Raw genomic sequence first — 57,318 nt, forward strand, 5'->3', positions numbered from 1 at the left:
GCATTTTTTGTGGTCTTTGTATTTTTCCTCGAAAAAATCTGAGTGATATCTATATCAAACTCATCATTTGGAGGAAGATTTAACCCAGATGCAATTCCATTACTATTTTTATCTTTGACACGTATAGCGAATTTCCATCCTTTTTCAATTGCATGTGCAAAAATGTTATAGTTTTCATATCCTCTATCAGCAACAAGAATAACATTCTCTAGTTTCGATCTGTCAATCATTGTTGCACATGCTCTAAACTCGTTACAATCTGCTGCTGTTTGCACTAAAACATCGGTGTATATACGATTCAAAACATCATAAAAGACGTTTAGATGTAGTTTATTAACAATTGAACCATGCTGATTACGTTCCCAAAAAGTTTCTGGATCCTTTTGATTGGTTGCAATGGTCAAGTTACTTCCATCACATGCAATTAAACGATAACCATGATAATTATTATTAGTTGGAAGGTTGTCATCCGTAAAAGATTTAAACAAATATTCAAAAGCCTCTGGAAGTACTTTTGAACGTTGTTGCGTAAATGCTGACACAGACGGAGTATTTTTGTTAAAATCAAAGAAATCAAGTAGTTCTTTACTCATAGTAGCTCCACCCGAATTCATCATGATTCCTATAAAAGTTTTGAAATCAATTTTCCGTTTTCGAGAGAAATCGACATTGGGGTTTCGAAGAAATAAACATGGATTGTTAGCTAATTCCGAAATATGATTCTTTAGAGAATTTGAAACTTGATTAATATAATTGCTCATATGCGTTACCTCCTTGCAATCAAGATGTTCTTAATTACAAGGGCCGCTTTCGCTACCTCATTATCATTCAATAGCGAAAGCGGCCGCACATTTCGAATCATATGTCAAGCATTTATTACAAAATAAAAAGACCCTAGCATCATCTCTGATGCTAAGATCTTGATTGGTCATCTTAACTTAATGACATTGCTCTGTAAGATCGTTTTTCTGACCATTACAGAAGATTATGCCCGGATGGGGTACAGCCTGTCCGCCAGCTATTATCTGCTGAAGCCGCTTTCGCTCCATCAGGCAGATTTTGAAGAAGCGATGGAGCTGTGCCAGCTAAAACCGCCCTATGAAGTGATGACACTTTCGGTTATGGCTGGCCGTCAAAAGCTGGAACTTCCCACAGAGAAAATTCTATACATAGATTATCAAAACCGTATGACGCGGATTCATACGGCGGAACGCGTGATACCGGTAAGCGGAGGTTTTCAGGAGGTCACTGCCGCATTGCAGAAGGACAAGCGTTTTTTGCCCTGCTACCGGGGCGTTTTGATCAACATGGATTATATCAGCCATGTTGACAGCCAGGCCTTCCGTTTGATAAACGGGGAGGAACTTCCGATTGCTCTCCGCAATGGAAAACAGCTGCGGGAAACCTACCGTCAGTATGTTTTCTCTGGAATGGGGCGTATCGTATGAGAATGAAACAAATACGCAGGCGTATTCTGGGGGGCTGTCTGGCCTGCCTCCTCTGCTTGACCGGCAGTATCCCTACATTTGCCGCTGGAACTGCAACCCCAGCCAATGCCGATGAAAGAAGGGAGATTCTGCCGGGTTTAGAAAACAAAGCTTCAGGGGCACTGGATAGCGGAACCCTGGAAGCACCGGAAGAAGTATCCCTCGTCCTTGTCACAAAAATACAAAAGGAAGGCGAACTGCTCTCCCTGCCGGCTTTTACCCTGCCCCTTAGAACCACACCGTCTGATGATGACCTGGAGGAAATTTATCAGCTGGCCCTTCAGTATCAGACCGTTTGCGCCACTGTAACAGCCGGTGAAGAAATCCGGCAGGAAACATTTTCTGTCGCATGGGATTTTTCAGCCATTGACCAGACCACTCCGGGAGAATATGCCGCAGCAGGCCGGATTGAACTGCCGGAGGGGTATGCCTTTGGTGAAGTTGTATTGCAGGAGCTGCAGATTCCCGTCCGGGTAGAAGAAATGACGCCTGCTGTCATTACCTCTATAGAGCAATGGTATCCTTATACAAATGCATTTGCGCTCCCACAGGGCAGCGAAATTGAAGCGCTGGAAGAATTATTCGCCGCCTCCCCGTATTATCTGGAATGCTATGCGGAAAACGGAACCAGCTACACCGCTGTGGTGGAATGGGATTTTTCGTGTATTGATCTGAATACTGTGGGACTGTACCATGCAACAGGAAGGCTGACCGCACCGAAAAATACCGTATTTGCGGATCGTGTCGATTTCCCTGAAATTACAATTCCTGTTTCTGTTCAGGCTCCGGACAGACCAGACATTAACTGTTTTCTGGCCGCCAGAGGAAACCTTTATTTTCCTTGGGTCACACCGCCGGGAGAACTGGATAAGATCAGTGTATGGCTGTCCGAAAACAACGGTTCATGGAACCAGCTGGAAAATGGCATTTACGTGGGACGGGAAATGCTCTCGATTGCTACCCGTCTGCTGACGCCGGGCAGCGGTTACCGTCTTCAGGTTGATTATGACGGCGGACAGACCGGCATCCTGTCCTTTACCTACGCAGATGAAATTGTCCTTGAAGGGTATCATGAAGGCGACCGGGATGGAGGGGATGCAGGCGGAAATCCACCCGACACCATCATTCAGCCGCCTCCTGAAGATACCGACGATCAGGATCATGGTTTTGCAGACAGGCCCTCCACGAAGCCTTCAAAACCGCCTGTAACAAATGACGGTGGAACGGATTCCGATGAACCGACTATACCGGAAATCGAAGCGCCCGTTATATCAGGTCAGCCAGAGGAAGATACCACTTTGACGCAGTCCCCTGAAGTGCAGACGATTGTCGGCGCTTCAGAGCTTACCGATCCTGCCTGGAAGCTTTCAGAAAACAGGAAAGACTCAGTGCAAAGCGCTATGACCGTTCCCCAGGAAGCCGCAGATTCCCAAAACTCTGCTTTTTCAGAGTTCTTTGATGAAACCACTGACCGGATTTCCGGCACACGCTTTTTGATGATGCTGCAAACAGGGGCGCAAAGAGCCGTCTTTTCCAAACAGGGAATCACTATCAGCATACCCAAAGACGCCTTGCCGGAGGGTATCCAAAACGAAGATCAGATTGAAGTCATCATCCAAAAGGATACGGATGGCGGTTTTTCTTTTTCGTTTTCCATCAATGGAACTGTGCTCAACTTTCTGCCGGATGTATCTGTCATGCTGCCCTATCCAAATGACCCGGCAGCCGGCACATTGTTCCTTTGTGATGAAAGCGGCGTGGAAATCCCCATGACCGGTTACGACGATACGGCGAAAGCCGCTTCCTTTCAGATCAGCCATACAGGGACTTACACCATTGTGGGAAAGGAAGATACCGCTTCCCTGGCACATGCTGCCGACACAGAGCACAGCTGGTCGTCCATATTCTTTTTGATTCCGGCCTGTCTGCTTATTCTGTCTGCCGGTGTGTTTTTCCTAAGGAGGAGGCGAAAATAAGATGGTATCTTCTGCGGTAAAAAAATATGCTGCCTTATGTATGGTCTGCCTGTGCTCATCCCTGTTTTTTCTTGGTCTGTATCAGTTCAATAATAAATATAGCCAGAACACAATCCAAGCGGCAAATGGGATTCTGGCGCTTTCAGAGGAAGAACTTCAAAAGTCACCGGTGCGCTTTCTGGTATCCGGCTGGGCGTTTTATCCTGACGCGCTTTTGACCCCGGAAGAAATACAAGATGAAAGCCATTATATGCGCTACCTTTCCATTGGAGAGCAGACCAATTTCTCCAGCCCTGCAAACCCTTCTCCCTATGGCTGCGGGACTTACCAGATGACATTCTTCCTGCCGGAACGGAAGGAAACATATGCACTGGAAATCCCGGAAGTGTTTTCTGCTTACAACCTTTATCTGGATCATGACCTGATCCTGCAAATGGGGGAACCGGCACAGGGGACGCCATTGGTTCAAAACCGCATGGTCACTTTTTATGGCGGAAAACCGGTCACACTCACCATAGCGGTCAGCAACTATGACCACTTTTACGGAGGGATTGTTTATCCGCCTGCTTTCGGAACGATGCTGGCGGTAAATACTACCAGAGGAATCCGGTTTGCATTCTGCCTTTTTGGCTGTACGGTTACCTTTGTCTGTGCGCTGCTGTCCTTTTATTTCAGCCGCCGGATGAAACAGAAAAATACATTCCTGTTCGGACTGATCTGCCTTGCCATGTGCGGCCTGTCATCCTATCCTGTGCTTCATATGCTGGCTGCTGTTCCCATATTCCCCTGGTACACGATTGAACTGTTCTGTATCTATCTGGTTACCTGGCTGATTGTGGTTCTGCAAAACCGGATATGCAGGCCGGGCTTCCTGCCTGCGGCCATCAGTAATGGAGTGGGCGCTGCCTTCCTGGTATATGCGTTTTTGTATGGCATGATGGCTTCCCATCTCTCCCTTGGAGCTATTCGTTTCTTCTCCGCATCGGTCTTTTGGTATAAGGCGGCATCTGCACTCTATCTATTTATCATCGCTGTGCTTGCCATTCACAGAGGAGAAAAACGGAGCAGGCCGATCTTCTATGCTGCGGCAGCCGCAACCTGCGCCTTTATATGGGATCGCCTTCTGCCGGTTTATGAGCCGGTTATCGGTGGTTGGTTTTTGGAATGGGGCAGCTTTTTCATAGCAGCCGCCATCGGTTATTCCCTCTGGCGCGATGTGATAGAAGGGTATGGAAACAGCCTGATTTTCCAGGAAGAACGCAAGCAGGTCATCCGTCAGCTTTCTATGCAGACCGAATACAGCCGTCAGGTTTCTGAGGCAGCGGCAGAAAACAGAAGGCTGATCCACGACATCAAACACCATCTGCGCACCATAGACCGCATGGCCTCTGAACATGGGCAGACAGAGATCTGCTCCTTCCTGTTACAGGTTGAGGAACAGGTTGCGGCAACATCGGGTCACTCCTATGTTGCGTTCTGTAAAAATCCCGTCGTAAATGCGCTGATTGAATACTACTACGGCATGGCGCAGATACAAGGGACAGAATTTCAGGTGCGGCTCGATCTTCCTGATCAGATGCCGCTTACCGATGTGGAACTGTGTACGGTGCTAGGCAATCTTTTGGACAATGCCGTTGAGGCGTGCAGCCGCCAAAAACAGGGGGTGCACCGCATTTTCATTGCAGGCGAAACCAGAGGCACTATGTACTTTTTGAAGATCGAAAACACTTATGACGGTCTGGCCTTGCAGGAGGGAAAAACATTCCTCTCCCGAAAGGGTACATCTGCTGATCATGGAATCGGGCTTTCCTCTGTCCGAAAAATCATTGAAGGTCATGGCGGTGATCTCGATCTTGTTCCTGGTGAGGAATCCTTTCTTGTCGGAATTACAATACAGATGTAAAAACTGTTTTTTGAGGCGCATTCAGATTTATCTCTTATTCACGATAAAAGGGAAAAACCATTTGCAGGTTTTTCCCTTTCTGTTCGTGATATAAAAGGAATTAATCACACTTCTCTTCCAGAAAAGCATCCACGTCGATCTGCTCGCCGTCTCTCCAGATACGCTCGAGATCATAGAACAGTCGGTTTTGACGGTCAAACACATGTACGACGAGATCGCCGTAATCCATCAAGATCCAGTTTCCGGTCGGATAGCCTTCCATGCTTTTTAAGGAATAGCCGGCTTTGGTGAGTTGTTCGTCTACATTGTCCGCCATTGCCTGCACCTGGTTTCGGTTGTTTCCGTTTGCAATCAGGAAATAATCCGCCAGAACGGAAACCTTTGCGATGTCGATCAGGGTAATATCCTCGGCTTTTTTATCTTCCAGCGCTGCGATCGCAAGCTGCGTCATTTTAGCTGCCTGTGTCATACGTTTCCTCCGTTTTTATAAAAATCATAGGTTTTCTGTGTCATGGAATCGATCTCCATATTTCCGCCCTTTAAATAGCTTAAGGTGTTCTCCAGCGCCATGATGAGTGCTTTGTCAAGATCTTCAAAAGCGATCCTTCGGATTTCCGGAAGATTTGGAGCCTGTTTTCTGCCGGGCTCGATATAATCCGACAGCCATACGATTTTTTCCAGCAGGGACATATCCGGCCGTCCGGTCGTATGGTTCAAAATCGCGTTCAGGATATCAGGATCTGTCACACCGTATTTTTTGGAAGCAAGATAGCTTCCGACCTTTGCATGCAGTAAAAAAGGATTCTTTTCTTCTGCAGGATTGATCGGGAGATCGTGCTTTTTACAGATTGAAATCTTTTTTTCATTGCTTAAGCATTTCGCGCAGTCGTGGAGCATGCCGGCAATGAGCGCGCTGTTTAAGTCTGCGCCGTAGCACATTGCAAGGGAAGCCGCGGTATAGGCGACGCCGAGCGTATGTTCATAACGCTTCGGGTCGAGCTCTTTTTCCATCGCCTTACGTATTTTTTTCAGATCCGGCTCTTTCATTTAAAAGACTCCTTTCCATCCCTGTAATACCCGTTTTTTTCCAGAAAGCTGCGGACGCGTTCCGGGACGAGATAACGGACGGATGTTCCTTTTTGCAGGTGATCCCGCACCAGGGTAGAAGAAATTTCTACATGAAGGGACGGCATGAAACGGATATCCGCGCGGTAACGGGACGCGAGGGATTTTGCCTGCAGCATCAGCGCAGAATCTTCCCTGCCCTGCCGAACGGAGGCTACCGTAATGCACTGAGTAAAAATCTGCTCCGGATTTTTCCAGAATTCCATCTGGAACAGCGTGTCCGCACCGACAATATAATAAAGTTCGTCCTCCGGATACTGCGCATGCAGTCGGGTAATCGTTTCACAGGTATAGGAATTGCCTTCTCTTACAATTTCCATGTCGGAAACGCAAAAATAAGGGTTATCTGCTATGGCGAGCTGTACCATCTGAAAACGAATTTCTCCAGGCAGGATCTCCTCCTGCCGTTTCATATAGGAACAGCCGCTTGGAATGAACAGAACCTGATCCAGTCCATAAAAGCACCTCGCCTGCTCTGCAAGCAGCAGGTGCCCGTTATGGATCGGATTGAAGGTGCCGCCTAAAATACCGATTTTGCTCATAGGCTACCGCCTTTATCCATGGGTAAAATAACTGTTACAGGGGAAGTTCGATTTTTTTGTGGTCTTTGCTCTCTTTGTAGAGAACGATTTTCTTGCCGATGACCTGAACAACGGTAGAGTGTGTGCGCTCTGCTACGATAGCCGCGATTTCTCTGGGATCGTCGAAACAGTTCTTCAGGACAGAAATTTTAATCAGCTCTCTGGTATTGAATGCTTCTGCAATTGCTGCCGTGCATTCCGGGGTCAGGCTGGATTTGCCGATCTGAAAAATCGGTTCCAGGCTGCTTGCGAGCTTCATCAGATATGCTCTCTGCTTACTTTTTAATTCCTTCATGGGAGTCCTCTCTTACTTATAATAATCAAAGGATAAGCCGTACATCCGAACCGTATCGCCTTCCTGGATGCCAAGCTCCTCCAGCTTGTCCAGAATGCCGGCATCTTTTAAAAATCCCTGGAAGAACGCAAATCCCTTTTCGGATTCGAGGTTGGTATAGCCAAGCATTTTTTCGATGCGGGGACCTTCTACGACATATTCCTGTTCGAGTTCGTCATAGGTAACGGTATAAGGTTCGTCAGAAACCGCAAGTGCCATTTCCGGGAAGTACTCCTGCTCAAATACAGTCGGCTTTTCGTCGAGACCGTCCAGCATCTGACGGACATGATAGAGCAGCTCGTTGACGCCCTTGCCGCTGACTGCGGAAATCGGGAATACATCAATGCCCTTGGGACCAAATTCCTTGCGCAGCTGTTCGACCGGGGATTCTTCAAGATCGTAAATCGCGTCGGTTTTGTTGGCTGCGATCACCTGGGGCTTTCTGGCAAGCTCCTCGCTGTAATTGGCAAGCTCTGCGTTGATCGCATAGATGTCCGTGATCGGGTCGCGTCCTTCTGTTCCGGCTGCATCGACAACGTGGATGAGCACCTTGGTACGCTCGATATGGCGCAAAAATTCATGGCCGAGACCGACGCCTTCGGAAGCGCCCTCGATCAGTCCCGGAATGTCTGCGATGACGAAGCTCTTCATATCCGGCAGATCGACAACTCCGAGGTGCGGATTTAAGGTTGTAAAATGATAATTTGCGATTTTCGGTCTTGCGTTGCTGACACGGGATAACAGGGTGGATTTTCCGACGTTCGGGAATCCAACCAGTCCAACATCTGCGATGACCTTTAATTCAAGTGTCAGCTCAAGCTCCTGTGCCGGCTGACCGGGCTGTGCATATTTCGGCGCCTGCATCGTACTGGTCGCATAGTGCTGGTTGCCGTTTCCGCCGCGTCCGCCCTTTAATAAAACGACTTTACGGTTGTCGCCGGACATATCGGCGATGACCTTGCCGGAATTGAATTCTTTGATAACAGTTCCTTCCGGAACCTTGATATAGATATCGTCGCCGTCCTTGCCACGGCAGTTTTTCTTACCGCCTTCCTGGCCGTCTCCGGCTTTATATTTTCCAACATGTCTGAAATCGGTCAGGGTATTTAAGCCTTCGTCTACGATAAAAATGACGTCGCCGCCATGGCCGCCGTCGCCGCCGTCCGGACCGCCTGCCGGAACATATTTTTCACGACGGAAGGAAACGTGGCCGTCGCCGCCCTTGCCGCTTCTGACATATATTTTTGCTCTGTCTGCAAACATACTCTGATTCTCCAAATGATATAATGAAACACCTGTCCAGCAGGGTTTTCATGTCTGCGGTTTGTCGCAAAAGCAACTTCTTTTCATATTCGATAAAAAGACCCCAAACGTGCGTCTGGGGCCTTTTTGGAAATGCGGCCCGCCCATTTGTGCGTCCGCTTATGGTTCCTTGATAATGCTTACTGTTCTACGGGATATACGGAAGCCTGTTTCTTGTCTCTTCCCTTTCTCTCGAACTTCAGTACGCCATCTACCTTAGCAAATAATGTGTCATCGCCGCCGATGCCAACATTGATGCCGGGATGAATCTTGGTTCCGCGCTGTCTGTAAAGAATGTTACCAGCCTTTACAAACTGTCCGTCCGCTCTCTTTGCACCAAGGCGCTTGGATTCGGAATCTCTGCCGTTCTTGGTAGAGCCGACACCCTTCTTATGAGCAAAAAACTGAAGGTTCATATTGAACATTTGTTTACACCTCCTCGAATTTCAGCCTCAGGAATTTTTTCCCGTACTGTTTTTCAATGCCTGTCAGACCAAGGATCATGGTATCAAGCAAAAGCTTTGCCCGATCGCTGACCGGGGATTCAAATACTACATCAACCAGGCCTGCCTCGTCGTTTGTCACTACATTCATCGTATCGTCCGTATAACTTTCGATCGCATTGAGCGTATTGAAAACGAGTACGGAAACCGCCGCACAGATAATATCTGAACCGGCATCCGCATAACCGGCATGCCCGATGCAGTTAAACCCCTGATAGGAATCCTTTGTCTTTCGAATTAGAATCGTCGTCATAAAACATACCGTCGCAAAATCTGATGATTAAGCGTTGATTTTCTCGATTTTCACCTGAGTGTATGCTTGTCTGTGACCATTCTTCTTGTGGTAACCGGTCTTTCTCTTATACTTGTAAACGATGACCTTCTTGCCTTTGCCTTCGCCTACTACAGTAGCGGTTACGGTTGCACCTGCTACGTCAGCGCCGACCTTTAAGCCGTCATTGCTTACTGCGATTACCTGATCAAATGTTACAGTTTCACCGGCTGCTGCGCCAAGCTTCTCAACCTTCAGAACATCGCCCTCAGCTACCTTGTACTGTTTGCCACCTGTTGCAATAATTGCGTACATCTGGGACACCTCCTGTCAAGCGTTAAAATAATTAACGTTACTCGCTAACTTTGGTGGCGCTGTTACAGCGCACTTATACCTCGTTACGCGGCATACTTCAGTATAATAGCATTCCACCTAAATGCTGTCAAGTATTTTAACTTGATTTTTTTAAATTTTCTCGAAAAATGTTACTGTTCACACGTGCCATTCGCAATACAATAGAATGCGTGCTCTGCGATGCAGATTCTGCAGCTTATAAGAGATCGAGCAGTCTCTGGAAATATTCCGGCAGCGGCGCACTGGTTTCGATATACTCTCCTGTCCGCGGGTGGACAAAGCCGAGGATCATTGCGTGCAGCGTCTGCCCTTCGAGCTTTGGAAACGGGCATTTTTTCGGACCATAAACGCTGTCTCCCAAAAGCGGATGACCGATTGACGCCATGTGGACACGGATCTGATGGGTGCGCCCGGTCTCCAAACGACATTCGATATAAGTAAAGCGTTCAAAACGCTTCAGGACAGTATAATGGGTGACGGCGCGTTTGCCATTCACCTGGTTGACCGCCATTTTTTTGCGATCGGCATTGTCCCTGCCAATCGGCGCGTCGATGATGCCTTCGTCGTCGGTCAGCACGCCGTGTACAATCGCCCGGTAGCGACGCGTGATCGTGTGGTCTGCAAACTGCACGGCAAGCGCCTGATGGGCGGCATCATTTTTACAGACGATGACAGAGCCAGTCGTATCCTTATCGATTCTGTGGACGATTCCGGGGCGCAGCACGCCGTTGATGCCGGAAAGCTGTCCCCTACAGTGATACAGTACGGCGTTGACGAGGGTGTGGCTGTAATGCCCGGCAGCCGGATGGACGACCATATCCTTTGGCTTGTTGACAACCAAAACGTCGCTGTCCTCATAGAGAATGTCCAACGGGATGTCTTCCGGCTCGATATCCGGCTCCTGAGCTTTGGGCAACAGGAAAGATAAGTCATCCCCTGCCTTGACTTGATAGCTTGCTTTGACAGGCAAGCCGTTGATGCAGACGCGCCCCTCCTTGATCATTTTCTGGATAAAAGAACGAGATAAAGAGTCGATCAGCGCTGCAATGCACTTATCGACTCTTTCTTCTTCCTGTTCTTCGGTAATCTGAAATCGAAATAAATCAGTTGTTTCCTGTATCGGGTTTTCCATTATGCTTCCTTTTTTGAGTCCGGTTTCCTTCGTTTTAAAAAGTCAAAGTCCTTTTCCTCGAAATGCCCGAAAAAGGCGAGACAAAGACCGGCCGCGCAGACAAACGTTACATAAATATCAGCTACGTTGAAAATCGGGAAGTCAATCAGGCTGATATAGATAAAATCCACGACATAATCCAGCCGGATACGGTCGAGGAAATTGCCGAGCGCTCCTGCCATCAAAATCGCCCCGAGGATATGTAGCATGGTATATTTCCGTGCGGCAGGCATGCGCCAGAGCGCATAGATGCAGGCGAGCAAAATCAAGCTCGTCATCAGTACAAAAAAGATTTTCTGATTTTGTAAAATGCCGAATGCGGCACCCCGGTTTTCCAGATAGCGAAGTTCCAAAGCGCCGGGAATCAGCGAAACCGGGGCCTGATCCTTTAAGCGAAGGACAGCAAGGTGTTTCGTGAACTGGTCAAACAAAACACCGATAATTGTGATCAGGAGATCTATAAAAAACATTTTTTTCGCAGAAAAATTCATATCAGTCCTCATCCTTAAAGTTCAGTTCTTCGATGGCAGCTGTCATCTCTTCATCGGTTACGGTATCGTCGATCCGTGCATGTCCGATCCGATCTAACAGGACAAAACGGATTTTGCCGCCGCGCATCTTTTTATCGGACTTGGTCAGTGCTACGATTTTTGCAACATCCAGGTCATCTGCAGAAATCGGAAGGTTGAAGGGAACGAACATGTCGCGGATCTCGTAGTATTCTTCCATCTCGATGAGCTCTTTTTTCCAGGAAATATAGGCAGCCGCAACGCAGCCGAGGGCGACGCATTCGCCATGCAGCATCTGAAAGCCGCTGTTTTTCTCGATTGCATGACCGATCGTGTGTCCGAAGTTTAAGAGCGCGCGTTCGCCCTGTTCGGTCGGATCGTTTTCCACAACCTCTTTTTTGATCTCGCAGCTGCGCTTGATCATGGAAAGGAGCGTTTCCGGGTCGCGTTCGCAGATTTCATACATGTTAGAGATCAGCCATTCATAATATTTCGCATCTTTGATCAGACCGTGCTTCATGATTTCTGCAAAGCCGGAATAATACTGCCTTGCGTCCAGCGTCTGCAGGGTGTCGAGGTTCATGTAAACGAGTCTCGGCATATGGAACGCGCCGACCATATTTTTGTAGGAATCAAAATCTACGCCCGTCTTTCCGCCGATGCTCGAATCCACCTGGGCGAGCAGGGTTGTCGGGATCTGGATAAAATCGATGCCGCGCAGATAGGTTGCTGCAGCAAAACCGGTCATATCGCCGACCACACCGCCGCCGAGGGCTGCGAGCATGTCTTTGCGGTCAAAATGATGCTCAATTAAAAAAGCGTATAAAGTCTGGATGTTGGCGAGGGTTTTATTCTCTTCGCCTGCCGGAAATTCAAACACTTCTACCTGTGCAAAGGCAGAGGAAAAAGCTTCCTTGACCTGCTCAGCATAAAGTGGGGCAACATTTGTGTCCGTAACGATGCAGATCTTACGCTCCGGTGCAGAAACCGAAAGTGCCGCGCCTGCAAGCTCTTCAAAGCCGATCGTCAGCACAATATCATAGCAGGGCTTTCCTTCACAGGATACCGTCAGTTTTTCTTTCATGAAAACCTCCATTCCGCAGGCGCTTTGTGCCGAAGGAATCGCGAGGCGAGCATCCAGCTCGGCTCTGCGATCCCAGCTACTTTGTGACGCCTGCGGCACAAATAGCTGTGTGAAAAATAAGCGATCACGCTTATTTTTCACACTAACCTCCTTCGGGAAAAGTTCCGGACAAAACAGGGACAACCTGCCAGAATGGCAGGTTGTCCGCCTAAACAATAGAATGTACGCTCTGCGAGCATTCTATTGTCATGAATAAATCCGATGCTGTGCAGTCTTTGCGCTGGTTGCATCAGACATCCCTGACATCGAATGCGCCGCCGATAATTTCCTGAGAATCGCCGGAAATATCAACGCTTGCAGGGGTAATAATAAAAATAAAATGCGAAATCTTCTGCAGATGACCGTCGATTGCGTAACAGGACCCAGACGCGAAATCGATAATTCTCTGTGCAATATCAATGTCAAGCCCTTCCATATTGAGAACGACAGTGCGGTTTTCCAGCAGTGTTTCGGTAATTTCTCTGGCGTCTTCTACACTGGTAGGCTTAATGACCTGTACGTTCATACCGGGTACGCCGGATCTGCGCGGTGCAGGACGCATGGGAGTTACTTTCTGAAGCGCTTTTCTTGGGCGTTCCTCTTCTTCATAGGAATCAGCCTTCTGAATGCTCTTGATTTTGGGTTTCTTCTCTACCGGCGCTTCGTCATAATCATCATATTCATCATCATAGTATCCATCATCTTCATCGTCGCCTAATTTCATATAGCCCAAAAATTTGTCCATCAATCCCATTTTCGAAACATTCTCCTTTTATTCCATATCGGCCACTGTCCGAGTACCGAATATCCCAGTACCGACTCTCACACAGGTGGAACCTTCTTCAATGGCTGTTTGGTAGTCGATGGTCATGCCCATCGATAAAACGTCCATAGAAACATTATCAACACTTTCCTGTGCGATGTCAACAGATAATTTCTTCATCAGCTGAAAATAAACCCGGTTCTCTTCCGGCGTCTGTGTAAGCGGTGCAACCGTCATCAGCCCCCGGATATGGACATTTGGAAGAACTGCGATCTGCCGCACCAGCGCGAGGGTATCCTTCGGGCGGATGCCAAATTTGCTCTCCTCCCCGGCACAGTTGATTTCCAGTAAAATATCTGTCTGCGCGTCTTTCTTGACGCTTTCTTTGCTGATTTCCTCCGCGAGGCGCAGGGAATCGACGCTATGGATCATTGTCACTTTTCCGATCAGATATTTTACCTTATTGCGCTGCAGATGTCCGATCATATGCCAGCGGATGTCTTTGGGAAGCTGGTCGTATTTATCGCACAGCTCCTGCACCTTATTTTCCCCGAAATCGCGGATCCCTACGTTGTAGGCTTCCTGCAGGGCAGAAAGCGGCTTTGTCTTGCTGACTGCGACCAAAAGGATGTCATCGGAGGTTCTCCCGGATTTTTTCGCGGCTTCTGCGATATTGTTCTGTGTTTGTTTCAGATTTTGTGTAATCATGCTGTTCCTGCTCCATCCCTATCGTCCTGTTTTGGGTAAAGGGTCTGTATTTATTCATTGATCAGCTGATCTACGTCCACGCTCGAAGCGTCGAGCACGATATAATCGTAGGCGCTCAGACCGTAGGTGGTGTTGGATTTGATCAGCGCGTATTCGTCGTTCTGCTTTAAAATCTGGATTTCCTTAAAATCGGCGTAGCCCTTGTTGATATTGAACACACCGGTCAGGGAAGCAGTCTGGGATACTGTATAGCTTTCCGTCGATTCCGGTTTGATCAAATGGTCGCCGACGCGCAGGGAGGAATCGTCCAGATAGTAATTCTCATCGTTTTCCTGATAAATCTGTGTCGCAACAAATTCCGTCGTCAGGGAGCCGTTTTCTCCCGCCGTTTCGCGCAGGACACCGGTTGCGCCGTTGCTTCCGCCCTTTGTGATATAATCCTTCGGGATCAGGAAAAATTCCTGCGTCGTGATCGCGGAAAGGGGAACCTTTAAACCGCTCTCGGAGTCAGATAAAATTTCCACGTCGAGAAAACGGTCGGTTGCAAAGGTGATCATGGAATTGTTTAATTCCAGCACTGCCAGGACATTTCCCTCGCCGCCGTTGTCGATGATGGAAACCTGTCCCCAGGATTCATACTGGTTTTTGAGGAAACGGACTTTGACGTACTGTTCGTTCTCTAACTGCGCTGCTGTCGTGCGGTCGACCTGAATTACGATTCTCCAATTTTCGCTGGTGGAAAGTCGGTAGAGCGGATCGGAGGCAGAGGTCAGCTCGTTGCTGATCAGCTGCGTTTTTTCGTAGTTGTCTTTTTGAAAGTCAGCGTCAGTCAAATCGGAGGGTGCTTTGTCTTCATAACCGTCGATCGAATAGGTAATAATGCCGGATTCCGGCGCATAACAGAGATTGACCGGCTGCGTACTCGCTGCATTGTTGATGACCTCGAGATTTTCCAGTACGTTAATGTTAGCGAGTTTTAAAACAGTGCCTTCCAGCTCATATTTGAAGTTGTAGACGCTGTTGAACTCATGTGGGGAAAAATTCGCGCAGAAGCCAGAAATACTGGTGCGCAGCTCGCGCATATCGCTTCCTGACAGGGAGGTGTTGTCCGCGTTCTGCTCGTCTAAGATTTCCTTGATCTGACCGCTCTCATCTACGGTGCAAACAAGCTGATTGGCACCGACACGCTCCCCTTCACGGGCATAATAGTTGATATAGCCGTTGTAGGAGCTTGTCACAACCGTTTCATCGCGCAGGGCGATGGCCGTATAAATATTATCTACAGACAGTGCGCCCTCCTGTACGCGGTAGGCGACGACCTTCTGATCCCGGAACAGATAAATTCCGACGCAGATAATGATATAAACAAAAATCAGGAAAAAGATAAACGTCCCGAGATTGATATTGAAGGGTTTGCGGTACTGTCTGATATTTCCGTTATTCTGTCTTGCTGCCAAATAAAAAACCTCCGGCTTTTTCCAAAAATAAGCCCCGGCAGAGTTCCTCCGGGGCTTTTTCTTCAGAGTAGACCAGCTTCCGGCTGGCGGTAAGCTGAGATCTCCTGTTTCAATAAACTCATTTTATCAGATGGATACGATGATCTTGGACTTTAAGCTGTCGTCCAGTTCGGATTCATTCCGGGAAACGCTGAGTACGAAATCCACGCCAAACTTTTCGCTCATCTCATCCAGCTTTGCAACAACGCCTGTAATGTTCTGACCTTCCAGGTTTGCAATTTTCAAAAAGCTGTCAAAATACATCTGCTCGAGGTCGTGATCCTGAGAGATGATGCCACTGACGAATCCGAGAAATGCATCGCTGGAATCGATCATGTAGTCAGGAACTACGATCAGACGGATTTTGTTATTCAATTCATACATGTGTTTGGGACTCTTGTCCAGATATACGATGCTGCCATGCGCATCCTTTACCTCATTATTCACTTTGTCCAGAAGAAATTTTGTTTTACCCTTGCCCTTTTCGCCTACGATTAACTGAACCATTGCAATCCCTCCTAAAGTATATTCCCCTTTATATGTAAACATTACACATATAACATATAGGATATGTTTTATTATAGTGGATTTCGCCCAAAAAAACAACCTTTATTTTCACTTCTGTTACTGTTCACTCACAGCTTTCCGGATGAACGGTGTAAGGGCTGAAACATCCAACGCCACCCGATTAAGAAGTCGCCTGCTTCAGCAGGGCATTCATCTCTGTATACAGGATCCCACGCTCCGCCGACTTTAAAATCACCGCAATATAAGGGTTCCCGGAGGTGTCGCGTGCAAGTAAAATCAGACAGTTTCCTGCAGCACTTGTGGTGCCGGTCTTGCCGCCGATTACCGTAACCCTGTCCGGCGCTGCGACATTGCCCGCCAGGTATTGATTGGTATTTTTGACGGAAAGCGTTTTTTCGTTGCCGTTTTTATCTGTATAGACGGTATCATAGCTCGTCATGCTGATGATTTCATTGACCGTGTCGTATTTGAGCGCCTCATTGAAAATCAGGTACATGTCGTACGCCGTGACGTAATGGTTCTCTGCATTAAGTCCGTGCGGGTTTACAAAATGGCTGTTGGTTGCACCGATCGCCTGTGCCTCTTCGTTCATCATATCCGCAAAGCCCTCTACGGAACCGCCGATATGCTCTGCAATTGCAACGGCCGCGTCATTGGCGGATTTGATCAAAAGTGCATGGAGCGCCTGGTTTAACGTCAATTGGTCACCCTCTGCAAGGCCGCAGACAACTGCTCCGCTTTCCAGGTTTCCCATATTGGAGCTGACCGTAATCACATCGTTCGGGTTGCCGTATTTGAGTGCGACAACCGCTGTCATCAGCTTTGTGAGGCTCGCAGGAGCCAGCCGTTCATGAATGTTTTTGGCATAAAGAACGGTACGGGAATTCAAATCAAAAAGACCGGCCGATGTGGCATCCGTCATATCAACAGCGGAATTGTCCGTATTGATATCTCCGTTCACAACACAAAGGCCGGATGCAAAAGCATCTGCCGTCTCGAAACCGGTATCGCCGGAAATCCGAAACGCAGAAACCTTATAATCCGGATTGTAGGAAAAGGCAATTGCCTCATCGCTGCAACCGGTCGCACCGAAGCAGACAGCAAGCGCTGTCAGCAGTGCAAGACATTTATTTGTACATTTCACGCCAGTCTAAATCTCCTCTGTCCAGGGACTTGATCAACAGTTCTGATGTCGCCAGATTGGTAGCAACCGGGATGTTGTGCATATCGCACAGACGCAGGATGTTGTTTACCGTAGGCTCATGCATCTTCGGAGTCATCGGATCACGCAGGAAAATGACAAGGTCAATTTCGTTATGCTCGATCTGTGCGCAGATCTGCTGTTCGCCTCCAAGATGTCCCGCCAGATATTTATGGACATTCAGATTGGTAACTTCTTCGATCAGACGACCGGTGGTACCTGTTGCATACAGACTGTTCCGGCTTAAAATGCCTCTGTATGCAATGCAGAAGTTCTGCATCAGTTTTTTCTTTGCATCATGTGCAATTAACGCAATATTCATGTTGCCTTTTCTCCCATACTAAAAATTATACAGGTTTTTTCGCTGAAGCCCGACATTTAAGACAAAGCCGATTCCTATATACATACTGACTAGCGAACTCAGCCCATAGCTGACAAACGGAAGCGGTAATCCTGTATTTGGCATCATCATGGTAGCGACTGCAATATTCATAAAGCCCTGGATTCCGATCAGTGCGCCTATTCCGGCAGCGATAACCATTCCGGCGGTATCCTTTGCAACCCGCGCGATGGACACACAGCGCATTGCAATCAGAATCAGCAGCAAAATGACCACTGCAGAACCGATAAAGCCAAGCTCCTCCCCTATGATAGCAAAGATAAAGTCCGTCTGGGATTCCGGAAGAAAATTACCATTTTTGACGGATGCGATATCCGTATTGTTAAGTCCCTTTCCCCAAAGCTGTCCGGATCCGATCGCGATGACGGAGTTTAACTGCTGATAAGCTTCTGTATCCGCATAGGTCGCCGGGTCAAAAAATGCCATAATACGATTCCGCTGATAATCCTTTATCAGCGTCTGTCCCTCCTGCATGACAATGGACAGAAAAATAAGAACGGACGGAACCGCCACTGCGAGAACGCCCCCGATAATCTTCCAACTCAAGCCGCCGACAAACATCAGGACACAGAATAAAACAGACACCAGAATCGTCGTGGAAAGGTTGGGCTGTTTATAAATCAGGATCAGAGGCGGGATGATAAAGAGGACTGCAAGCAACAGTACCCGCATCGTATTGAATTGTTCTCTATACTTCATAATAAACTGTGCATAGAATAAAATCAACAAAATTTTTGCAGTTTCTGACGGCTGAAGGTCAAAAAAGCCCAAATCGAGCCAGCGCGCCGCACCGTTTGCCGACCTTCCGAAAAAATGAACCAGAATGAGGGTCACAATCACGAACAGGTATCCGATCCATGCCAGCTTCAACAGTCTGGAATAGTCCAAAAAGGCGATTACCAGCATGGCAATCAGACCGACTGCCATGCCGAGAATCTGTTTGCTCTGTACACTTTGCTTGGCACTTCCGATCGCAAGGATGCCGATAACATTTAAGGCAATCACCAAAAGCACCAGAAGAAAATCAAAATTCTTTAGTTTGTATCTCCGAAACATATTGCTCCTTTAGCTGATTTTATGGAGATCCAGAATCGGAATGTTGGCGTAGATCGAAGGGGTCTTCGCCCCCTTGCCCCGCGTCGACGCTTTGCTGATCTGGATTTCCATATTGTTTGTGTCTATTTTCATATAGCGTGATATGACTTCTGCGATATCTTTTTTGATCATCTCCAGAATTTCGGGCGAGCAGTTGACGCGGTCGGAAATCAGCAGGATTTTCAGACGGTCCTTTGCAACCTCGCGAGAGGGTTTTCTGCGAAAAAGATTAGACAGTTTCATACGCGTCCCTCCTGACTTTTATGAAAAATACCGGTGACCTTCGTCCAGAACGAAAAAGTCGGTTCCGGAAGCAGATACGGGGTCTCCTGCCCCAAAATCCGCTGGCAGATGTTCCGGTAGGCGCGTCCCGCCAGCGTGTGGTTGCCGACGAGCGGTTCGCCCTGATTGGTTGCGATGACGACGTTTTCATCGTCTGGCACGACGCCGATGAGCGGGATGGAAAGGATGTCCACCACATCGTCTACGCTCATCATATCCCCGCGCCTGACCATTTCGTAGCGCATCCGGTTGATGACCAGATCGATGCGCTCAAAACCAGATGCCTCCAAAAGACCGATGATACGGTCCGCGTCGCGGATGGCGGAAACCTCCGGCGTTGTGACGACGAGCGCCCGATCCGCACCGGCGATGGCATTTTTAAACCCCTGCTCGATGCCTGCGGGACAGTCTAACAAAATGTAATCAAACTGCTCTTTTAAGTGTTCCACCAGCTTTTTCATCTGGCTTTCGTTGACAGCGCTTTTGTCCCTTGTCTGCGCGGTTGGCAAAAGGTACAGACCGGGATAACGTTTGTCGCGAATCAGCGCCTGCTTGACGCGGCAGCTTCCTTCCACGACGTCTACAAGATTGTATACAATCCGGTTTTCCAGTCCCATGACGACATCCAGGTTCCGCAGACCGATATCGGTATCGATCAATACAACCTTTCTTCCAGTCGCCGCCAGACCGGTTCCGACGTTTGCGGTCGTCGTTGTTTTTCCGACACCGCCTTTTCCTGAGGTAACGACAATGACTTCACCCATGGCATACGATCCTCCGATCATGAAATATTGGCGTTCCCTGAACAGGCTGCACTAAACAGGCAGTTCATTCAGTAATTCTTTGGTAATGGACTGCATTTGTATTTCGCCGTTTCGGACGCATGCCATCTGCGGCTGTCCCTTGCGGAGCCTTCCCGCCCATAAGCGGCTTTCCTTTGTTTTATATTTGAAATCTCCGATTTTTAATTTCTGCGGAGTCATTTCAAGCGCTGCAATAAAGTGATGGTCCCTGCCGTCGCCGCCCGCATAGGCGTTTCCGGCAAGCCTTCCCAGAACGATGATATCCTTTGTGGAAATGATGCTGCAGCCTTCTTCCACGCTGCCTAAAATGACGATGCTGCCCTCGGTTTCAAGAATCTGCCCGTCTTTTAAGCTGCCGCGGTAAAACTGTCCATCGTCCCCGCTCGCAGATTTTTGCGCAAAGTACCGCGCCGCTTCCGTTGCGCTGGAAAACTGGTTCTGAAGCCCGGCATCTTTTCCGATGACACAGAGCACCTGCAGACGGCTGGATGAGGTGATCGTGTCCACGAGGATATTTTCCTCCTCCTGGGTAAGCGTCCTGCCCTCAAAGGACACCGCGACCTGCATATCCCCGAAAAAACGGGCTGAGTCGCGGAATTTCTGTGCAAGATCCAGACAGAGCTGTTCAAATTCCAGCGTATCATCCAGATAGATTGCAATGCCGTCTTTATAGCTTTTGAGAATTACGGTGTTTTTCATGATCAGTCTCCTCCCCCAACGACAGTTTCCAGGGAAAGTGCAGTCTGGCTGTCAGTCAGGGCTCCGTTTTCGTCCAGGTCGAAATACACGGTCATCAGCTGCTTGGAAAGCTGGCAGGCGTAGTCGGAGGAATAACCGTTTGCGATACGGATCGCCATAGAGACCTCCGGATTGTCGTAAGGCGCGTAGCCGACGAACAGACCGTGGTTTGGACGGGACTTATCTTCTTCGGCGGTACCGGTCTTGCCGGCAACCTCAACGCCGAAATCCTGATAGTATTTCTTGTTCTGGACAACGCCGCGCATGCCCTGATGGATTGCATTCCAGTAGGACTGTGGCATATCGATCGTATTGCGGACGTTTGCCGAATAATTGACAAGCAGGTTGCCAGAGGTATCCGTCACCTTATCTAAAAGCGTCAGGTCATAGCAGGTACCGCTGTTTGCAACGGTCGTCACATAACGGGCAAGACCGACGGTGGTGAAGTTGTTGGTACCCTGTCCGATTGCGGATACAACAGACAGTGCGTCGGAAATCTGCGGTTCGGATTCTTCAATTTCAATGCCGGATTTTTCGTTCAGTCCGTACATAGACGCATATTTGGCGAGCTTTTCATTACCGAGATCCTGATCGTATTTATCGCCGTTTAAGCCGAGCTGATAGCCGACCTCGTAAAAAAAGACGTTACAGGAGTTTGTGATCGCTTCGGATACATTTAAGCTGCCGTGACCGCTTCTCTTCCAGCATCGGGGCTGATAATCGGAGAAACGGGTAAAAATTCCCGGGCACTCGATTCTTGTCGTCAAATCGATTACATGCTCCATCAAAGCCGCGGTAGACGATACCATCTTAAAGGTGGAACCGGGCGCCGTACGCATCTGGGTCGCATAATTCCACATCGGGCGAGAAAGATCCTCGCCGCTGGAAATCCGCGAATAATATTCTGCGTCGATGCCGTTTGCAAGCCGGTTGTTATCATAGCTGGGGTAGCTGACGAGCGCACGCACCTCTCCGGTGTTGACGTCTGTTAAAACGCAGGATGCCGAATACGGGTCGAGAGCAAGCTGCGCCGGGGTAATCTCGAGGTTGCGAATCAGATTTACCATAAAGTTAAAGGCAGAAACACTGCCGGATTTTAATTCGGCGATTTGGTTTTCTGTCGGGTTGATGACATCCTGTTCGATCAGGAGGATGCAGACCTGGGTTCCGGTAATCCGGTTCTGCTCGATCATGTACGGAATCAATTTCTTTAAGAAAGTCTGGCTGTCCAGCTCTTCTAAAATGTAAGAAACCAGCTGCTGATAGACCTCCGAGGAATCGGAATATTTTCCATCCAGGGGAAGCTGGGTCACGTCGATCCAGTTTTTGGAGATCGCGTATTCCAGATATTCCCGGATGCTGATCGTCTCATTGGTCGTCCAGTCGATGTAGGTCTGATCGGTTTTATCTACGCCGGATAAAATATTGTTCTCCGGCAGCAGGTTGTTGATGATATAGCTTTCATATGCCTTATATTCTGCAGGAAGGCTCTGATAAGCGATTGTTCCGGACAAAAGCTCCTCGGAGAGCCAGGTAAGGACCTCATCGCGCCGGGATAAAATCGTCTGATAGACGCTGTACTGGGTTTCTCCTTCGACGGCAGCTTCCATTTTGGAAAGCTCGATCACGTTATTTTTAAACAACGCGCTGTATACATTATCGATCGGAATCTTTAGGTTCGCGCTGGAAACATCGGTGGAGTCATAGTTTTTAACGTTGATGATTTTATCCACCAGAATACCGGCAACGAATTTTTCCAGGATATTATAGGCGTCCGCCTGGAGCTTGCTGTCGATCGTCAGGTAAACGTCGTTTCCGGCAGTCGCGTCCACATGGTCGAGCACTTCTACCTCCCGACCCATCCGGTCAACAAAGACCGTCTCATAGCCCTTTGTTCCCTGCAGATATTCTTCCATGACCTTTTCGATGCCAGCCTTGCCGACGATATCCGTCAGCTCGTATTCTTTGACATCCGGCGCGCTCTTGACGCCGTCCATGCCTTCTTTACTGTTTAATGCGGTCAGCTCGTCCGTCGAGATTTTGCCGGTGTAGCCGAGGATCTGGGAATAATACGGTCCGTCCTTATATTTGCGGATTGTGTCTTCCGCAACGGAAATGCCCTCCAGCTCGTCCTGATTTTCTGCAATTGCGGCAACGGTTTCTTCCGAAACGTCGGTCGCGATTGTAACCGGGATATATTTCTGATATCCGGTGGTTCCCATCGTATACCGGATCGCGATGATGTTGAGAAGTTCTTTTTGGGTATATCCCTCTCCGACTGTAAAGCTGTTTTTATCGTTCGGATCAGTCAGTCCGCCGATCGCGTAACGTTTGGAGCCGGCGAGATATTCGATAATATCCTGCGCGGTTGCATTTTTCTGGCGCTCTTCCAGATCGGAAATCTGGGTGATACCGTAGACGTCAGCGATAAAACGCAGCCTTCTCGAGCCGGTCACGCTGTAGGCAAATTCGCCGTCGCCATCGATATAAATATTGAAATCGCAGCTGATGCTGTCGCCGTTTTCGTCCAGAATATGAAGGACTTTTTTGAGGATACCGTTAATTGTGGCATTTTTTTTGCTGGATTCATAGACATCCTCGATCGTGACAGAGCTGGAAAGCTCATTGTAGGCGAGCGCAATGCCGTTTACGTCGTAAATATTGCCTCGCGTGCTTGCAATCGAACGCTCTTTTTTGATTTTTAGTTCAAATTCCTGCTGCTTGTCCTCGCCCTGTACGATCTGCAGCGTGAAAATGCGCTGGAACAAAAGGACTGCCATCACAACAAACATGACGTACAAAAAAAACGTTCTGGAACTGATAAAATTGATCAGAAATCTCTGAATTTTTTTCAACAATTATTCTGTACTCCCTCGATCCGCACACCAGAGCCATTTGTGCAGCAGCAAAAGCAGCGGATAAAAAATAAATGCAACAACGATGGTGTAAACTGCTTCCGGTAAAATGATATGTAACAGATAGTAACCGATGTCAAGGCGCGCCCGCATCAGAAACATAATCAGATAGCAGACGAAATTGACGCAGAGGTCTGCAGCGGTAATCATCATCAGCGGAAGCTTGATATCTTCGGGATAAAAAAGCCGGTTCGCCTGTCCGCATAAATATCCGACATACAAAAACAGCAGCGCGTAAAAACCGAGCAGGTCTCCGGTAGCACCGTTCTGGGAAATGAGGCTGACGCCGTTTGCCGCAAACAGATCTGCCAAAAGCCCACAGGCAAAGCCTGTCCACATGCCGGCTTTGGATCCCTCCATAAACCCGATGGATGCGACCAAAATGACTAAAAGGTTCGGTTTGATCGAGCCAAATGCAATCCAGGGGCAGACAGAGGTCTGCAAAAGGAAAAAGACCCAGATCAGGGCGGCAACTGTCAGAAATTTTTTCATAGAAAGAAGCCTCCTTTGTCAGTCACCGGTCTGCTGTTTTTGTTCCATCACAACTAAAACCTCGTCCAGATGGGAAAAATCGACAGCTGGTGTCACCGTTCCGGATTTGGTCAGGTTATTGGAGGAAGTGCTGATCGAATCGATATAGCCGATCAGAATTCCGGGCAGATATTTATCACTGATATTGCTCGTAACGACCTTATCTCCGACTGATACGTTGTTGTCCGGGTCGGAAAGCTGGGAAAACAGGATCGTTCCGTCCGACTGTATGGACTGCAGGCTGCCGGATACGATTAAGTTGTTTGAGGTTGCAAGGACGGTTGCGCTGACGCTGCTCGTATCGGAAATGATGGAAATAACCTTTGCGTAGTGCGGACCAACAGAAACAACGCGTCCGACCAGACCGCTGCCTGCCATGACGTTATAATCGACCTGTACGCCTTCTTCTTCCCCCTTGTTGATCGTAAACGAAGAAAACCAGTTATCAGTTTCGCTGGAGATGACCCTCGCACCGATCTTGTCATAATCGGAATATGCCTGGTCGAGGTCATATAAGCTGCGCAGGTTATTTAATTCGTAACGATCCTGCTGCAGCTGGTTGTTTTCGATCGTCAGCTGATCAATCTGCTCCTGCAGATCTTTGTTTAAGGCAAGAACATCCTTTAACTGCGCCAGCTCGTCGGAACGGTCGGATAAGTATCCGCCGATCGTCGCGATCCCGTTCTGGAACGGAACAACGACGTAGCCTGCCGCCTGCTTTAAAACACCTTCGAATACGTTGGTATTAAAGGTAAAAATCAGCAGAAAAGCGCAGACTGCAGTAAGAACAAGCAAAAGCTGTTGGCTTGTAATCGTGATTTTTTTTCGTTTCTTTTTGACTACAGGACTCATTTACCCATCCCTTCAATAGCATATGCTACAGATTTGTAATTGTCCTCTTTCAGGATGCGGCCCATGCCGAGCACGACGCTTTCAAGCGGGCGCTGCGCCTGATTGACCTTTAAACCGGTGGATTTCTGCAGAAGCTCTGCGAAATGGCTGGTCTGGCTGGCACCGCCGGTTAAATAGACACCGTGTTTGAAAATATCGGCACCGAGTTCCGGAGGGGTTCTCTCCAGAATCACTTTTACGCTGTCGATGATGGTGTTGAAGTGCTCTTCCAGGCAGCTGTTGATTAAATCCGTCGGGATTTCACGTTCTACCGGAAGTCCGACTACGATATCGCGGCCGTATACGACAGCGCCCTTGCCCTCTTTTTCGAGATCGCCGATGGACTGACGGATCGTTGCGGCTGTTTTCTGACCGATCAGAAGGTTAAATTCACGGCGTACGGTCTGGCGAACCGCTTCGTCGAATTTCAAGCCGCCGGTTTTGATCAGTCTGCTCAGCACGATGCCACCGAGGGAAAGAATGGAAACCTCCGTCGTATCGTAGCCGATATCCACAACCAGGACACCCTGGGAATTTTTTACGTCGATGTCCATGCCGAGGCCGTCCGCAATTGCCTTTTCCACGACCATGATCTTGCGTGCCTTGACGTTCGCATCCTTGATCAGATCATAAAACGCGCGCTTCTCCACTTCCGTGATATCGGTCGGGACTGCGATATAGAAATCTGCCGGACGGATATTTCCTTTGGACATATCGGAAATAAACAGATGAATCAGCCGTTCCATGTTGTTGATATCCGCGATGACACCGTTGGAAAGCGGATGACTGATCTGAATATTTGCCGGGGCTTTTTCATACATTTCATAAGCGGAATTACCGTAGGCAAATATGTTCTTTTTATTTTCGATGGCGATCATATTCTTTTCCATCATGACTGAATCGTCGGAAAGACTGTAGATTTTGATGTTGCTCGTTCCGAGATCGATTCCGTATGCGCAATTTGGCACCATGTTATTCTCCTTCCTTAGATCAGCCCTGCCTGCCGGAAACTGAAAAAATCCGAATCGCCGACAATGATATGGTCGGTCAGGCAAAGCTGCATCATCCCGCCAAGCATGGCAAGGCGCTTTGTAAGTTCTTTGTCCTCGGGGCTCGGAGTAACGTCCCCGCTGGGATGGTTGTGCAGTAAGAGGAAGCTGACAGCCCCGACGCGCAGCGCCTGCAGAAAAATTTCGCGCGGAGAAACGAGCGCCGCATCAATGGTCCCAATCGAGAGAAGCTTTTCCCTGATCAGGCAGCCTTTGCCATCTAGCAACAGCAGAATCGTGCGTTCGAGCATACCGCCGTCCTCTTCAAATATCGGCCTGCAATAGTCTGCCGCCGTTCCCGGGTCCGGAAAGGCGGGAAGCTTTTTGCGCTGCCCGAGGGCAATCCTTCTTGCCAGTTCAAAAATGCAGCAGATCCGCACGGCTTTTACTTCGCCGATTCCCCTGATCTGCTGCAGCTGGTTGCAAGATAAGCTGGAAAGTCCCAAAAGTCCGCTTCGGGAACCGAGCGGCAGGGAAAGCACCTGCTCTGCCAGCGCGAGCGCCGGACAATCCCGAAACGCCTGCGGGGCGTCCGGTCCGGGATCAGGCCCTGTACGCAGCATAATCGCCAGAAGTTCGGCGTCTGATAAGGATTCTGCCCCTTTTTGCAGAAATTTTTCATACGGGAGACGGTCAGAAGCTGTCAGCTGTGTTTCTTTTTTGGATACTTTCATTTGGTTTGTCCTCCATTTCCCTCTCCATGAAAATGCAGGACAGCATGCTCTTTTTGTCTCCCTGAGCTTTTATCATATTAACATAATTCTTTTTTTCTGTATAGAAAGAAAAGGCACTTTTTTTCGCACCGTCCGACAGCAGGCGATTATTTCTGACACAAAATGGAAGAAACGACGCCCTTTTTGACGCACTGCTGCAGGGATTTCAGGATGCCGAATTTTGCGTGCTGCCAGGTCAGTCCGCCCTGAAAATATACGGCGTAGGGAGGCTTGATCGGACCGTCTGCGGACAGCTCGATGGAAGCGCCGGATACAAATGCCCCCGCCGCCATGATGACCTGACTGTCATAGCCGGGCATATCCCACGGCTCCGGGGTAACGAAGCTGTCTACCGGGGCAGCGTACTGAATGCCTTCGCAGAAGGAAATCAGTCCTTCCGGCGTGCCGAATTCGATTGCCTGAATGATATCGTAGCGGGGGGCGTCCCCGGAGGGAACGACCTTAAAGCCGAGCTTTTCATAGAGGTTTGCCGCAAAAATCGCACCCTTTAATGCGCCTGCGGTGACGGTCGGCGCCAGGAACAGTCCCTGATAAAAGGAAGGAAGCACCTGCAGCGATGCGCCGACTTCTCTTCCGAGTCCGGGAGAGGTTAAACGAAAGGCAGCATTTTCCACGCAGTTCTTTTTGCCGACGATATAGCCGCCGATCGGTGCAAGTCCGCCGCCGGGATTTTTGATCAGAGAGCCAACGCACATATCTGCACCGACGTCTGTGGGTTCGATCGTCTGGGTGAATTCGCCGTAGCAGTTATCTACCATGCAGATGATGTCCGGCTTGATGCTTTTGAGAAAAGCAATCAGCTCGCCGATCTGCTCTACGCTCAGAGTCGGTCTGGTCTGATAGCCCTTGGATCGCTGGATCGTTGCGAGTTTGGTGTTCGGATGGATGGCATTTCTAATGCCCTCCCAGTCAAATGAACCGTCCTCTTTTAAATCGACCTGACGGTAGCTGATGCCATATTCTTTCAGGGAACCACGGGATTCCCTGATGCCGATAACCTCTTCGAGGGTGTCATAAGGCTTTCCAACAGGGGATAACAGTTCGTCTCCCGGTCTTAAATTGCTCATCAGCGCGAGCGCGAGCGCGTGTGTTCCACAGGTGATCTGAGGACGCACCAGGGCTGCCTCGGTATGGAACAGGGACGCATAAACTGCTTCCAGCGTGTCTCTGCCGATATCGTTATAGCCGTAGCCGGTTGTGCCAAGCAGGCAGGCTTCACTGACACGACAGTCCTGCATTGCCTTTAATACCTTCAATTGATTGTATTCTGCTGTTTTGTCGATCTCGTCAAATCGGTCTTTTAAAGAAACAAGGGTCTGTTCCCCGTATTCATATACTTCGGGGGAAATTCCCATCGCGGTATACATATTCTGCATCATTGTTTTAACTCCTCTGCTTTTGTAATCAAAAACTGTAAAATACTATTTTCATCTGGAAAGTTCTGCCTGTCAACCCATGTCACACATTTTTCCCGGCGAAACCAGGTCAGCTGGCGCTTTGCAAAGTGCCGGGTATCGCGCTTAATCAGATAAACTGCGCGTTCGAGGTCATATTCGCCCTCCAGGTAAGCCAGGATTTCCTTATAACCAAGTCCCTGCATCGACACCATCCCTCTGTGACAGCCTTCCTGCTGCAGCCCTTTGACTTCTTCCACCAGTCCGTCTTTTAACATCTGGTCGACGCGGCGGTCAATCCGTTCATAGAGTTTTGCGCGGTCATCCGTCAGGACAAAATAATAAAACCGATAGGCGGCGTCCCGCTGATGCTGCGCTTCATTATGCGCAGAAATCTTCCCGCCGGTCTGTTCGTGGTATTCGAGCGCCCGGATGACGCGCTTTACGTTGTTTTCGTGGATTTCTTCCGCTGCTTTCGGGTCAGCCTGTACAAGCAGCTCATGCAGCGCATGTGCGCCGTTTGTTCTGGCATATTCTTCCAGCCGGTTTCGCAGCGACGTATCCTCTGCGTGCTCGGTAAAGTCGATATCATATAAAACGGACTGGATGTAAAAGCCTGTCCCGCCGACAAGAATCGGGATTTTATGACGGCTTAAAATATCTGAAATCGCTTCTTTTGCCAGCTTTTGAAACAGCACGACATTGAAATCCTCATCCGGGTCGAGCACGTCGATTAAATGATGGCGGATCCCTTGCATTTCCTTGGTGCGCACTTTGGCAGAGCCAACATCCATGCGCCGGTACACCTGCATGGAGTCGGCGGAAATAATTTCACCGTTCACCGCCTTTGCAAGGGCAACAGACAGGGCCGTTTTTCCGACAGCGGTCGGACCTGTCAGGATGACGAGGGGCGGCTTTGAGGGCGCACTGCCTGCGCTGGGGCAGTTTTGAATGTTGAGTCCGGTGTCGGGAGAACCTTTTTCATTATTCGCTACGCTGCAGGCAGAAGGTTGTATCTTTTCCATAAAATTTTATCTCTCCAAATTGAAAGCTATATCTCCCAGTTCTATCTTCGGGGATCGAATTCCCATTACACGATTCGCTTGAATTTGCGTTCCAGCTCCTGCTTTGTCATCACAATCATTGTCGGGCGGCCGTGCGGGCAATGATACGGATTATCGAGGGTCAGAAGCTGCTCCAACAGTTCCTGCATTTCGGCAAGGCTTAAACGATTATTGCCCTTGACCGCAGATTTACAGGCCATCGTAGCGATACGTTCTGCAATCGCGGTCGGTGCATTCGGAGTCTGACCGGTTCCCAGCTCATCCAGAATATCCTGTAAAAACTCTGCCTCGCAGTGTCCGTACAGATCGCAGGGAACTGCGCGCATCGCATAGGAGCTGCCGCCGAAGGAATCGATTTCAAAGCCGAGCTGTTCGAAATACTCCTGATACTGTTCCAGAAGCGCTGCTTCAGCGCCCGTGAGTGTTACGATCAAAGGCGGCATCAGGTTCTGACTGACGGGCTGTTTGTCGTGAAATCGTTTCATGAGCATTTCGTATTTTACCTTTTCATGCGCCGCATGCTGGTCGATCAGGATCATTTTATCATGATACACGGCGATCCAGTACGTGTCAAAGATCTGACCGATAAGCTGGTATTCGTCCACCGCCTTGCGGCTAAGGATTTTTTCATCAAATAAATTCAACTGCTCTGATTTTGCAATGTCAGGCGCCTGTGTCTCATATGCGATTCGATTCTCACGAACAGCCTGTTCGAAGCGTTTTTTCTCAAACGGCTGCGGCGGAAGAATCGCCGAATGGTGCTGGGGCCTCTGTGGGGAAACGCCGACGTTTTCTGATGTGCCAATCCCTGCACCGGTAGAAGAAGCAGGATCTGACGTAGCTTTGGAAAGCGAATCGCTGGCAGCAGATTCTTCCTCTGTCCTTTGTGTGGACAAACCTTCCACGGCTGTATCAAACGTATTGACTTTATTGGTCAAGGTTTGGATAGCTGGCTTATTTATGCTATTTTCTGTACTTTGGCTGCTTGTGGTTGTTGACCTGACGGGTCGACTTTTGTATAAGTTGACCATATCGGTCGATCGCCGTTTTGCCGAATCCGGCATCGGTGCTGCTGCCTGGACATCCTTACGCTCCTGCTGGCGATGTCCAGTCGGAATGCCGGAGGAAAGGAGCTTTTGTGTGAGACTGACGGCAGTTTGCTTAGATGCCTGCGCACCGCTTTTTCCCGTCCTTTTGTCGTCATCCAGCACAACCTGCGGGATCATCTCCCGGTCGTGCAGTGCTTTCTGCACCTGCTCTTCCAGAAAATCGAATACCCTGCGGTTATCCGAAAAGCGCACTTCCATTTTGGATGGATGGACGTTGACATCTACCTGTTCGGTATCGATCTGCAGATGGAGGTATGCCATCGGAAATTTATGCTGCATCAGATAGGCTTGATAGCCGCTCTCCAATCCTTTTGAGAGCACCTGGCTTTTGATATAGCGGTTGTTGACAAAGAAAAATTCGAAATTGCGATTCGGGCGTACCAGCTGCGGACTGCCAAGGAACCCTTTTACAGAAAATCCGTTGCCGAAAGCCTCAAACGGAAAAATTTCCTTTGCGATTTCGCGGCCGTAAATCCGATAGATGACCTCCTTTAAATCTCCGCTGCCGGAGGTGGAAAAACGGGTCTGTCGGTTGATCTGGAACGTAAAAGAAATATCCGGTCTGGATAGCGCCATGTGCTCCATCAGATCCGCAATGTAGCCGCCCTCCGTCGCCGGCGTTTTTAAAAACTTCTTACGGGCGGGTGTGTTATAGAACAAATCGCGGACAAGGATCGTCGTGCCCTCCGGCGCACCGATTTCCGAAAAATCCGCTTCCCGCTCGCCTTCGATGCAATAGCGAACGCCAACTAAGGAATCCTTCGTGCGCGTGATCAGCTCGACCATCGAAACGGCGCAGATGCTGGAAAGCGCCTCCCCTCGAAACCCCAGGCTATGAATCCGGCTCAAATCCTCTACGCCGCGGATTTTGCTCGTCGCGTGGCGTAAAAAGGCTTTCCGGATCTGCGCCTTTTCAATTCCAGAGCCATTGTCCGTAACCCGGATAAACGAAGTCCCGCCATCCTTGATTTCGACCGTGACAGCGGTTGCACCCGCATCACAGGCATTTTCCACCAGCTCCTTGACCACACTGGAGGGGCGTTCCACCACTTCTCCCGCTGCAATCTGGTCAATGGTTTTACTGTCCAGAACCATAATTTCAGCCATATGTAAAATTCCCCCTTATCCGTTTCCCCAGCGGTTTTTAAGCTTGTTCTGCAGCCGATAAAGCGTGTTGAGCGCATCGAGCGGCGTCAGCGTCTGGATGTCGACGTTTTTTAATTCCTCGAGAACGTCCTCATCTTTGACCGTATCGAAGAGGGAAAACTGTTCCAGATCCACTTCATCGTAATGCTTTTGTTTCTTTGCCGTCGTGTCTGTATCCACGGAAATGCTCTGTACTTTTTCTGTAATGTCGTTGTCGGAAAGCTGCTTGACGATTTCCTTTGCGCGGTCGATAACCATATCCGGGACACCTGCAAGCCGAGCCACCTGAATGCCGTAGCTCTTATCTGCGCCGCCCTTGATGATTTTACGCAAAAAAACGATATCGTCGCCCTTTTCCTTGACCGCGATACAGTAATTGTTGACGTTGCCGATCTTGCCTTCCAGCTCGGTCAGCTCGTGATAATGCGTTGCAAACAGCGTCTTTGCCCCCAAAAGCTTTCGGTTACTGATGTGCTCGATCACCGCCCAGGCGATGGAAAGACCGTCAAATGTCGACGTGCCTCTGCCGATTTCATCCAACACAAGAAGGCTTTTGGACGTTGCGTTGCGCAGAATATTTGCGACTTCGTTCATCTCGACCATAAAGGTAGACTGACCGCTTGCCAGATCATCGGATGCGCCCACGCGGGTGAAAATCCGGTCGACAATGCCGATATTTGCCGTTTTTGCCGGCACAAAGCTGCCGATCTGGGCGAGCAGCACGATCAGTGCGGTCTGACGCATATAGGTGGATTTACCAGCCATATTGGGGCCTGTGATAATTGCAATGCAATGCTTCTGGTTATCCAGATAGGTGTCATTGGAAATGAACATATCGTGGTCGGTCATCTGTTCAACAACGGGGTGCCGGCCGTCTCGGATATCGATTACGCCCTTTTCATTCAGGACCGGGCGGACATAGTGATTTCGCTCCGCAACAAGTGCAAGGGAAGCAAAGACGTCCAGGCGGGCAATTGCCTTTGCCGTGCGCTGGATACGTTCGATCTGCGCGGCAATCTGCTCCCGCACGCTGCAGAATTTATCATATTCCAGTCCCGTCAGCTTGTCTTCGGCATTCAAAATCATATCCTCAAGTTCTTTTAACCGTGGCATGGAATAACGCTCCGCGTTTGTCAGCGTCTGCTTACGCACATAATCGTCCGGCACCATATCCTTATAGGAATTAGTGACTTCCAGATAATAGCCGAATACCTTGTTGTATTTGATTTTGAGGTTTTTGATCCCGGTGCGTTCCCGTTCCTGCTCTTCCAGCTCTGCCAGCCAGGTTTTGCCTTCTGTCTTGGCAGCGCGCAGCTGGTCGATCGTCTCGTCGAAGCCCTCTTTGATCATGCCGCCCTCACGGATGGAAATCGGAGGCTCTTCGACAATTGCCTCTTCGATCAGCGTGCACAAATCCTGCAATGCGTCGATATCGTTTTCGATTTTTACCAGCTCCTCGGAATGAAAATCCTCCAGCACGCTTTTGATCGGCGGCAGCATCTGCATGGAATTACGGAATGCGATCAGATCCCTCGGGTTCGCTGTTTTGTAGCTGACTTTACCCAGCAGGCGTTCCAGATCGTAAACCGCGTTTAAATATTCGCGGATTTCTTCGCGGGACATTGGATTTTTCAGCAGCTCGTCGACTGCGTCCAGGCGCAGGTTCATCTCCTTCTTCGCAATCAATGGCTGCTCGATCCAGCTGCGCATCATGCGAGCACCCATGGCGGTTTTCGTCTTGTCCAGAACCCATAACAGGGAACCGCGCTTTTGCTTTTCGCGCAGCGTTTCCGTCAGCTCCAGATTCCGGCGTGTGGAGGAATCCAGCAGCATGTATTTGTTCGTCAGATACGGATCGATATGGGTAAAATGCGCCAGACTGGTTTTCTGTGTGTCATACAGATACTGCATCAGACCGCCCGCCGCGATCAGGCCGTTCGCAAATTCCTCGAGGCCAAGACCGATCAGCGAAGAGACATGGAAATGCTTCTGCAGGCATTTGCGGCACAAATCTTCATCAAAATAGTGCGGATCGAGGGAATAAACAGTGATATGCAGACGGTTTCTCAGATCTTCGATATCCACACCGCTCATCAAAAACGCGTCGTTGCAGATGATTTCCGACGGGTGATATTTGTTGATTTCATCCAGCAGCTTTTTGGCGTCCTCCACCTCGGTCACATAATAGTCCCCGGTTGTGACATCCGCGATGGATAGCCCTGTTTTTCCGGTAAAATAGGCAACGCACATCAGATAATTGTTTTTGGATTCCTCCAGCGCCTGAACGTCTAAGTTGGTGCCGGGGGTGACGATGCGCACGACATCCCGCTTTACCAGTCCTTTTGCGAGCTTCGGGTCTTCCATCTGTTCACAGATCGCTACTTTATAGCCTTTGGAAACCAGTCTGTCCAGATAGCTCTCCACTGCATGATAGGGAACTCCGCACATGGGGGCACGTTCTTCCAGACCGCAGTTTTTTCCGGTCAGCGTAATTTCCAGCTCTTTCGACGCGGTCAGTGCATCGTCAAAGAACATTTCATAAAAATCGCCCAGACGGTAAAAAAGAATGCAGTCCGGATACTGTTTTTTCGTTTCCAGATATTGCTGCATCATCGGTGTTAATTCCGCCATCGGTATGTATTCTCCTTTTTCAAGTCAGAATTTCAAAACTTCTGTCAGTTCTTTCGAACAGGTAACATTATAATGTTGCCGAATCCTTTCACAGCGTTTTCATGTCCGCATGGACGCTCTTCCGAACGATAAAAAAGCAGATGACCTGCATGAGAATCGTCAGAATCCAGGACACCGGATAGGATAGGAACAAGATATCCAGAGAACGGTGATACGGGAAAATCCAGAAAATCCAGACAATTCGCGTTCCGACAGTTCCTATAATCGATAAAATCATGGGCACGGCAGAACGTCCCATCCCGCGCAGCGCGCCTGGAATCAGATCCATAATTCCGCATAAAAAGTACGTCACGGTCGTAAAGCTCAGAATCTCAACGCCGCACGAAATAACCGCAGAACTCTCCGTATAGATCTGCAGAAGCTGTGGTCCGAAAAACCATGCACAGCAGCCCATGGTCAGGGAAAACGCACAGGATAAAATCAGACAGTCGATTAAAACGCGGTCCATCCGCTTCGTTTTTCCCGCGCCGTAATTCTGGCTGGTAAAACTCATGCACGCCTGCGTCACAGAGTTGACTGAAGTGTATAAAAATCCGAAGATATTGTTCGCCGCGGTGTATCCTGCCATTGCAATCGAGCCAAAGGAATTGACCGAGGACTGCAGCAGGACGTTGGAAAAGTTGATGACGGTGCTCTGAATTCCTGCCGGGATTCCGACCTGGAAAATCTGGAGGACATAGATGCTCTTGAGACCCAGCTTCGAAAAGCGGAATTGATAACAGCCCTGCGTCCGATACAGGCAGGTCAAAACCATAATACAGGAAAGCAGCTGAGAAATGACAGTTGCAATCGCAACGCCTTCTACCGCCATATGGAAGCAGATGACAAAAATCATATTTAAGCCTGCATTGACCAGTCCGGACACAACTAAAAATAACAGCGGACGTTTTGTATCCCCCACTGCCCTTAAAATAGCCGCACCATAATTATAAAGCATGAAAAAAGGCATGCCGATAAAATAAATTTTCATATAGAGGGCTGCCAGATCGATGACGTCGTCCGGCGTCCCCATCCATTCGAGGGCTGTCCTGGAAAAGAATAGTCCGGCAAATGCCATCAAAATTCCGCTGATCAAAGCGAGCGTCAGGGAGCTATGTACCGTTTCCGACATTTCCCGCTCCTTCCCGGCTGCATAATAGCGGGCAGCGAGGACATTGGAGCCTAAGGAAATGCCGATAAAAAGGTTGGTAAATACATTGATGAGGGCGGTTGTAGAACCGACAGCCGCCAATGATTCGCTTCCGGCAAAGCGGCCGACTACAATAATGTCGACCGCATTGAACATCAGCTGTAAAATACCGGAAAGCATTAACGGAATGGAGAAGGAAATCAGCTTGTCCATCAGCGTTCCGTTGCACATATCGATTTCAAAGCTTTTTGTCTGTTTCATTTTGTTTCTTCCACCCTGTGCCCCGTGTAATAAAAGCCGTGGCACTCTTCCAGCTTCACCGGTACGATCTGCCCGATTAAGTCAGCGCTTCCAGGAAAATGTACAATCGTGTTATTGGACAGCCTTCCGGTGACGAGAGAAGCATCCTGTTCGTTTACTTCTTCCACAAGGGCAGTAAGGGTCTGGCCCTGCAGGCGTGCGACCTGTTTGCGTGCAGTTTCCTGAACTGCCTCCAGCACACGGTCAAAGCCCGCGTGAACCTCTTCTTCCGGAACCTGATCCATCGCCGCTGCGGGGGTTCCGGTCCGGACAGAATAGATAAAGGTAAACGCGTTGTCAAAACCAACCTTCCGGATCACGTCGATGGTATCGTCCACGTCCTCTGCTGTTTCTCCCGGGAAGCCGACCATGATATCCGTCGTCAGCGAAATATCTGGGATTTCGCGGCGGATTTTGGCTGCAAGCTCCAGATACTGTTCTTTCGTATAACGGCGGTTCATTGCCTTTAAAATCTTCGTAGAGCCGGACTGCAGCGGAAGGTGCAGATGTCTGCAGATCTTATCCGAGTTTTTCATGACCTCGATCAGCTCGTCGGAAAGATCCTTCGGATGGGATGTCATGAACCGGATGCGCTTGATTTTATCGATTTTTTCTACTTCCTGCAAAAGCTGTGCGAAGGAAATTTCATCTTCCAGGTTTTTACCGTAGGAGTTGACGTTCTGACCAAGCAGCATAATTTCCACAACGCCGTCGTCTGCGAGCTTTTCGATCTCCTGCAAAATTTCCTTCGGGCGTCTGCTCTTTTCTCGTCCGCGGACATACGGAACAATACAGTAGGTGCAGAAATTGTTGCAGCCGAACATGATATTGATGCCGGATTTAAACGGATATTTGCGCTCTACCGGGAGGTCTTCCACGATCTGATCGGAATCCTTCCAGATGTCGATGACCATGCCGCTGCTTTCAAACATGCGGCATAACAGCTCTGCAAATTTGAAAATATTGTGCGTGCCGAATATCAAGTCAATGAACCGATAGCTTTTCTGCAGTTTATCAATCACGTTCTGCTCCTGCATCATACAGCCGCACAACGCGATCTTTTTGTGGGGATTTTTGCGCTTCATACTGTTGCAGAAGCCAAGCCTGCCGTATACGCGCTGGTTTGCATTATCGCGCACGGTGCAGGTATTGTAGATGACAAAGTCTGCCTCCTCACTGTCGCTTAAGGTGTAGCCGACCTGTTCCAGAATGCCGGAAAGCTTTTCGGAGTCGCGGGCATTCATCTGGCAGCCAAAGGTCACGACGTCGGCGGTCAGGGGATGTCCTGCAAGTTCCTCCTGCTCCTTTACATACTGTTTGCATTTGGCGATAAAATAATACTGACGCTCCGGTTCCGATACAGGGGGCTCCTGGGTCAGATCGATGCTGTTAAAGTCAATGTTTTCGTACATCATAAGGGAAGTTGTGTTTCCTTTCCGTTCTTTATATTGTGGTAATCTCACTCTGCGTACAGTGCAGCGATATTTTTCAAAATTTCCACGCAGCTCTCAAGGGATTCCACGCAGGCGTACTCATAGCGTCCGTGATAGTTTAAGCCGCCGGTACACAGGTTCGGGCAGGGAAGTCCCATAAAGGACAGGCGCGCGCCGTCTGTTCCGCCGCGAATCGGTACGATGGTGGGTGTTACGCCTGCTTCTTCCATCGCGCGCACCGCATTGTCGATCAAATGTGCGTTTTCCGGCAGAATCTTTTCCTTCATGTTATAATAGCTGTCCTTTAAATCCACCGTAAAGAGTTTTTTACCGTATTTCGCATTTAAAAAGTCCGCGCACTGTAAAAAGAAGCGCTTCTTCTGCTCGAATTTTTCCATGTTGTGGTCACGAATAATATAGTCGACTACAACGTGATCAACGCTTCCTGTGATGGAATCCGGATGGTAGAAACCTTCATAGCCATCTGTTGCAGACGGGTTTTCGTGTACCGGCAGAAGGTTTTGAAACTCCTGTGCCAGCAAAATCGCGTTGAGCATTTTATTTTTTGCGCTGCCGGGATGGACGCTGTGTCCGTCGATGATGAGCTTTGCACCGGCTGCGTTGAAGTTCTCGTATTCCAGCTCGCCCAAATCGCCGCCGTCCACGGTATAGGCATAGTCTGCGCCAAAGCCCTCTACGTCGAAGAAGTCTACGCCGCAGCCGACTTCTTCATCCGGGGTAAAGCCGATGCGAATTTTGCCGTGTACGAGGCTTTTGTTGGATAAAAGCTCCTGTGCCATCGTCATAATCTCCGCAACGCCAGCCTTATCATCTGCCCCCAGCAGAGTGTTGCCGTCGGTTACGATTAAATGCTTTCCGACAAAAAGAGCAAGCTCCGGGTTTTCCTTTTCGGTCAGGACGATATTTTTTTCAGCATTTAAGACAATATCCCCGCCTTCATAGGCAACGACTCTCGGATTGACATTTTCGCCGGAAACCGCCGGAGACGTATCCATATGGGAAATAAAGCCGATGACAGGCGCTGTTTTTCCTTCCGGAAGATTGGATGGAATCGTCGCGTACACATAGCAGTGTGCTTTGTCATATACGACATCCTGCGCGCCCATATCGTTGAGCTCCTGTGCCAGAAGGGAGGCGAGGTTTCTCTGCTTGTCTGTGCTCGGGACGGTCGTTGCGCCATCCTGGGACTGCGTGTCAATTTTTACATAACGAAGAAATTTATCCAATACGGTACTCATAATTGATTCCTTTCCGGCTGCAGCATTTTGTTCATAAAAGCAGCCTGCCGTTTATGCGGCAATGTATTTTGGTGTAACGACATTTCCGGATACCGCAAACGGGTCTTCCAGATATTATCCGACGTTATACGCTGCTTAGCTACGAGTCTGTCCATTTCCGCGAATTGTGTATTTGTAGCTGGTCAGCTCCTTTAAGCCCATCGGACCTCTCGCATGGAGCATCTGGGTGCTGATGCCGATCTCTGCGCCAAAGCCAAACTCAAAGCCGTCCGTAAATCGGGTCGATGCGTTGACATAGACGCAGGCGGCGTCCACCTGATCCAGAAATGTCCGGGCATGCGCTTCGTTGTTCGTGATGATTGCTTCGGAATGTCCGGTGTTGTAGCGGTTGATATGCCCGATTGCTTCTTCCAGGCTGCTGACCGTCTTTACAGACAGCTTGAGCGCCAGATATTCTGTTCCGTAGTCGGCTTCTGTTGCAGGCACGCAGCCGTCGATCTCTAAAAACGCGCGGTCATCCGCATGGATTTCGACGTCCTTTTCCCGCAGCGCCTGATAGAGCTTTGGCAGGAAGCTATCGCAGATCGACTCGTGGATGACAAGGGATTCGCAGGCATTGCAGACGCCGACGCGCTGTGTTTTGGCATTTAAAATAATACGGATCGCCATATCGAAGTCCGCGTCCGCATCGACATAAATGTGACAGTTGCCGGTCCCGGTTTCGATGACCGGGACAGTGCTGTTTTCCACGACCATTTTGATCAGTCCTGCCCCGCCGCGCGGAATTAAGACATCAATAGATTCGTTTAACCGCATCATCTCCTGCGTCACTGCCCGGTCAGTCGATGGGATCAGCTGCACTGCTGTCTCCGGGATGTTACACTGTGCCAGCGCACGGTGCAGGCTTTTTTCGATCGCGAGATTGGAGAAAATTGCATCGCTGCCGCCTTTCAAAATTACGGCATTTCCGGCTTTAAAGCACAGACCGAACGCATCTGCCGTCACGTTGGGACGGGATTCGTAGATGATTCCGATGACGCCGAGGGGAACACGGCGTTTGCTGATGACAAGACCGTTTGGACGGGTGAAGGTATCCAGAATCTCTCCGACCGGATCGGGAAGCGCAGCGACCTGGCGAAGCCCTTCTGCCATGTCAGAAATCCGCTTCTGCGTCAGTGAGAGCCGGTCAAGCAGCCCTTCCGGCATGCTGCGGCTGCGTCCGGCTTCCAGATCCTTTGCATTTTCTGCAAGAATGTCTGCTGCATCCGCTTCCAGACATTCTGCCGCTGTAAACAGCGCCTTATTCTTGGTATCCGTATCAAGCCCGGCAAGGATGTAGCGGGCTGCTTTTGCCTGTTTTCCGATTTCTTTCAGATCAGCCATCTATAAGGTTCCCTCCTTTATCGTCGTTCTGTAACAATCAAATCCATGTTGATATCATGCGGTTTTTGCCCATCCAGTATCTCGAACAGCTGGCAGGAAAAGCAGAGCCCGACAAGATAAGGTCTGTCGGCAGCAGGAATGTTACCAAGATAGCGGTCATAAAAGCCCTTTCCGTAGCCAATGCGTGCGCCGGATCGATCAAAGGCAAGTCCGGGAGCGGTCAAAAGCGTCGGAATCGAAGCATCCGGCAAAAAGCGCTTTGTCTGTCCGGGCGGCTCCAAAATATGCTGGTAACCGGGCGCAAGCTCTGCTCTGTCTGTAATTCGGAAAAACTCCATCTGATCGCCCAGAACCTTAGGAAGAAAAACTTCCTTTCCTGCTGCCAGCGCAGCATCAATGAGAAGTCCGGTCGATACCTCTGATCCATAGGAGGCATACAAAAGTACCTGTTTTGCCTGCTTCCAGACAGCCGTTGCCATCAGATTTTCTGCGATTTCCCTGCTTTTGTGGAAACGGCTCTCTTCCGAAAGCTGTTCCCTGTTCTGTTTTCCGAGTGCTCTGTTACTGCGCGTTTTTTGATCCATAGCGTTCGCCAAGGTTTTCGATCGAACCGTCCTCATTCTGGACGTTGATGTTATTTAACTGATTCCGCAGATTCTGGCGGACGTTGTCAATATATTCCTTCCGGAGCAACGCCTGTTCAGATTTTTCTGCTTCGGTCAGACCTTCCGATGATTTTGATTTTTTATAAAGCTCGTTGATCCGGGCAATTTTCTGTTCCAGTGTCATGTTTTCCTCTCATTTCTGCGCACGTCTTTTACGCATATCGAGTTTGTGTCAAGTGCGCGCAGACACAAAGCTCTGGCTTCTGTTTGCTCAGCCACGCTCACGGCAGCTGTGCAGGTTTTCTACGAAATCCGGCAGATCGAAGGCATCCTGCTTTTCTGCCAGAAACAGCGTTCCATAATTCTCCCCGTCGATGATCCGGTGGATAATCCGGACATCCTTGCTGTTCGCAATCACCATATCAGCTCCGCTTGCGGTAGCGATGGTGGCAGCAGTCAGCTTGGTTGACATGCCGCCGGTTCCAACGCCGCTGCCGGTGGTGGATTTGCCCATCCGCAGGAAAGATTCGTCCAGATGCTCGACCGTTTCAATGAATTTTGCATCCGGATTTGCCCGCGGATCATCGGTATAAAGTCCGTCGATATCCGATAAAAGAATCAGCAGGTCTGCGCCGATCATCGAAGCGACAATGGCGGAAAGCGTGTCGTTATCGCCAATCTCGATTTCGTGCGTTGCGACGGTATCGTTTTCATTGACGATGGGGATGACGCCCATCCGAAACAGCTCTTCAAAGGTGTTCTGCGCGTTGATGCGGTTGATATCGTTGGAAATTGTCTGACGCGTCATCAGAATCTGCGCGGTCACCTGATTATATTCCGCAAAAATTTTCTGATAGGTCATCATCAGGCGTGCCTGACCGACCGCCGCACATGCCTGCTTGACTGCGATCGGATGCTCCTGCAGCTGCTCCGGCGTCAGATGCACCGCCTTTTTGCCCTGGGCGATAGCGCCGGACGAAACGAGCACAACGTCCTTTCCCTGATTTTTCAGATTGCACAGCTCCCGCACCAGAACCTCCAGGCGGATATAATCCATATCGCCGGTTTCGGTATGCTGCAGGGAAGAGGAACCGATTTTGATGACAACTCTCTGTTTCTTTTTCAGCAGGTTTCGTCTGGTATCCATGTCTGTATCTCCTCTTTTGGTCATTTGCCGATTTCGGAAAATGGAGCGTAACAGGAAGCGATTGCTTCGGCAACCCGCACGCCGTCCATCGCCGCAGAAGTAATGCCGCCTGCATAGCCTGCACCCTCTCCGCAGGGATAGATCCCCCGGATATTTGCCTGCAGTGTGTCATCGCGGACAATCCGCACCGGTGAGGATGTCCGGCTTTCGATGCCGGAAACGACTGCATTTGCATCGTCAAAACCGGGAATCCTATGTCCGAACTGCTCCATTCCCTCAATAAACGCTTCCGACAGGCTGTCCGGCAGCACGCTTTTGACGTCTGCAAACGTCCACTGTCCCTTGATTGCAGGGACAAATTCCGTCGGGATATGTCCGGTCGTTGCGGTATCCGAAAAATCTCCGTAACGCTCTACCGGGATTTTCCCACATCCGGCAGAAAATGCCTTTTCTTCCAGCCTGCGCTGAAATCCGATTCCGGCGAGTGGTTCGTCCGAACCGTAATCTGCAGGCGTAACGGAAACAATGATTGCACTGTTTGCATTTGCACCGTTTCTGCCGCTGTAGCTCATGCCGTTTACCGCAATGCGTCCCGGCTCGCTGCTGGCGTTGACCACATAACCGCCAGGACACATGCAGAACGAATAAACGCCTCTGCCGCCGGAAGTCCTTGCCGTCACCTTATATGGAGCAGCGCCTAACGAATCCGGATGTAGTGTTCCATATTGGGACTGGTTGATCAGCTCCTGTGGGTGCTCTACGCGCAATCCAACTGCAAAGGCTTTGGCTTCCATATGAAGTCCGCTTTCATACAGTTTAAAAAACGTATCCCGCGCGCTGTGTCCGATCGCAAGCACGGCGGTCTCGGTGTCGATCACAGAGCCATCCGAAAGGATAACGCCGGTCAGCGCTCCGTTTTCTGTACGGAAGGTTTCTACGCGGCTTTCAAAACGGACTTCTCCGTCGAGCTGTATGATTTTTTTCCGCATCTGTTTTACGACATTGGACAGAACATCTGTCCCGATATGCGGCTTTGCATCGTAGAGAATTTCCGGCTGCGCGCCGTTTTCTACAAAAATCGAAAGGACATGTCTGCCGCGTCCGTCTTTATCCTTGATCAGAGTGTTCAATTTGCCGTCTGAAAACGTGCCTGCGCCGCCCTCTCCAAACGAAACGTTGGATTCCGGGTTTAAGGGTCCGCCGTTCCAGAAGGCTTCGACATCTTTTTTGCGCGCTTCCACGTCCTTTCCTCGTTCCAGCAGAATCGGACGATAGCCGTTTTGTGCGAGCATGTAGCAGCAAAACAGACCTGCAGGACCGCTTCCGATAATCACGGGGCGTCTGCGCAGCGCCTTCGTCCCCGGCTTCGGAAATTGATACGGTCGCTCTGTCACGATGGAAACGTCCTTATTTTTGCTGCGGGACACACAGTTTTGCTCGGAAATGCCGTTTAATGTGATGTCCACGACGTAAATCAAGAAAATGTCCGGCTTTTTGCGGGCGTCGATCGACTGCCTGCGGATCTGCAGGCTGGCAATCTGTTCGGATTTTATATGTAACGCCTTTGCCGCCTTGTGGTACAGTTCCGTTTTGGAATGTCCGGCAGGGAGCTTCAGCTGGGAAATTCGAATCATAGGGTTCTCCATATTGATGAAAGTTGTATCTGGCTATTTGGTGACTGCGTTAGCCACGCCGCGTTTTTGCCAGCTCTACGGTAGTTTCATTCCTCGCGCGCAGCCGCCGTTCCCGCGATCTGTCCGCTCGTCCATGCCCACTGGAGGTTGTAACCGCCGCAGCGACCGTCCACATCGAGCAGCTCGCCGCACAGATACAGACCGGGAAAACGCTTTGCTTCCAGGTCGTCTGTTACCTCCTGCAAGGAGATTCCGCCGGTGCAGACCTGCGCGTTTTGCGCCGGATTTGTGCCAATTACGACAGTTTTTAAAGCGCGCATATTCTGCAGCATCGAAAATACCGCGTTTTTGTTGGCAGCTGTTACGATGTCCTGCGCTTTTAGGGGGCTGCGTTCAATAAACAGCTGTGCAAGCTTCGACGGCAAAATGCCCTGTGCCAGAAACCTCACATGCTTGCCGCTGCACGCCTGATACTGTCTGCAGCAAAATTCGTTCCATTTGGAAAGCGGAACTGCCGGGAAGAAATCAATGCTGGCGCTGATCTTTTTGTTCGTTTGCAGCGCTTCCGACACGGCTGCGGAAAGCTGAAAGACCGGAATCCCGGAAATGCCGTAATCAGTCAGCTGCAGTTCCCCGGATTCACAAAGCTTTTTTCTGCCGGGAATCTCTACAGTAATTGCAGCCGGGCAGCGCACGCCTGCGATGGATTTGTAAAATTTTTCTTCACAGCGCAATGCAGTCAACGCCGGAAGGTAAGGATACTGTTTGAATGCAAACGCTGCAGTCAGGTTGCCTGTACCGAACGCTTCTTTGGGAGGTATTCCCGCCGCTGTCCCGCAGGATATAATCAGCCGGTCGAAATGATACTGTCCCTGATCGGTGAACACCTGCCAGCCGCTCTTTTGCATGCAGAGCTTCTGAATCCTACAGTCACAGACGATGCGAACTTTTTTTCGTTCCAGCTCTTCCCGGAAAAAATCAAGGACGGTAGATGCCTGTCCGCTATAGGGATACAAGTAGCCGTTTTTCTCCGTCAGATAAAGACCTCGTTCCTCAAAAAAGCGGATCGTATCGGATGTCTGGAAACGCGCAAAGAACTCCGGCAGCCGGTACGGGTCGTGGCTTCGGTAATCCCGCTTCGGAGAAAAATCAGTATTGCCGAGGTTGCACTTTCCGTTTCCGGTCGCCAGTATCTTGCGGCCAATCCGGTCACGACGTTCCAGTATGGTAATTTCCGTATCTTTTATTGAAGTATTCGCAGCTGCAATCGCCGCCATCATGCCGGATGCGCCTCCGCCGATAATGCCGATCTGCCTCATAACCGATTTCAAATCCTCCCTACAGCCGTTTGGAAAACGGCAAAACTGTAATTATCATACTACGTCTCGGTTTGAGACACAAGGAATTTTTCCAGCTCTGCTTTGGAAACGCCGTGCCAGCCGTTCAAAATCTGCCGTCTGACCTCGCTTGGCAGGGTTCTTGCGTCAATCGCGGTCTGCAAATATAAAACCCGGCTGTCCTCTTCGTATACGATGACCCGATTCTCTTCAATCTGTAAAAAGAAGGTTTCTGCCTGCTGTAGTTTTCGGTATGTTTTGGAAACAACAATCTGCTGTGGGGAAAAAGAAACCAGCTCCATCCGGAGAAGCCCCTGCTGCAGCTCGGTAAGGGGCGGAGCGTCCTGATAGTGCCGGATTTCATCCTCCACCTCTTTTCTGCTGCACCCGATCAGCCGAAGTGGCAGGGATTTGATCTCTTCTGTCTGCCTTCGGGACACCTGATCGGTATTTTTTACCACAAGCTTCGTATCTGCGCGCAACCGATCCGGTACGCTGACCGCCTGGGTTGCAGACTGCATCTGAAAAAACGGGATTTCGTTCTGGCTGATAATCGTCTGCCTTCCGGGATAAAACCACTGCTCGATCTTATAATGTCCATAAAAGCCCACCGCAAAAAGCAGACAGGAATAGAGAAAAAAGCTGATTCTTTTTAAACGGCGCATATTTTCACCTCTTAAAAAGTATCAGCTCTTTTCGGTTATTTATGCAGTGCAGTGACCATCACAGCAGCCGCATCGTACTGGCAAGCTCGATCAGCACATCTCCCACTGCAAAGCAACGCAGTTCGCGTCTGGTCGCACCCTTTAAAACGACAGTCGACACAAAATAGACGAGCAGTCCGACAACCGCCGAAACGAGCATCCGAACCGGGCTAGCAGCATTTTTCAAAATCACCTGGCTGCACAGCAGGCAGACAAGCGCCATCAGAATGCCTGCCAAAAGAGGCGCCAAAAAAACACGGAGCCAGCTGACTGCTATTTTTAACTGCTGGCGCACCATGCCCAGCAGAATCAGACACAAAACAAATGCAGACAGTGCATCGGAATAAGCGCCCGCATACAGGTCGAGTTTCAGCGCGGAACTCATCACAGAAAAGCTGACCAGCCGAACCACGACGGAAACCAGCACCGCGATCCAGATGCTATAGTAAAGCTCTGCAGCAAACAAAACGCTGCCAAGCATAAAGGCGAGACCATAAAAGATCACCGTGATCGCCAGAACTTTTAAAATGCTGTCCAGACCATTTAACTCTCCTTTGGAAAACAGCATATGCAGCATCGGCTGTGCCGTCGTTAAAAATAAAACGGCGCAGGGAATCGTATAGAGAGCAGTGCAGCGAAAGGCGACCATGCACTTTTCGCGGCTTTTGCGCAGGCTGCGGCGTTTTAAGACGAGCTGGAACTGCGGCAGCATGGAAACCGCCAGGGCAAATGCGCCGAGCAGCGCAAGCGTCATCAAAAGACGATATTTTCCAAGATACGCACCCCACGTTGAAACAGAGCCGTTCTTTAAATAGATACCGGACTGCCCGATCCGCCCGATACCGGCAAGCACCGCCGGAACACAGATCACAAGCCCATTCCGGAGCAAGGCAAAGGTGATGCTGCGATCTGCTGCAGGATTTGTGCTGCTTCCGTATTCTGCCTGGTGCAGCTCATGGGAAGCCTTTATCCAGGAGATCCCGCAGCCTGCCGTACACAAAAGACTGACGCATAAAACGGAAAACGCTGCGCCGAACGCACCATATGCCGCCTGATAGGACGTATTTTGCAAAAGTGCGCCGACCTTCTGACCGTATGCGTCGAGCGGCGCTGCAATCAGGGGCGCTGCGAAAAATAAAAGTACTCCGAATGCGAGTATCCATCTGCCCGCTGTTTCCCGCCTGCCAAAGGCATCCAGAATGCCGAGCAGCATCCAGAACAGCGTCAGGATAACGAGCGCACATAATAACGCCAAAAACGCCATTTTTGCAAAGGGCAGCGCATAAAATGAGCCGAACAGCACATCTTTTAAGGCAGCGCCCAAAAGTGCCAGAACGACGGATACAAAAAATGCCGTCAAAAGAGCCTGTCCCGCAATTTTTTTTGCGCCTGTGATTCCGTAGCGTTCGATTCTTGTACGGATCAGGTTGGAAACCGCCCGGTTCATTCCGATTCCGAACAGGGAAAACAGGACAAAACAGCCCTCCAGGGCGCCAAAAAAGTCTGCGCATCCTTCATCCCCCAGCGCGTTGACCAGCCGAATGGGTGCAAAAAGGCAAAGCAGGAATGCAAGAAATTTGACTACCCCGGTCAATTGCCTTGGCAGAACACCTGTACGATCGATTTTCTTATGTTTTCTTCGTGCCGCCATAGAAACCTAACCCTCATTCATCCAGGCAATCCCGGGTCAGCCCGAGCGCGCTTAATATAGTTTCCTGCTTCTGCTCCATCACAGCCGCTTCCTCCGGTGTTTCGTGATCGTAACCGCACAAATGCAGCATGCTGTGCGCAACGAGGAATGCAAACTCCCGTTTTCGGGAATGTCCGTAGCTTTCCGCCTGGGAACAGATCCGATCCACTGACAGGATGATGTCACCCAGAATCAGTTCCCCGCTGTCCGGCTGGAAATAATCCGAACAGTTTTCTTCGACAATGGAAAAATCCGCTTCGGTTTCAAACGGAATGTTCGGAAAGCTCAAAACGTCCGTCTCCCGGTCGATATTGCGGTATTCTTTATTATACAAGCGGATGCCCTCGTTATCCGTAATCAGTACGTTAATCTCGGTTTCATAGGGACAGCCCTCTGCATCCAGAACCGCTTCCGCTACGCGGCTGCATAATTCCTTCGTGTCAAAGGGAAAAGTAAAATCCGTTTCGTTTTCGACATAGATGGTCATGAGCGTCTCTCCTTTTCATTTCTGCGCAGAGGAGCTTCCGTCCTGCGTTTTGTCTTTCCAGTCGTCTTGCCGGCAGCAGCGGACGTCAGACGTCTTTCCTTGCTCTCGCGGTAAGCCTGCTTCGCCTCATAGGTTTCATAAGCCTTGACAATCTTCTGAACCAGCGGATGCCGGACGACATCGCGGCTTGTCAGGTTGCAGAAGCCGATATCGTCCAGACCGGACAACACCTTCACAGCAACGTCCAGACCGGACTGTGTTCCCGGCGCAAGGTCTTTCTGCGAAGCGTCTCCGGTGATGACAACCTTGGAACCGAAGCCGATTCGGGTCAAGAACATCTTCATTTGGGCAGGCGTCGTATTTTGCGCTTCGTCGAGGATGATATAAGCGTTGTCGAGGGTACGTCCTCTCATGTAGGCGAGCGGCGCAACCTCAATGAGCCCTTTTTCCATATTGCGTTGGAAGCTTTCCGCGCCCATGATCTGATAGAGTGCATCGTAGAGCGGACGCAGGTACGGGTCGACCTTGCTCTGCAGATCGCCGGGCAAAAAGCCGAGCTTCTCGCCTGCTTCGATCGCAGGTCTGGTCAGAATAATGCGCTCCACCTCGTTATTTTTAAAAGCGGTAATCGCCATTGCCATCGCCAGGTAGGTTTTGCCTGTTCCGGCAGGTCCCAGACCGAATACGATCATCTTTTCCCGGATCGCATCCACATACTGCTTCTGTCCGAGCGTTTTGGGCTTTACCGGTTTTCCGCTCACGGTGTGGCAGATGAGATCGCCGTCTATTTCAAGTAAGGTATTTTCCTGATTTTCCATATGCATTGCAATTGCGTAATCCACGTTCTGCTCCTGTATCTGATTTCCGCGTCTGGCAAGCTCCTGCAGTTCGGTAAAAACTGCCGCCGTATGGGCAACTGCCGACTGTTCGCCGCGGATATGGACGGTACCGTCCCGGTCAATAATCTGCGTGCCGAATGCACGCTCCAGCTTCTTTAAATAACAGTCAAACTGTCCGAAAAGGTTGCTGATATGCGCGTTGTCCAGCTCCAGTGTTTGTTCTGTAAATGCCATGTTAATTCTGTGCAGTCTCCTGTTCTTTTGCCGTGTCCGAAATCGAAAGCGCCTGCCAGACGCCGCCCTGCAGCTGTATCTTCAGGCTTCCCTCCAAGGTGAGGATATCGGCTTTTTCTACTATTCTAACATCTTTTTGTATAATTTGAACCCCTTTTTCCTCCAAAGCGGCAATTATTTTTTGAAATTTATCCAAAAGAATCTTTTTTGCGCTGTCCGTGTCGTAGCGCGCATCGACCGGAAGATACTCGCGCAGCGTCTGACTGCCCGCAAAAATAGGGAGATCGAGCTGTCCGAACAGGCATAGACGATTTTGCTGCGTTACGATATCCTGACGCGCAAAGTTCTTCCGGATAGGAGGAAAAAGAACCCGCAGGCTGCCGATTGCGAGGAATTTCCGGCTCTTTTCCCTTCCGGTATAATTTTTATACTGGTAAGCATAAGGACAGGATAAATGCACCCGATAGTCGGTTTCTAAAATCACGTCCCCGTCCGCGACGACTGACAGGTATTCCCGAACAGTTTCGTCATCGTTTTTAACCGGAATTCGTCCGCTGATCAGCAGATCGCCGCGGGAAACGCTGTCTCCCGGCCGCACCGTCGGGATGCCGCTTCTGGTCAGGATTGAAACGACTGTGCCGGAGCAGGACGCAACAAGATCCGCTCCATTTTCAAATTTGGACAGCTCCTGCTTCTGAGCAGTGTCCGGCAGAATGTCTTCCTGAATTTTTACAACAAGCTTCGTCCCCTGGAGGCTGACAGACGCCCAGGTGATTTCTTCAAAGGCTTCCCGAAGTCCTTTTTCGAGAGTTTCCGCAGAAAAAAAGTGCCGCGGCGTGCCGTAACGGATTCCTTCATCCTCGAGATATCGCTTCAGCTCCTCCTCCGTGATCATCCGGTTGCCGTCAAATTCCATCGCCCAGATGAACTGCGACATCAGAATTAAAAATGCACTGCATAAAAAAACCCCGAGCAAGAACATTTTTCTGTGCCGGACATCCTGTAGAAAAAAGGGCAGCCCTCTTTTTTCCAGAACGGCTACCCTTGTTTTGGTTTTGTGGACAATATCCCGAATTTTGAAGAAATCGGAAAGGCTGATGCACATCGTATAAAAACCGTCGTGCCCGTTAAGCTCCCAGAGCACGATAGCTCGGTTTGCGCACAGATTCATGAAGCGTTCCGGCGCATAACCCCGGACGCTGATCCTGACATATCCCCTGCAATACCGGATTAAGGCAATCATCGGCATTCCCTCCGCTACAGATACCGCACGCCGGAAATTTTTCCGGCAATTTTCATGTCTTCATTGGTATAGTAGACGATTTTTAAACAACACCCTTCAATCCGGATTCTGGTATGCTTCCCCTGCAGAAGAATACACTCCTGCGTATATTCCAGGATTCCCCGGTAATTTTCCACCAAAAGCTCGGTATCTCCGATCAGCGTCAGGATACTCGCGCCCAGCATGACGTCCCGGGGCAGACGCAGGGACTCTGTGAAAGCCTCCTTCGCCCGTATGGCTGTCTGTTTTTGCGGTGATTTTCTGATTTTGCTCATGCCCTATTGTATGAGACGCGGTAGTGAAAAATGACAGTGTGGAAACATATTTGACGGCAGATTTCTTATTTATGATACGGCTCTTTATTTGAAATCCGGAACGCGCGGTAGACCTGTTCAAGCAAAATGACGCGCATGAGCTGATGCGGGAAGGTCATATCGGAAAAGCTCAGGAGAAAATCCGCGCGGGAAAGGACGTCTTTGTACAGTCCGAGGGACCCGCCGATGACGAAATCGATGGTGCTTGTGCCGGACACCATCAGGCGGTCCATCTGCTGGGAAAACGCCACGCTATCCAGCTTTTTGCCTTCAATGGCGAGCACGATGCAGTATTCTCCGTCCCGGATATGGGAAAGAAGCCGCTGTCCCTCTTTTTCCTTTACCTGCTCCATCTGGGAAGGGCTGGCATTTTCGTCCGTCTTTTCATCCGCCACTTCCACGATTTCAAGCTTGCAGTAACGACCAAGACGCTTCTGGTATTCGGCAATCGCGTCCCGGTAAAATTTTTCCTTGATTTTGCCGACGGTCAGAATTCGTATTTTCATTCGTTCGGATAGATCTGGCCATACATTTCATCGATGAAATGATCCAGATATTCCTCGTCCAGATTCAGGAAATTTTCGGAAATCAGCTGTTTCATAGCGGCTGACCGTTTAAAATATGCCGTTTCGTCGCTCTCTGTTTCAAGAACGGAAGCAGTCTGGTCGATTAGATCACGATTCAGGCGTTCCTGACAGTATTTAACCAGCTCTTCCTTTAACTGGCTCTCTGCTACCGCCTGCGTCGCATGTTTTTTGTAGGATTTGTAGGAACTTGCTCCCATCACGATAAATGCGATGAACATCGTTCCCATCACCAGACAGGTCGCCACTTTAGAAAACAGCGTCAGGTGGACCGGAAGCAGATCGCATGCAAGTAAGCCCACGACAACAAGGCCGATAACACCTGCGGTCAGCAGCGTATAAGCGCCGGATTTAAAATTTTCCGCCTTGTCGGATGCACCCTCATAGACGCCGTGGCGGGTTTTATCGTGCAGCAGCTCCTTTCCCTCCGGCAGCGTCTCCTCCTGGGCTTCCTGTATTTCCTCTGTCTCAAATCCCGTATCATCCGGGAACGAAGCGGCAGCATCCCGGATGTATTCTGCCGCTTCCTCCGCTGCTGCCTGTTCCAGCGACTCTACAAGCGTAGAGCCGCAGTCGGAGCAGACGGTGTAGCCGTCCTGATATTCTGTTTTACAGTTTGGACACCAAGGCATAGGACACGCCCTCCTTATTTGCCGGACAGATATTCGTCAATTCCTTTTGCACCCGCTTTTCCGGCGCCCATCGCCAGAATAACGGTCGCTGCGCCGGTAACGGCATCTCCGCCTGCAAAAACAGCAGCCTTGCTGGTCTGACCGTTTTCTTCGGAAGCGACGATACATTTGCGTTTGTTGGTTTCAAGACCTTCTGTCGTAGAAGAAATCAGCGGGTTCGGAGAGGTACCCAGAGCCATGATGACCGTATCCAGTTCCAGGGTAAACTCAGAGCCGGGGATTTCTACCGGACGGCGTCTGCCGGAAGCATCGGGCTCGCCCAACTCCATGCGCACGCACTTCATGCCCTTTACCCAACCTTTTTCATCTTCCAGAATTTCGACCGGATTCGTCAGCAGATCAAAGATAATGCCTTCCTGTTTTGCATGATGTACTTCTTCCACACGGGCGGGAAGCTCCTCTTCACTTCTGCGGTATACGATATGCACTTCCGCGCCGAGACGCAGCGCCGTTCTCGCAGCATCCATTGCAACGTTACCGCCGCCGACAACTGCCACCTTTTTGCTCTCCATGATCGGAGTAGCAGAATCTGCCTGAAACGCTTTCATCAGGTTGCTTCTGGTCAGATATTCGTTTGCAGAAAATACACCGTTGGCATTCTCACCGGGGATGCCCATAAATTTAGGAAGACCTGCACCGGAGCCGATAAAGACTGCAGAATACCCCTCTTCATTGAGCAGCTCGTCAATCGTAACAGATTTGCCGACGATGACGTTTGTCTCGATCTTTACACCGAGGGACAGTACGTTTTCGATTTCTTTCTTTACAACATTCTCTTTGGGAAGACGGAATTCCGGAATACCGTATACCAGTACACCGCCTGCCTCATGCAGCGCCTCGAAAATGGTCACATCATAGCCCATCTTCGCCAGATCGCCTGCACAGGTCAGACCTGCAGGGCCGGAACCGATGACTGCTACCTTTTTTCCCTTCTTTTCAGCAGCGCCGACAGGACGGATGTTGTTTTCTCTTGCCCAGTCCGCTACGAAACGCTCCAGTTTGCCGATAGACACTGCTTCGCCCTTAATACCACGGATACATTTTCCTTCACACTGGCTTTCCTGCGGGCAGACACGACCGCAGACAGCGGGAAGTGCGCTGGATTCGCTGATAACCTGATAAGCAGCTGCAAAATCGCCCTCTTTTACCTTTTCCACGAAGCCGGGGATATTGATCGAAACCGGACATCCCTGTACGCAGTGTGCATTTTTACAGTTTAAGCAACGCTGTGCTTCTGCTACTGCTTCATCGGCATTATAGCCAAGACATACTTCTTCGAAATTACATGCGCGTTCTTTTGCATCCTGCTCTCTGACCGGGATTTTTTTCATCATATCAGCCATTACTCTTCACCTCCGCACTGACCGCATCCGCCGTGATGCGTGTCTTTTTCCTTTGCAGCAAGATAAGCTCTGCCTTCCTGGGTCTTGTAGATCTGCTGACGCTGCATCGCTTCGTCAAAGTTTACCAGATGTCCGTCAAATTCCGGACCGTCTACGCAGGCAAATTTCACTTCGCCGCCTACAGTAACACGGCAGGCGCCGCACATGCCGGTTCCGTCTACCATGATAAGGTTTAAGGAAACGATCGTCGGGATATTCAGCGCTTCTGTTGTCTTGCAGACAAATTTCATCATGATCATCGGACCGATTGCAACGCAGAGGTCATAGTGCTTACCTTCCTGCTCTACCAGATCCTGAATGGTCTTTGTTACCATGCCGCTTCTTCCATAAGAGCCGTCATCGGTGGTCACATATAAATTTCCTGCAACTGCTTTCATCTCTTCCTCAAGGATCAGCAGCTCTTTCGTCTTTGCGCCTACGATAACGTCTGCTGCAACACCCTGCTCATGCAGCCATTTTACCTGCGGATAAACGGGTGCTGTGCCGACGCCGCCGGCAACGAACAGAATTTTCTTTGCAGCCAGGGCTTCCTTTGTTTCTTTTGTCAGCTCGGACGGACATCCCAGAGGGCCTGCCACATCGTGGAAGGCATCCCCGGCCTTTAAGGAGGTCATCAGATGGGTGCTGGCTCCCACCGGCTGGAATACAATCGTAATCGTTCCTTTTTCTCTGTTATAGTCGCAAATGGTCAGTGGAATTCTTTCACTGTCGGCATCTGTCCGCACAATCACAAACTGGCCGGGCATACAGGATTTTGCGATCCGTTCTGCTTTAACTTCCATCCAGTAAATGTTGGCAGTGAGTTTTTTCGTTTCTAAAATAGGATACATAAATTCTCACCTTTCTGTCCGATCGGACAATATATTCTAAGAGTCTGCAGACAGTATCCTTATTCCTGTCCGTTTTCAGGCTGCTCTATTGCGTACAGCTTGAAGCTCTTATCCTCCTGTTTTTCTGCCCGGTAGCATTCCCCGGACATATAGTTTACCACATAATCGTTTCCGGTCGCGTTGCTTTCTCCATCTAACTCGTGATATTCCCGATAAAGATAATAATGATGATTGTTGATCGTGAGGGCATACTTAAAAGTATAGAGGTTACGGCCATCTCCATCCGGAACATCTCCCTGCAGGGAATTCACTACTCCGGCATTTTTTAACGTCAAAAGCAGCTGGTTGGATGCCGCCTCCATGCTCAGGAGCGGATGCAGGTCCAACGTATAATTACATTCCGTTACGCTGCCTGTCACACCGTCCGGAGCAATTGTGACAAATTTAAAGGTGGAATATCCAACCGGGAGCCAAAATGGCTCTTCGTAGCGGGTCGATGATGCGGTCGGTTCTGTTTTATCCATTGTATAGTAAACGCTGCAGCCATCCGGTACATCCACCTCAATCCGTACGGGTTTACCGTAGTTTCCGGGAAGCGGCGTCACATAGGGTGCATCCGGCCTGCTGATATCTATGTAATAGTTTGCAGAAGAGATATCGCTGGCAATTCCGTAATGATTTACAAACAAAGCCTTTATCTCATAGCCTCCGTCCTTCAATGGAATTGGTGAAGTATAGACCTGACTGTTTTCATCCGGCGCCGATCCGTCTGTTGTAAAATAAATAGTTCCTGCCGCATTGCCAATCAGCTTTAAATTTTGCGCTTCCCGGTAAGTCCCGCTTTGAAGGTCGAATTCCGGCGGATTTGCCATATAATCTAAATACCGGCTCTGGATCTGGACATCCGGGCAGCTCTGCATCAGCGCATTGATCGCTGCATAGTCGTTTTGTTTTTCATAAATAGCGACACAACGACGATAGGCGTCTTCGCAGGAAGCATCCATATTGAGGATCGTCAGGCAAAGCTCCTTTGCCTCTTCCAGTTTTCCTTCAAAATAGTAGCAGGAAGACAGCGCATTTAAGTATTCCACATTTCTGGGATCCTGTTCGATCAACAGCTCCAGAAGCTCCGCTGCAGAATCGTAGGATTTCTCCTTCATCTGCGCAGCAGCCTTTTCATACCGATATTCCGGGGTATGATGCCAAAAAATCAGGCTCATGCCCGCGCAGAGAGCTGCTGCGGCAAAAAGGCCTGCAAACACCTTCCAGCGTTCTTTTCTGCGGTTTTTCATCGAAGGCTGCTTTTCCGGCACAGCGCTTTGCCCTGCATCTGTCTCCGGTTTGCTATCCTCCGAAGCTTTCTCCGCGATCTGGGTTCCAACATCGGAAAGCGCTTTATGGAGGCTCGTTTCCAGCGCCGGATCAAACTCCGGGACGATCTGGATTTCCCTGCCGCAATGCTCACAGTACATCTGTCCTTCTTTCATGTCTGCGCCGCATCTGGGGCATTTCATAGGCGTCTTCTCCTGCTTTCAATACAATTTTTCATCAGCATGGCGATCGTCATAGGGCCAACGCCGCCAGGAACCGGCGTGATCGCAGAAGCGACCGGGAATACGCTTTCATAGTCTACGTCGCCGCAGAGATGGTTTGCTTCGTCTCTGTGAATGCCGACATCGATCACGGCTGCGCCGGGCTTGACATATTCCGCATCAATCATCTGCCGTTTGCCGATCGCAACGACAAGGATATCCGCACGCTTTGTCACCTCTTTCAAATTTACCGTACGGGAATGTGCGATTGTAACGGTTCCGTTTTCTGCAAGCAACAGCTGTGCGATCGGTTTACCGACGATATTGCTTCTGCCGATCACAACGCACTCTTTTCCGTCGATCCGGATATCAGAGCGCTTTAACAGCTCAATGATGCCCGCCGGAGTGCCGGGGACAAAGCCCTCTTCCCCGCAGCTCAATGCGCCGACATTGTAAGGATGGAAGCCGTCGACGTCCTTTGCAGGGTCGATGGCATTTAAAACATCTTTTTCATTGATATGTCCGGGCAGGGGAAGCTGCACCAAAATGCCGTCCACGTCCTCCCGGGCGTTCAATTCCTGAATCAGGGAAAGCAGTTTCTCCTCCGACGTCGTTTCTTCCAGTTCATAGGAAAGGCTGTGGATTCCAAGCTCCTCACAGGTTCGCTGTTTGTTTCTGACATAGACACACGATGCGGGGTCCTGACCGACCTGAATAACCGCCAGCGTTACGATAATGTTGTCTTTTGCAAGCTGCTGTACCTGTTCCTTTAATTCCTGCTTGATCTGTGCGGCAATCGCTTTTCCGTCAATTCTTTTTGCCATGTTGTAGGGTCCTCTCTCGGTTATTTTTCAGGCAACGGATCAGAACAGCCCTGTGATCTTTCCGTTCTCGTCCACATCGATATTGACGGCAGCCGGAACCTTCGGCAGTCCGGGCATCGTCATCACCGCGCCGGTCAATGCAACCACAAAGCCGGCGCCTGCGGATACATACACGTCGCGAACCGTAATCGTAAAGCCTTCCGGGCGTCCTAACAGCTTTGCGTTATCCGACAGGGAATACTGTGTCTTTGCCATGCAGACCGGAAGATTTCCAAAGCCCATCTCTTCGAGCTTCCTGATCTGTCTGGATGCCTCTGCGGTATAGGAAACAGAAGCCGCACCGTAAATCTTTGTCGCAATGCAGCCGATCTTTTCTTTGATCGGAAGATTTTCGTCGTACAGCGGAGCAAAATGACTTTCTTTTTCTTCCAGAGTCTTTAATACTTTCTCCGCAAGCGCAATGCCGCCCTCGCCGCCCTGTGCCCAGACGTTGGACAGTGCGAACTCACAGCCTCTTTCTTCACAGAACTGCTGTACAAAATTCGTCTCTGCCTCAGTGTCGGTCAGGAAGGAGTTTAAGGTAACAACCACCGGAACGCCAAACTGCTGCAGGTTTTCGATGTGCTTCTCCAGGTTGACAATGCCCTTTTTGAGCGCGTCCAGATTTTCTGCAGACAGGTCTTCCTTTGCAATGCCGCCGTTATACTTGAGTGCACGGATCGTTGCAACCAAAACGACTGCATCCGGCTTTAAGCCAGCCATCCGGCATTTGATATCGAAAAATTTCTCTGCGCCGAGGTCTGCACCAAAGCCGGCCTCTGTGATCGTATAATCCGCCATTTTCAGGGCTGCCTTTGTTGCACGGACAGAGTTACAGCCGTGTGCGATATTGGCAAAGGGTCCGCCGTGGACGATCGCCGGGGTATGCTCGAGCGTCTGGATCAGATTAGGCTTTAACGCGTCCTTCAGCAGGGCTGCCATTGCGCCAACCGCCTTTAAATCAGCTGCGGTCACCGGCTCTCCCTGATAGTTATAGGCAACGACGATTTTTGCCAGACGCGCCTTTAAATCATCCATGTCATCTGCCAGGCAGAGGATCGCCATAATCTCAGAAGCGACGGTGATCACGAAATGGTCTTCCCGGACAACGCCGTCCGCTTTTGCACCGAGGCCGACAACGATATTTCTCAGCACGCGGTCGTTCATATCCTCGCAGCGTTTCCATAAGATCTGTCTGGAGTCGATCCCAAGCGCATTGCCTTGCTGGATATGGTTGTCTAAAAGCGCCGCCAGAAGGTTATTTGCAGAAGTAATCGCATGAAAATCCCCGGTAAAATGCAGGTTTAAGTCTTCCATCGGAACGACCTGCGCATAACCGCCGCCGGCTGCCCCGCCCTTAATGCCAAAACAAGGGCCAAGAGAAGGCTCACGCAGCGCAATCACCGCTTTTTTGCCCATTTTTGCAAATGCCTCGCCCAGTCCGACGCTGGTCGTTGTCT

Annotated in this window: 56 protein-coding genes (2 of these 56 only partly in view); 3 read left to right on the plus strand and 53 right to left on the minus strand. The window is 49.8% G+C overall.

From position 1 onward, the window contains the following. A protein-coding gene (locus ACLTOQ_RS08625) for an IS4 family transposase (RefSeq protein ID WP_412319014.1) crosses the window boundary here: on the minus strand, positions 1-761 show its 5' portion. Its footprint begins 547 nt before the window's first position; only the first 761 of its 1,308 coding nucleotides appear in the window; the start codon lies at positions 759-761; its stop codon lies off the left edge, out of view. Between the two features lie 159 nt (positions 762-920). On the opposite strand from ACLTOQ_RS08625, the gene ACLTOQ_RS08630 reads away from it, so the two are divergent. Genes ACLTOQ_RS08630 through ACLTOQ_RS08640 form a run of 3 tightly spaced genes read left to right on the plus strand, consistent with a single transcriptional unit; the run spans position 921 to position 5,366 of the window. Further along, positions 921-1,448, plus strand: a complete 528-nt coding sequence (locus ACLTOQ_RS08630) for a LytR/AlgR family response regulator transcription factor (protein WP_412319264.1) — start codon at positions 921-923, stop codon at positions 1,446-1,448. Beyond that, positions 1,445-3,463 (plus strand): hypothetical protein, encoded by a 2,019-nt coding sequence (locus ACLTOQ_RS08635; RefSeq protein ID WP_412319265.1) that lies wholly within the window; start codon positions 1,445-1,447, stop codon positions 3,461-3,463. The genes ACLTOQ_RS08630 and ACLTOQ_RS08635 overlap by 4 nt, the downstream gene beginning before the upstream one ends. Before the next feature lies 1 nt (position 3,464). Next, positions 3,465-5,366: a sensor histidine kinase gene (locus ACLTOQ_RS08640; protein ID WP_412319266.1), complete on the plus strand. Its 1,902-nt coding sequence runs from the start codon at positions 3,465-3,467 to the stop codon at positions 5,364-5,366. A 100-nt stretch (positions 5,367-5,466) separates the two neighbouring features. On the opposite strand, the gene rsfS is transcribed toward ACLTOQ_RS08640, so the two are convergent. The 52 genes from rsfS to ACLTOQ_RS08900 form a co-directional block, all read right to left on the minus strand. After that, positions 5,467-5,835 (minus strand): ribosome silencing factor, encoded by a 369-nt coding sequence (rsfS, locus tag ACLTOQ_RS08645; protein ID WP_308727598.1) that lies wholly within the window; start codon positions 5,833-5,835, stop codon positions 5,467-5,469. Continuing rightward, a complete protein-coding gene (yqeK, locus tag ACLTOQ_RS08650) occupies positions 5,832-6,413 on the minus strand; it encodes a bis(5'-nucleosyl)-tetraphosphatase (symmetrical) YqeK (RefSeq protein WP_117959753.1) in 582 nt (193 codons plus the stop codon). Before yqeK ends, rsfS begins: the two co-directional genes overlap by 4 nt. Continuing rightward, positions 6,410-7,033 carry a nicotinate-nucleotide adenylyltransferase gene (gene nadD, locus ACLTOQ_RS08655; RefSeq protein WP_412319267.1) on the minus strand — a complete coding sequence of 208 codons (624 nt, stop codon included), beginning with the start codon at positions 7,031-7,033 and terminating at the stop codon, positions 6,410-6,412. The genes yqeK and nadD overlap by 4 nt, the downstream gene beginning before the upstream one ends. 34 nt (positions 7,034-7,067) lie before the next feature. After that, positions 7,068-7,367: a ribosome assembly RNA-binding protein YhbY gene (gene yhbY, locus ACLTOQ_RS08660; RefSeq protein ID WP_021914067.1), complete on the minus strand. Its 300-nt coding sequence runs from the start codon at positions 7,365-7,367 to the stop codon at positions 7,068-7,070. Positions 7,368-7,379: 12 nt separating this feature from the next. Beyond that, positions 7,380-8,669, minus strand: coding sequence for a GTPase ObgE (gene obgE / locus ACLTOQ_RS08665; RefSeq protein WP_021914066.1), 1,290 nt, complete (start codon positions 8,667-8,669; stop codon positions 7,380-7,382). Between the two features lie 179 nt (positions 8,670-8,848). After that, a complete protein-coding gene (gene rpmA, locus ACLTOQ_RS08670) occupies positions 8,849-9,133 on the minus strand; it encodes a 50S ribosomal protein L27 (protein ID WP_021916465.1) in 285 nt (94 codons plus the stop codon). Between the two features lie 4 nt (positions 9,134-9,137). Then, entirely contained in the window at positions 9,138-9,464 is a 327-nt protein-coding gene (locus tag ACLTOQ_RS08675) for a ribosomal-processing cysteine protease Prp (protein WP_021916464.1), read from the minus strand. Positions 9,465-9,491: 27 nt separating this feature from the next. Further along, positions 9,492-9,797 carry a 50S ribosomal protein L21 gene (rplU, locus tag ACLTOQ_RS08680; RefSeq protein WP_021916463.1) on the minus strand — a complete coding sequence of 102 codons (306 nt, stop codon included), beginning with the start codon at positions 9,795-9,797 and terminating at the stop codon, positions 9,492-9,494. Between the two features lie 235 nt (positions 9,798-10,032). Further along, on the minus strand, positions 10,033-10,968 hold the full coding sequence (locus ACLTOQ_RS08685; protein WP_118762829.1) for an RluA family pseudouridine synthase: 936 nt from the start codon (positions 10,966-10,968) through the stop codon (positions 10,033-10,035). Continuing rightward, on the minus strand, positions 10,968-11,498 hold the full coding sequence (lspA, locus tag ACLTOQ_RS08690) for a signal peptidase II (RefSeq protein WP_412319268.1): 531 nt from the start codon (positions 11,496-11,498) through the stop codon (positions 10,968-10,970). Before lspA ends, ACLTOQ_RS08685 begins: the two co-directional genes overlap by 1 nt. Position 11,499: 1 nt before the next feature. Then, positions 11,500-12,600, minus strand: a complete 1,101-nt coding sequence (gene aroB / locus ACLTOQ_RS08695) for a 3-dehydroquinate synthase (RefSeq protein ID WP_412319269.1) — start codon at positions 12,598-12,600, stop codon at positions 11,500-11,502. 289 nt (positions 12,601-12,889) lie between these two features. Then, a complete protein-coding gene (locus tag ACLTOQ_RS08700; protein WP_021916459.1) occupies positions 12,890-13,393 on the minus strand; it encodes a cell division protein SepF in 504 nt (167 codons plus the stop codon). An 18-nt stretch (positions 13,394-13,411) separates the two neighbouring features. Beyond that, on the minus strand, positions 13,412-14,110 hold the full coding sequence (locus ACLTOQ_RS08705) for a YggS family pyridoxal phosphate-dependent enzyme (protein WP_117959747.1): 699 nt from the start codon (positions 14,108-14,110) through the stop codon (positions 13,412-13,414). Between the two features lie 50 nt (positions 14,111-14,160). Then, on the minus strand, positions 14,161-15,567 hold the full coding sequence (locus ACLTOQ_RS08710; RefSeq protein WP_337560718.1) for an HlyD family efflux transporter periplasmic adaptor subunit: 1,407 nt from the start codon (positions 15,565-15,567) through the stop codon (positions 14,161-14,163). Positions 15,568-15,693: 126 nt separating this feature from the next. Then, on the minus strand, positions 15,694-16,113 hold the full coding sequence (locus ACLTOQ_RS08715; RefSeq protein WP_021916456.1) for a hypothetical protein: 420 nt from the start codon (positions 16,111-16,113) through the stop codon (positions 15,694-15,696). A gap of 181 nt (positions 16,114-16,294) precedes the next feature. Further along, a complete protein-coding gene (locus ACLTOQ_RS08720) occupies positions 16,295-17,278 on the minus strand; it encodes a D-alanyl-D-alanine carboxypeptidase family protein (protein WP_021916455.1) in 984 nt (327 codons plus the stop codon). Beyond that, complete coding sequence (gene mgsA / locus ACLTOQ_RS08725) at positions 17,262-17,657, minus strand: methylglyoxal synthase (protein WP_021916454.1); 396 nt, start codon at positions 17,655-17,657, stop codon at positions 17,262-17,264. The genes ACLTOQ_RS08720 and mgsA overlap by 17 nt, the downstream gene beginning before the upstream one ends. Before the next feature lie 18 nt (positions 17,658-17,675). Beyond that, the gene (locus ACLTOQ_RS08730) at positions 17,676-18,791 is read right to left on the minus strand and encodes an FtsW/RodA/SpoVE family cell cycle protein (protein WP_021916453.1); all 1,116 of its coding nucleotides are present in this window, start codon (positions 18,789-18,791) and stop codon (positions 17,676-17,678) included. A 9-nt stretch (positions 18,792-18,800) separates the two neighbouring features. Then, positions 18,801-19,073 (minus strand): cell division topological specificity factor MinE, encoded by a 273-nt coding sequence (gene minE, locus ACLTOQ_RS08735; RefSeq protein ID WP_021916452.1) that lies wholly within the window; start codon positions 19,071-19,073, stop codon positions 18,801-18,803. Then, entirely contained in the window at positions 19,070-19,876 is an 807-nt protein-coding gene (gene minD / locus ACLTOQ_RS08740; RefSeq protein WP_412319270.1) for a septum site-determining protein MinD, read from the minus strand. Before minD ends, minE begins: the two co-directional genes overlap by 4 nt. A 51-nt stretch (positions 19,877-19,927) precedes the next feature. Beyond that, complete coding sequence (gene minC / locus ACLTOQ_RS08745; protein WP_262584728.1) at positions 19,928-20,614, minus strand: septum site-determining protein MinC; 687 nt, start codon at positions 20,612-20,614, stop codon at positions 19,928-19,930. A gap of 2 nt (positions 20,615-20,616) precedes the next feature. Continuing rightward, on the minus strand, positions 20,617-23,511 hold the full coding sequence (locus tag ACLTOQ_RS08750; protein WP_262584729.1) for a penicillin-binding transpeptidase domain-containing protein: 2,895 nt from the start codon (positions 23,509-23,511) through the stop codon (positions 20,617-20,619). Then, on the minus strand, positions 23,512-24,060 hold the full coding sequence (locus ACLTOQ_RS08755) for a rod shape-determining protein MreD (protein ID WP_021916448.1): 549 nt from the start codon (positions 24,058-24,060) through the stop codon (positions 23,512-23,514). 18 nt (positions 24,061-24,078) lie between these two features. Further along, complete coding sequence (gene mreC / locus ACLTOQ_RS08760; RefSeq protein WP_412319271.1) at positions 24,079-24,951, minus strand: rod shape-determining protein MreC; 873 nt, start codon at positions 24,949-24,951, stop codon at positions 24,079-24,081. Further along, positions 24,948-25,961, minus strand: a complete 1,014-nt coding sequence (mreB, locus tag ACLTOQ_RS08765; protein WP_262584731.1) for a rod shape-determining protein — start codon at positions 25,959-25,961, stop codon at positions 24,948-24,950. Before mreB ends, mreC begins: the two co-directional genes overlap by 4 nt. A 14-nt stretch (positions 25,962-25,975) precedes the next feature. Further along, a complete protein-coding gene (gene radC / locus ACLTOQ_RS08770) occupies positions 25,976-26,713 on the minus strand; it encodes a RadC family protein (protein ID WP_412286952.1) in 738 nt (245 codons plus the stop codon). 146 nt (positions 26,714-26,859) lie between these two features. Continuing rightward, positions 26,860-28,152: an aminotransferase class I/II-fold pyridoxal phosphate-dependent enzyme gene (locus tag ACLTOQ_RS08775; protein ID WP_337622984.1), complete on the minus strand. Its 1,293-nt coding sequence runs from the start codon at positions 28,150-28,152 to the stop codon at positions 26,860-26,862. Further along, a complete protein-coding gene (miaA, locus tag ACLTOQ_RS08780) occupies positions 28,149-29,192 on the minus strand; it encodes a tRNA (adenosine(37)-N6)-dimethylallyltransferase MiaA (protein WP_412319272.1) in 1,044 nt (347 codons plus the stop codon). Before miaA ends, ACLTOQ_RS08775 begins: the two co-directional genes overlap by 4 nt. Before the next feature lie 65 nt (positions 29,193-29,257). Next, entirely contained in the window at positions 29,258-31,447 is a 2,190-nt protein-coding gene (gene mutL, locus ACLTOQ_RS08785; protein WP_412319273.1) for a DNA mismatch repair endonuclease MutL, read from the minus strand. A gap of 15 nt (positions 31,448-31,462) precedes the next feature. Then, positions 31,463-34,117, minus strand: coding sequence for a DNA mismatch repair protein MutS (gene mutS, locus ACLTOQ_RS08790; protein ID WP_118495551.1), 2,655 nt, complete (start codon positions 34,115-34,117; stop codon positions 31,463-31,465). 88 nt (positions 34,118-34,205) lie between these two features. Continuing rightward, positions 34,206-35,567, minus strand: a complete 1,362-nt coding sequence (locus ACLTOQ_RS08795) for an MATE family efflux transporter (RefSeq protein ID WP_262584736.1) — start codon at positions 35,565-35,567, stop codon at positions 34,206-34,208. Next, positions 35,564-37,018, minus strand: coding sequence for a tRNA (N6-isopentenyl adenosine(37)-C2)-methylthiotransferase MiaB (gene miaB / locus ACLTOQ_RS08800; RefSeq protein ID WP_412319293.1), 1,455 nt, complete (start codon positions 37,016-37,018; stop codon positions 35,564-35,566). The genes ACLTOQ_RS08795 and miaB overlap by 4 nt, the downstream gene beginning before the upstream one ends. Before the next feature lie 47 nt (positions 37,019-37,065). Next, on the minus strand, positions 37,066-38,298 hold the full coding sequence (gene pepT, locus ACLTOQ_RS08805; RefSeq protein WP_412319274.1) for a peptidase T: 1,233 nt from the start codon (positions 38,296-38,298) through the stop codon (positions 37,066-37,068). Positions 38,299-38,433: 135 nt separating this feature from the next. After that, positions 38,434-39,681, minus strand: coding sequence for a glutamate-5-semialdehyde dehydrogenase (locus ACLTOQ_RS08810; protein WP_337622978.1), 1,248 nt, complete (start codon positions 39,679-39,681; stop codon positions 38,434-38,436). A gap of 17 nt (positions 39,682-39,698) precedes the next feature. Then, positions 39,699-40,265: a 5-formyltetrahydrofolate cyclo-ligase gene (locus ACLTOQ_RS08815; RefSeq protein WP_262584741.1), complete on the minus strand. Its 567-nt coding sequence runs from the start codon at positions 40,263-40,265 to the stop codon at positions 39,699-39,701. Then, positions 40,243-40,470 (minus strand): DUF896 domain-containing protein, encoded by a 228-nt coding sequence (locus ACLTOQ_RS08820; protein WP_118495555.1) that lies wholly within the window; start codon positions 40,468-40,470, stop codon positions 40,243-40,245. Before ACLTOQ_RS08820 ends, ACLTOQ_RS08815 begins: the two co-directional genes overlap by 23 nt. A gap of 87 nt (positions 40,471-40,557) precedes the next feature. Then, the gene (gene proB, locus ACLTOQ_RS08825; RefSeq protein WP_412319275.1) at positions 40,558-41,433 is read right to left on the minus strand and encodes a glutamate 5-kinase; all 876 of its coding nucleotides are present in this window, start codon (positions 41,431-41,433) and stop codon (positions 40,558-40,560) included. Between the two features lie 20 nt (positions 41,434-41,453). Continuing rightward, positions 41,454-43,067 carry an NAD(P)/FAD-dependent oxidoreductase gene (locus ACLTOQ_RS08830; protein ID WP_412319276.1) on the minus strand — a complete coding sequence of 538 codons (1,614 nt, stop codon included), beginning with the start codon at positions 43,065-43,067 and terminating at the stop codon, positions 41,454-41,456. A gap of 86 nt (positions 43,068-43,153) precedes the next feature. Then, the gene (locus tag ACLTOQ_RS08835; protein WP_412319277.1) at positions 43,154-44,386 is read right to left on the minus strand and encodes an aminoacetone oxidase family FAD-binding enzyme; all 1,233 of its coding nucleotides are present in this window, start codon (positions 44,384-44,386) and stop codon (positions 43,154-43,156) included. Between the two features lie 59 nt (positions 44,387-44,445). After that, entirely contained in the window at positions 44,446-45,069 is a 624-nt protein-coding gene (locus tag ACLTOQ_RS08840) for a hypothetical protein (RefSeq protein ID WP_412319278.1), read from the minus strand. Positions 45,070-45,127: 58 nt separating this feature from the next. After that, entirely contained in the window at positions 45,128-46,759 is a 1,632-nt protein-coding gene (locus tag ACLTOQ_RS08845) for a polysaccharide biosynthesis C-terminal domain-containing protein (RefSeq protein ID WP_412319279.1), read from the minus strand. 13 nt (positions 46,760-46,772) lie between these two features. Further along, complete coding sequence (gene ybeY, locus ACLTOQ_RS08850; RefSeq protein ID WP_021916430.1) at positions 46,773-47,285, minus strand: rRNA maturation RNase YbeY; 513 nt, start codon at positions 47,283-47,285, stop codon at positions 46,773-46,775. Next, positions 47,282-48,358, minus strand: coding sequence for a PhoH family protein (locus ACLTOQ_RS08855; RefSeq protein WP_021916429.1), 1,077 nt, complete (start codon positions 48,356-48,358; stop codon positions 47,282-47,284). The genes ybeY and ACLTOQ_RS08855 overlap by 4 nt, the downstream gene beginning before the upstream one ends. Position 48,359: 1 nt before the next feature. Then, positions 48,360-49,601, minus strand: coding sequence for a sporulation protein YqfD (locus tag ACLTOQ_RS08860; RefSeq protein WP_262584749.1), 1,242 nt, complete (start codon positions 49,599-49,601; stop codon positions 48,360-48,362). Between the two features lie 14 nt (positions 49,602-49,615). Continuing rightward, positions 49,616-49,915, minus strand: coding sequence for a YabP/YqfC family sporulation protein (locus ACLTOQ_RS08865; RefSeq protein WP_021916427.1), 300 nt, complete (start codon positions 49,913-49,915; stop codon positions 49,616-49,618). A 65-nt stretch (positions 49,916-49,980) separates the two neighbouring features. After that, positions 49,981-50,460, minus strand: a complete 480-nt coding sequence (gene rlmH / locus ACLTOQ_RS08870) for a 23S rRNA (pseudouridine(1915)-N(3))-methyltransferase RlmH (RefSeq protein WP_117959722.1) — start codon at positions 50,458-50,460, stop codon at positions 49,981-49,983. Then, on the minus strand, positions 50,457-51,170 hold the full coding sequence (locus tag ACLTOQ_RS08875; protein ID WP_412319280.1) for a hypothetical protein: 714 nt from the start codon (positions 51,168-51,170) through the stop codon (positions 50,457-50,459). The genes rlmH and ACLTOQ_RS08875 overlap by 4 nt, the downstream gene beginning before the upstream one ends. A 14-nt stretch (positions 51,171-51,184) precedes the next feature. After that, positions 51,185-52,573 (minus strand): NADPH-dependent glutamate synthase, encoded by a 1,389-nt coding sequence (gene gltA / locus ACLTOQ_RS08880; RefSeq protein WP_412319281.1) that lies wholly within the window; start codon positions 52,571-52,573, stop codon positions 51,185-51,187. After that, positions 52,573-53,463: a sulfide/dihydroorotate dehydrogenase-like FAD/NAD-binding protein gene (locus ACLTOQ_RS08885; RefSeq protein ID WP_412319282.1), complete on the minus strand. Its 891-nt coding sequence runs from the start codon at positions 53,461-53,463 to the stop codon at positions 52,573-52,575. The genes gltA and ACLTOQ_RS08885 overlap by 1 nt, the downstream gene beginning before the upstream one ends. Positions 53,464-53,522: 59 nt before the next feature. Beyond that, on the minus strand, positions 53,523-54,977 hold the full coding sequence (locus tag ACLTOQ_RS08890; RefSeq protein WP_412319283.1) for a chitobiase/beta-hexosaminidase C-terminal domain-containing protein: 1,455 nt from the start codon (positions 54,975-54,977) through the stop codon (positions 53,523-53,525). Further along, positions 54,974-55,819, minus strand: coding sequence for a bifunctional methylenetetrahydrofolate dehydrogenase/methenyltetrahydrofolate cyclohydrolase FolD (gene folD / locus ACLTOQ_RS08895; RefSeq protein ID WP_412319284.1), 846 nt, complete (start codon positions 55,817-55,819; stop codon positions 54,974-54,976). The genes ACLTOQ_RS08890 and folD overlap by 4 nt, the downstream gene beginning before the upstream one ends. Before the next feature lie 39 nt (positions 55,820-55,858). Further along, on the minus strand, positions 55,859-57,318 hold the 3' portion of the coding sequence (locus ACLTOQ_RS08900) for a formate--tetrahydrofolate ligase (protein WP_117959717.1). 211 nt of this gene lie beyond the right edge of the window; the window shows 1,460 of its 1,671 coding nt (coding positions 212-1,671); its start codon lies beyond the right edge, outside the window — the gene reads right to left on this strand; its stop codon occupies positions 55,859-55,861.

Source organism: Gallintestinimicrobium sp. (assembly GCF_046968865.1).
GTDB lineage: Bacteria > Bacillota > Clostridia > Lachnospirales > Lachnospiraceae > Gallintestinimicrobium > Gallintestinimicrobium propionicum.

What these genes read in the sequence shown, in the direction of transcription:
- ACLTOQ_RS08845 (WP_412319279.1), bottom strand. Translation starts at nt 46,759, where the DNA reads ATGGCGGCACGAAGAAAACATAAGAAAATCGATCGTACAGGTGTTCTG.
- ACLTOQ_RS08860 (WP_262584749.1), bottom strand. Translation starts at nt 49,601, where the DNA reads ATGATTGCCTTAATCCGGTATTGCAGGGGATATGTCAGGATCAGCGTC.
- ACLTOQ_RS08675 (WP_021916464.1), bottom strand. Translation starts at nt 9,464, where the DNA reads ATGACGACGATTCTAATTCGAAAGACAAAGGATTCCTATCAGGGGTTT.
- obgE (WP_021914066.1), bottom strand. Translation starts at nt 8,669, where the DNA reads ATGTTTGCAGACAGAGCAAAAATATATGTCAGAAGCGGCAAGGGCGGC.
- ACLTOQ_RS08640 (WP_412319266.1), top strand. Translation starts at nt 3,465, where the DNA reads ATGGTATCTTCTGCGGTAAAAAAATATGCTGCCTTATGTATGGTCTGC.
- ACLTOQ_RS08835 (WP_412319277.1), bottom strand. Translation starts at nt 44,386, where the DNA reads ATGAGGCAGATCGGCATTATCGGCGGAGGCGCATCCGGCATGATGGCG.
- rpmA (WP_021916465.1), bottom strand. Translation starts at nt 9,133, where the DNA reads ATGTTCAATATGAACCTTCAGTTTTTTGCTCATAAGAAGGGTGTCGGC.
- ACLTOQ_RS08755 (WP_021916448.1), bottom strand. Translation starts at nt 24,060, where the DNA reads ATGAAAAAATTTCTGACAGTTGCCGCCCTGATCTGGGTCTTTTTCCTT.
- ACLTOQ_RS08775 (WP_337622984.1), bottom strand. Translation starts at nt 28,152, where the DNA reads ATGATGCAGAATATGTATACCGCGATGGGAATTTCCCCCGAAGTATAT.
- rsfS (WP_308727598.1), bottom strand. Translation starts at nt 5,835, where the DNA reads ATGACACAGGCAGCTAAAATGACGCAGCTTGCGATCGCAGCGCTGGAA.
- minC (WP_262584728.1), bottom strand. Translation starts at nt 20,614, where the DNA reads ATGAAAAACACCGTAATTCTCAAAAGCTATAAAGACGGCATTGCAATC.
- mgsA (WP_021916454.1), bottom strand. Translation starts at nt 17,657, where the DNA reads ATGAATATTGCGTTAATTGCACATGATGCAAAGAAAAAACTGATGCAG.
- ACLTOQ_RS08865 (WP_021916427.1), bottom strand. Translation starts at nt 49,915, where the DNA reads ATGAGCAAAATCAGAAAATCACCGCAAAAACAGACAGCCATACGGGCG.
- minD (WP_412319270.1), bottom strand. Translation starts at nt 19,876, where the DNA reads ATGGGTGAAGTCATTGTCGTTACCTCAGGAAAAGGCGGTGTCGGAAAA.
- mutS (WP_118495551.1), bottom strand. Translation starts at nt 34,117, where the DNA reads ATGGCGGAATTAACACCGATGATGCAGCAATATCTGGAAACGAAAAAA.
- ACLTOQ_RS08840 (WP_412319278.1), bottom strand. Translation starts at nt 45,069, where the DNA reads ATGCGCCGTTTAAAAAGAATCAGCTTTTTTCTCTATTCCTGTCTGCTT.
- miaB (WP_412319293.1), bottom strand. Translation starts at nt 37,018, where the DNA reads ATGTACGAAAACATTGACTTTAACAGCATCGATCTGACCCAGGAGCCC.
- ACLTOQ_RS08635 (WP_412319265.1), top strand. Translation starts at nt 1,445, where the DNA reads ATGAGAATGAAACAAATACGCAGGCGTATTCTGGGGGGCTGTCTGGCC.
- ACLTOQ_RS08855 (WP_021916429.1), bottom strand. Translation starts at nt 48,358, where the DNA reads ATGGCATTTACAGAACAAACACTGGAGCTGGACAACGCGCATATCAGC.
- rplU (WP_021916463.1), bottom strand. Translation starts at nt 9,797, where the DNA reads ATGTACGCAATTATTGCAACAGGTGGCAAACAGTACAAGGTAGCTGAG.
- mreC (WP_412319271.1), bottom strand. Translation starts at nt 24,951, where the DNA reads ATGAGTCCTGTAGTCAAAAAGAAACGAAAAAAAATCACGATTACAAGC.
- ACLTOQ_RS08700 (WP_021916459.1), bottom strand. Translation starts at nt 13,393, where the DNA reads ATGGGATTGATGGACAAATTTTTGGGCTATATGAAATTAGGCGACGAT.
- gltA (WP_412319281.1), bottom strand. Translation starts at nt 52,573, where the DNA reads ATGGCTGATATGATGAAAAAAATCCCGGTCAGAGAGCAGGATGCAAAA.
- mreB (WP_262584731.1), bottom strand. Translation starts at nt 25,961, where the DNA reads ATGGTGCCAAATTGCGCATACGGAATCGATCTCGGAACGAGCAACATC.
- lspA (WP_412319268.1), bottom strand. Translation starts at nt 11,498, where the DNA reads ATGAATTTTTCTGCGAAAAAAATGTTTTTTATAGATCTCCTGATCACA.
- ACLTOQ_RS08820 (WP_118495555.1), bottom strand. Translation starts at nt 40,470, where the DNA reads ATGACACTGGAACAGAAAATTGCCCGGATCAACGAGCTTTATAAAAAA.
- ACLTOQ_RS08830 (WP_412319276.1), bottom strand. Translation starts at nt 43,067, where the DNA reads ATGATTCGAATTTCCCAGCTGAAGCTCCCTGCCGGACATTCCAAAACG.
- ACLTOQ_RS08890 (WP_412319283.1), bottom strand. Translation starts at nt 54,977, where the DNA reads ATGAAATGCCCCAGATGCGGCGCAGACATGAAAGAAGGACAGATGTAC.
- yhbY (WP_021914067.1), bottom strand. Translation starts at nt 7,367, where the DNA reads ATGAAGGAATTAAAAAGTAAGCAGAGAGCATATCTGATGAAGCTCGCA.
- proB (WP_412319275.1), bottom strand. Translation starts at nt 41,433, where the DNA reads ATGGATACCAGACGAAACCTGCTGAAAAAGAAACAGAGAGTTGTCATC.
- aroB (WP_412319269.1), bottom strand. Translation starts at nt 12,600, where the DNA reads ATGAAAGAAAAACTGACGGTATCCTGTGAAGGAAAGCCCTGCTATGAT.
- ACLTOQ_RS08875 (WP_412319280.1), bottom strand. Translation starts at nt 51,170, where the DNA reads ATGCCTTGGTGTCCAAACTGTAAAACAGAATATCAGGACGGCTACACC.
- pepT (WP_412319274.1), bottom strand. Translation starts at nt 38,298, where the DNA reads ATGAGTACCGTATTGGATAAATTTCTTCGTTATGTAAAAATTGACACG.
- ybeY (WP_021916430.1), bottom strand. Translation starts at nt 47,285, where the DNA reads ATGACCATCTATGTCGAAAACGAAACGGATTTTACTTTTCCCTTTGAC.
- ACLTOQ_RS08730 (WP_021916453.1), bottom strand. Translation starts at nt 18,791, where the DNA reads ATGTTTCGGAGATACAAACTAAAGAATTTTGATTTTCTTCTGGTGCTT.
- mutL (WP_412319273.1), bottom strand. Translation starts at nt 31,447, where the DNA reads ATGGCTGAAATTATGGTTCTGGACAGTAAAACCATTGACCAGATTGCA.
- ACLTOQ_RS08705 (WP_117959747.1), bottom strand. Translation starts at nt 14,110, where the DNA reads ATGATTACACAAAATCTGAAACAAACACAGAACAATATCGCAGAAGCC.
- minE (WP_021916452.1), bottom strand. Translation starts at nt 19,073, where the DNA reads ATGAAACTGTCTAATCTTTTTCGCAGAAAACCCTCTCGCGAGGTTGCA.
- rlmH (WP_117959722.1), bottom strand. Translation starts at nt 50,460, where the DNA reads ATGAAAATACGAATTCTGACCGTCGGCAAAATCAAGGAAAAATTTTAC.
- radC (WP_412286952.1), bottom strand. Translation starts at nt 26,713, where the DNA reads ATGAAAGTATCCAAAAAAGAAACACAGCTGACAGCTTCTGACCGTCTC.
- folD (WP_412319284.1), bottom strand. Translation starts at nt 55,819, where the DNA reads ATGGCAAAAAGAATTGACGGAAAAGCGATTGCCGCACAGATCAAGCAG.
- ACLTOQ_RS08885 (WP_412319282.1), bottom strand. Translation starts at nt 53,463, where the DNA reads ATGTATCCTATTTTAGAAACGAAAAAACTCACTGCCAACATTTACTGG.
- ACLTOQ_RS08685 (WP_118762829.1), bottom strand. Translation starts at nt 10,968, where the DNA reads ATGGAAAACCCGATACAGGAAACAACTGATTTATTTCGATTTCAGATT.
- ACLTOQ_RS08715 (WP_021916456.1), bottom strand. Translation starts at nt 16,113, where the DNA reads ATGGTTCAGTTAATCGTAGGCGAAAAGGGCAAGGGTAAAACAAAATTT.
- ACLTOQ_RS08815 (WP_262584741.1), bottom strand. Translation starts at nt 40,265, where the DNA reads ATGGATCAAAAAACGCGCAGTAACAGAGCACTCGGAAAACAGAACAGG.
- ACLTOQ_RS08795 (WP_262584736.1), bottom strand. Translation starts at nt 35,567, where the DNA reads ATGAAACAGACAAAAAGCTTTGAAATCGATATGTGCAACGGAACGCTG.
- miaA (WP_412319272.1), bottom strand. Translation starts at nt 29,192, where the DNA reads ATGGAAAAGATACAACCTTCTGCCTGCAGCGTAGCGAATAATGAAAAA.
- ACLTOQ_RS08810 (WP_337622978.1), bottom strand. Translation starts at nt 39,681, where the DNA reads ATGGCTGATCTGAAAGAAATCGGAAAACAGGCAAAAGCAGCCCGCTAC.
- nadD (WP_412319267.1), bottom strand. Translation starts at nt 7,033, where the DNA reads ATGAGCAAAATCGGTATTTTAGGCGGCACCTTCAATCCGATCCATAAC.
- yqeK (WP_117959753.1), bottom strand. Translation starts at nt 6,413, where the DNA reads ATGAAAGAGCCGGATCTGAAAAAAATACGTAAGGCGATGGAAAAAGAG.